Annotated in this window: 51 protein-coding genes, 1 tRNA gene and 2 pseudogenes (1 of these 54 running past the window's edge); 25 read left to right on the top strand and 29 right to left on the bottom strand. The window is 62.6% G+C overall.

Annotation, left to right across the window (positions count from 1 at the left end; translation table 11 throughout):
- Window positions 1-525: the 3' portion of a 1-aminocyclopropane-1-carboxylate deaminase gene (locus IVB48_RS00600; RefSeq protein ID WP_007599136.1), read on the top strand. 489 nt of this gene lie to the left of the window's left edge; the window shows 525 of its 1014 coding nt (coding positions 490-1014); its start codon lies off the left edge, out of view; its stop codon occupies window positions 523-525.
- A gap of 51 nt (window positions 526-576) precedes the next feature.
- Here IVB48_RS00600 and recQ read toward each other — a convergent pair whose 3' ends face one another.
- The 5 genes from recQ to IVB48_RS00575 form a co-directional block, all read right to left on the bottom strand.
- Window positions 577-2442 (bottom strand): DNA helicase RecQ, encoded by a 1866-nt coding sequence (recQ, locus tag IVB48_RS00595; protein WP_247396453.1) that lies wholly within the window; start codon window positions 2440-2442, stop codon window positions 577-579.
- A gap of 124 nt (window positions 2443-2566) precedes the next feature.
- Window positions 2567-3310 carry a polysaccharide deacetylase family protein gene (locus IVB48_RS00590; RefSeq protein WP_346283277.1) on the bottom strand — a complete coding sequence of 248 codons (744 nt, stop codon included), beginning with the start codon at window positions 3308-3310 and terminating at the stop codon, window positions 2567-2569.
- A gap of 103 nt (window positions 3311-3413) precedes the next feature.
- Entirely contained in the window at window positions 3414-4415 is a 1002-nt protein-coding gene (locus tag IVB48_RS00585; RefSeq protein WP_247396447.1) for a homoserine O-succinyltransferase, read from the bottom strand.
- Between the two features lie 12 nt (window positions 4416-4427).
- On the bottom strand, window positions 4428-5729 hold the full coding sequence (locus tag IVB48_RS00580; protein ID WP_027568036.1) for an O-acetylhomoserine aminocarboxypropyltransferase/cysteine synthase family protein: 1302 nt from the start codon (window positions 5727-5729) through the stop codon (window positions 4428-4430).
- A gap of 380 nt (window positions 5730-6109) precedes the next feature.
- A complete protein-coding gene (locus tag IVB48_RS00575; protein ID WP_247396445.1) occupies window positions 6110-7684 on the bottom strand; it encodes an amidase family protein in 1575 nt (524 codons plus the stop codon).
- Between the two features lie 161 nt (window positions 7685-7845).
- On the opposite strand from IVB48_RS00575, the gene IVB48_RS00570 reads away from it, so the two are divergent.
- The 3 genes from IVB48_RS00570 (at window position 7846) to IVB48_RS00560 (ending at window position 11332) form a co-directional block, all read left to right on the top strand.
- Window positions 7846-8646 carry an amidohydrolase family protein gene (locus IVB48_RS00570; protein ID WP_247396443.1) on the top strand — a complete coding sequence of 267 codons (801 nt, stop codon included), beginning with the start codon at window positions 7846-7848 and terminating at the stop codon, window positions 8644-8646.
- Between the two features lie 350 nt (window positions 8647-8996).
- A complete protein-coding gene (locus tag IVB48_RS00565; protein ID WP_247396441.1) occupies window positions 8997-10241 on the top strand; it encodes an acyltransferase in 1245 nt (414 codons plus the stop codon).
- 137 nt (window positions 10242-10378) lie between these two features.
- Window positions 10379-11332: an alpha/beta hydrolase gene (locus tag IVB48_RS00560; protein WP_247396439.1), complete on the top strand. Its 954-nt coding sequence runs from the start codon at window positions 10379-10381 to the stop codon at window positions 11330-11332.
- 156 nt (window positions 11333-11488) lie between these two features.
- Here the strand turns inward: IVB48_RS00560 and IVB48_RS00555 are convergent, their stop codons facing one another.
- The 7 genes and pseudogenes from IVB48_RS00555 to IVB48_RS00525 all read right to left on the bottom strand — a co-directional run bounded on the left by IVB48_RS00555 (window position 11489) and on the right by IVB48_RS00525 (window position 17004).
- Window positions 11489-11761 carry a hypothetical protein gene (locus IVB48_RS00555; protein ID WP_247396438.1) on the bottom strand — a complete coding sequence of 91 codons (273 nt, stop codon included), beginning with the start codon at window positions 11759-11761 and terminating at the stop codon, window positions 11489-11491.
- Between the two features lie 480 nt (window positions 11762-12241).
- A pseudogene (locus tag IVB48_RS00550) lies at window positions 12242-12478 on the bottom strand (hypothetical protein); the annotation flags it as partial.
- A complete protein-coding gene (gene grxB, locus IVB48_RS00545; RefSeq protein ID WP_346658959.1) occupies window positions 12475-13110 on the bottom strand; it encodes a glutaredoxin 2 in 636 nt (211 codons plus the stop codon). The gene grxB and the pseudogene IVB48_RS00550, both read right to left, overlap by 4 nt.
- Before the next feature lie 42 nt (window positions 13111-13152).
- A complete protein-coding gene (locus tag IVB48_RS00540) occupies window positions 13153-14055 on the bottom strand; it encodes an ABC transporter permease (protein WP_247396436.1) in 903 nt (300 codons plus the stop codon).
- Complete coding sequence (locus tag IVB48_RS00535) at window positions 13941-14804, bottom strand: ABC transporter permease (RefSeq protein ID WP_247396435.1); 864 nt, start codon at window positions 14802-14804, stop codon at window positions 13941-13943. Before IVB48_RS00535 ends, IVB48_RS00540 begins: the two co-directional genes overlap by 115 nt.
- Window positions 14801-15898: an ABC transporter ATP-binding protein gene (locus IVB48_RS00530; RefSeq protein WP_247396419.1), complete on the bottom strand. Its 1098-nt coding sequence runs from the start codon at window positions 15896-15898 to the stop codon at window positions 14801-14803. Before IVB48_RS00530 ends, IVB48_RS00535 begins: the two co-directional genes overlap by 4 nt.
- On the bottom strand, window positions 15895-17004 hold the full coding sequence (locus IVB48_RS00525) for an extracellular solute-binding protein (protein ID WP_247396417.1): 1110 nt from the start codon (window positions 17002-17004) through the stop codon (window positions 15895-15897). Before IVB48_RS00525 ends, IVB48_RS00530 begins: the two co-directional genes overlap by 4 nt.
- Window positions 17005-17102: 98 nt before the next feature.
- Between IVB48_RS00525 and IVB48_RS00520 the strand changes: the two genes are divergently transcribed.
- On the top strand, window positions 17103-17735 hold the full coding sequence (locus IVB48_RS00520; protein ID WP_247396398.1) for an FCD domain-containing protein: 633 nt from the start codon (window positions 17103-17105) through the stop codon (window positions 17733-17735).
- A 13-nt stretch (window positions 17736-17748) separates the two neighbouring features.
- Here the strand turns inward: IVB48_RS00520 and IVB48_RS00515 are convergent, their stop codons facing one another.
- Window positions 17749-18807 (bottom strand): PhnD/SsuA/transferrin family substrate-binding protein, encoded by a 1059-nt coding sequence (locus IVB48_RS00515; RefSeq protein WP_249805379.1) that lies wholly within the window; start codon window positions 18805-18807, stop codon window positions 17749-17751.
- A gap of 205 nt (window positions 18808-19012) precedes the next feature.
- Between IVB48_RS00515 and IVB48_RS00510 the strand changes: the two genes are divergently transcribed.
- The 7 genes and pseudogenes from IVB48_RS00510 (at window position 19013) to IVB48_RS00480 (ending at window position 23690) form a co-directional block, all read left to right on the top strand.
- On the top strand, window positions 19013-19429 hold the full coding sequence (locus IVB48_RS00510; RefSeq protein WP_247396395.1) for a hypothetical protein: 417 nt from the start codon (window positions 19013-19015) through the stop codon (window positions 19427-19429).
- A pseudogene (locus IVB48_RS00505) lies at window positions 19426-19686 on the top strand (gamma-glutamyltransferase); the annotation flags it as partial. The gene IVB48_RS00510 and the pseudogene IVB48_RS00505, both read left to right, overlap by 4 nt.
- Before the next feature lie 428 nt (window positions 19687-20114).
- Entirely contained in the window at window positions 20115-21296 is a 1182-nt protein-coding gene (locus IVB48_RS00500) for a site-specific integrase (protein ID WP_247396392.1), read from the top strand.
- A 100-nt stretch (window positions 21297-21396) separates the two neighbouring features.
- Window positions 21397-22071, top strand: a complete 675-nt coding sequence (locus tag IVB48_RS00495; RefSeq protein ID WP_247396389.1) for a hypothetical protein — start codon at window positions 21397-21399, stop codon at window positions 22069-22071.
- Between the two features lie 103 nt (window positions 22072-22174).
- Entirely contained in the window at window positions 22175-22369 is a 195-nt protein-coding gene (locus IVB48_RS00490) for a helix-turn-helix domain-containing protein (RefSeq protein ID WP_247396386.1), read from the top strand.
- A gap of 268 nt (window positions 22370-22637) precedes the next feature.
- Entirely contained in the window at window positions 22638-22997 is a 360-nt protein-coding gene (locus tag IVB48_RS00485; protein ID WP_247396384.1) for a hypothetical protein, read from the top strand.
- 402 nt (window positions 22998-23399) lie between these two features.
- A complete protein-coding gene (locus IVB48_RS00480) occupies window positions 23400-23690 on the top strand; it encodes a hypothetical protein (protein ID WP_247396381.1) in 291 nt (96 codons plus the stop codon).
- Between the two features lie 136 nt (window positions 23691-23826).
- Here IVB48_RS00480 and IVB48_RS00475 read toward each other — a convergent pair whose 3' ends face one another.
- The 3 genes from IVB48_RS00475 to IVB48_RS00465 form a co-directional block, all read right to left on the bottom strand.
- Window positions 23827-24327 (bottom strand): hypothetical protein, encoded by a 501-nt coding sequence (locus tag IVB48_RS00475; protein WP_247396379.1) that lies wholly within the window; start codon window positions 24325-24327, stop codon window positions 23827-23829.
- Window positions 24328-24335: 8 nt separating this feature from the next.
- Window positions 24336-25043 carry a hypothetical protein gene (locus tag IVB48_RS00470; protein WP_247396377.1) on the bottom strand — a complete coding sequence of 236 codons (708 nt, stop codon included), beginning with the start codon at window positions 25041-25043 and terminating at the stop codon, window positions 24336-24338.
- A gap of 210 nt (window positions 25044-25253) precedes the next feature.
- Window positions 25254-25343: transfer RNA gene (locus tag IVB48_RS00465), tRNA-Ser, on the bottom strand.
- A 196-nt stretch (window positions 25344-25539) separates the two neighbouring features.
- On the opposite strand from IVB48_RS00465, the gene IVB48_RS00460 reads away from it, so the two are divergent.
- The gene (locus IVB48_RS00460; protein ID WP_247396374.1) at window positions 25540-25881 is read left to right on the top strand and encodes a hypothetical protein; all 342 of its coding nucleotides are present in this window, start codon (window positions 25540-25542) and stop codon (window positions 25879-25881) included.
- A gap of 46 nt (window positions 25882-25927) precedes the next feature.
- Here IVB48_RS00460 and IVB48_RS00455 read toward each other — a convergent pair whose 3' ends face one another.
- From IVB48_RS00455 to IVB48_RS00445, 3 genes are all read right to left on the bottom strand, one after another.
- Window positions 25928-27391 (bottom strand): trehalose-6-phosphate synthase, encoded by a 1464-nt coding sequence (locus IVB48_RS00455; protein ID WP_247396373.1) that lies wholly within the window; start codon window positions 27389-27391, stop codon window positions 25928-25930.
- Window positions 27392-27630: 239 nt separating this feature from the next.
- Window positions 27631-28452 (bottom strand): trehalose-phosphatase, encoded by an 822-nt coding sequence (otsB, locus tag IVB48_RS00450; RefSeq protein WP_027568040.1) that lies wholly within the window; start codon window positions 28450-28452, stop codon window positions 27631-27633.
- A 3-nt stretch (window positions 28453-28455) separates the two neighbouring features.
- A complete protein-coding gene (locus tag IVB48_RS00445) occupies window positions 28456-29943 on the bottom strand; it encodes an MFS transporter (protein WP_027568041.1) in 1488 nt (495 codons plus the stop codon).
- A 182-nt stretch (window positions 29944-30125) separates the two neighbouring features.
- Between IVB48_RS00445 and IVB48_RS00440 the strand changes: the two genes are divergently transcribed.
- A complete protein-coding gene (locus IVB48_RS00440) occupies window positions 30126-30464 on the top strand; it encodes a DUF3175 domain-containing protein (protein WP_247396371.1) in 339 nt (112 codons plus the stop codon).
- A gap of 155 nt (window positions 30465-30619) precedes the next feature.
- Here IVB48_RS00440 and IVB48_RS00435 read toward each other — a convergent pair whose 3' ends face one another.
- Both IVB48_RS00435 and IVB48_RS00430 read right to left on the bottom strand, forming a co-directional pair.
- Complete coding sequence (locus IVB48_RS00435; RefSeq protein WP_247284785.1) at window positions 30620-32653, bottom strand: HAMP domain-containing methyl-accepting chemotaxis protein; 2034 nt, start codon at window positions 32651-32653, stop codon at window positions 30620-30622.
- Window positions 32654-32837: 184 nt separating this feature from the next.
- Window positions 32838-34877 carry a HAMP domain-containing methyl-accepting chemotaxis protein gene (locus IVB48_RS00430; RefSeq protein WP_247396369.1) on the bottom strand — a complete coding sequence of 680 codons (2040 nt, stop codon included), beginning with the start codon at window positions 34875-34877 and terminating at the stop codon, window positions 32838-32840.
- 352 nt (window positions 34878-35229) lie between these two features.
- Here IVB48_RS00430 and IVB48_RS00425 point away from each other — a divergent pair, with 352 nt between their 5' ends.
- The 4 genes from IVB48_RS00425 to IVB48_RS00410 all read left to right on the top strand — a co-directional run bounded on the left by IVB48_RS00425 (window position 35230) and on the right by IVB48_RS00410 (window position 40276).
- Complete coding sequence (locus IVB48_RS00425; RefSeq protein ID WP_007599059.1) at window positions 35230-35715, top strand: (2Fe-2S)-binding protein; 486 nt, start codon at window positions 35230-35232, stop codon at window positions 35713-35715.
- 84 nt (window positions 35716-35799) lie between these two features.
- The gene (locus IVB48_RS00420; RefSeq protein ID WP_247396368.1) at window positions 35800-38142 is read left to right on the top strand and encodes a xanthine dehydrogenase family protein molybdopterin-binding subunit; all 2343 of its coding nucleotides are present in this window, start codon (window positions 35800-35802) and stop codon (window positions 38140-38142) included.
- A 13-nt stretch (window positions 38143-38155) separates the two neighbouring features.
- Window positions 38156-38956, top strand: coding sequence for a xanthine dehydrogenase family protein subunit M (locus tag IVB48_RS00415; protein WP_247396366.1), 801 nt, complete (start codon window positions 38156-38158; stop codon window positions 38954-38956).
- Between the two features lie 207 nt (window positions 38957-39163).
- Complete coding sequence (locus IVB48_RS00410; RefSeq protein ID WP_027568327.1) at window positions 39164-40276, top strand: CaiB/BaiF CoA-transferase family protein; 1113 nt, start codon at window positions 39164-39166, stop codon at window positions 40274-40276.
- A 193-nt stretch (window positions 40277-40469) separates the two neighbouring features.
- On the opposite strand, the gene hppD is transcribed toward IVB48_RS00410, so the two are convergent.
- The gene (gene hppD / locus IVB48_RS00405) at window positions 40470-41585 is read right to left on the bottom strand and encodes a 4-hydroxyphenylpyruvate dioxygenase (protein ID WP_247396493.1); all 1116 of its coding nucleotides are present in this window, start codon (window positions 41583-41585) and stop codon (window positions 40470-40472) included.
- Between the two features lie 121 nt (window positions 41586-41706).
- Between hppD and IVB48_RS00400 the strand changes: the two genes are divergently transcribed.
- Window positions 41707-42186 carry an Lrp/AsnC family transcriptional regulator gene (locus IVB48_RS00400; RefSeq protein ID WP_247396364.1) on the top strand — a complete coding sequence of 160 codons (480 nt, stop codon included), beginning with the start codon at window positions 41707-41709 and terminating at the stop codon, window positions 42184-42186.
- A gap of 75 nt (window positions 42187-42261) precedes the next feature.
- Complete coding sequence (locus IVB48_RS00395) at window positions 42262-42573, top strand: DUF1272 domain-containing protein (protein ID WP_247396362.1); 312 nt, start codon at window positions 42262-42264, stop codon at window positions 42571-42573.
- Window positions 42574-42693: 120 nt separating this feature from the next.
- Here the strand turns inward: IVB48_RS00395 and fahA are convergent, their stop codons facing one another.
- The 5 genes from fahA to IVB48_RS00370 form a co-directional block, all read right to left on the bottom strand.
- Window positions 42694-43968 (bottom strand): fumarylacetoacetase, encoded by a 1275-nt coding sequence (fahA, locus tag IVB48_RS00390; RefSeq protein ID WP_247396359.1) that lies wholly within the window; start codon window positions 43966-43968, stop codon window positions 42694-42696.
- Window positions 43969-44145: 177 nt separating this feature from the next.
- Window positions 44146-45492 (bottom strand): homogentisate 1,2-dioxygenase, encoded by a 1347-nt coding sequence (gene hmgA / locus IVB48_RS00385; RefSeq protein ID WP_247396357.1) that lies wholly within the window; start codon window positions 45490-45492, stop codon window positions 44146-44148.
- 2 nt (window positions 45493-45494) lie between these two features.
- Window positions 45495-46451 (bottom strand): MBL fold metallo-hydrolase, encoded by a 957-nt coding sequence (locus IVB48_RS00380; protein ID WP_247396354.1) that lies wholly within the window; start codon window positions 46449-46451, stop codon window positions 45495-45497.
- A 19-nt stretch (window positions 46452-46470) separates the two neighbouring features.
- A complete protein-coding gene (locus tag IVB48_RS00375) occupies window positions 46471-46698 on the bottom strand; it encodes a DUF2783 domain-containing protein (RefSeq protein WP_247396352.1) in 228 nt (75 codons plus the stop codon).
- A gap of 13 nt (window positions 46699-46711) precedes the next feature.
- Window positions 46712-48352, bottom strand: a complete 1641-nt coding sequence (locus IVB48_RS00370) for an FAD-dependent oxidoreductase (protein ID WP_247396348.1) — start codon at window positions 48350-48352, stop codon at window positions 46712-46714.
- Window positions 48353-48461: 109 nt separating this feature from the next.
- On the opposite strand from IVB48_RS00370, the gene IVB48_RS00365 reads away from it, so the two are divergent.
- Window positions 48462-49004, top strand: a complete 543-nt coding sequence (locus IVB48_RS00365) for a MarR family transcriptional regulator (RefSeq protein ID WP_247284774.1) — start codon at window positions 48462-48464, stop codon at window positions 49002-49004.
- On the opposite strand, the gene IVB48_RS00360 is transcribed toward IVB48_RS00365, so the two are convergent.
- Entirely contained in the window at window positions 49005-49811 is an 807-nt protein-coding gene (locus IVB48_RS00360) for an N-acyl homoserine lactonase family protein (protein ID WP_247396491.1), read from the bottom strand. It abuts the gene before it with no gap.
- 372 nt (window positions 49812-50183) lie between these two features.
- Here IVB48_RS00360 and IVB48_RS00355 point away from each other — a divergent pair, with 372 nt between their 5' ends.
- The 4 genes from IVB48_RS00355 (at window position 50184) to IVB48_RS00340 (ending at window position 56738) form a co-directional block, all read left to right on the top strand.
- Window positions 50184-51683 carry a caspase family protein gene (locus IVB48_RS00355; RefSeq protein WP_247396346.1) on the top strand — a complete coding sequence of 500 codons (1500 nt, stop codon included), beginning with the start codon at window positions 50184-50186 and terminating at the stop codon, window positions 51681-51683.
- 146 nt (window positions 51684-51829) lie between these two features.
- Window positions 51830-52501, top strand: a complete 672-nt coding sequence (locus IVB48_RS00350) for an OmpA family protein (RefSeq protein ID WP_247396344.1) — start codon at window positions 51830-51832, stop codon at window positions 52499-52501.
- 158 nt (window positions 52502-52659) lie between these two features.
- Window positions 52660-53589 (top strand): efflux RND transporter periplasmic adaptor subunit, encoded by a 930-nt coding sequence (locus IVB48_RS00345; RefSeq protein ID WP_247396341.1) that lies wholly within the window; start codon window positions 52660-52662, stop codon window positions 53587-53589.
- The gene (locus tag IVB48_RS00340) at window positions 53589-56738 is read left to right on the top strand and encodes an efflux RND transporter permease subunit (RefSeq protein ID WP_247396338.1); all 3150 of its coding nucleotides are present in this window, start codon (window positions 53589-53591) and stop codon (window positions 56736-56738) included. Before IVB48_RS00345 ends, IVB48_RS00340 begins: the two co-directional genes overlap by 1 nt.
- Before the next feature lie 93 nt (window positions 56739-56831).
- Here IVB48_RS00340 and IVB48_RS00335 read toward each other — a convergent pair whose 3' ends face one another.
- Window positions 56832-57506 carry a Crp/Fnr family transcriptional regulator gene (locus IVB48_RS00335; protein ID WP_247396335.1) on the bottom strand — a complete coding sequence of 225 codons (675 nt, stop codon included), beginning with the start codon at window positions 57504-57506 and terminating at the stop codon, window positions 56832-56834.
- Window positions 57507-57671: the final 165 nt, after the last annotated feature.

Raw genomic sequence — 57671 nt, 5'->3', positions numbered from 1 at the left:
CATAAATTCGGCGGCCTCGGCTATGTCGGCTTCGCCGAGGAAGTGCGCAAGCAGGAAGCCGAACTTGGCTTCAAGTTCGACTACATCGTGGTCTGCACCGTCACCGGCTCGACCCATGCCGGCATGCTGGTAGGCTTCGCCGCCGATGGCCGCGCGCGAAAGGTGATCGGCATCGACGCCTCCTTCACCCCGGCGCAGACCAAGGCGCAGGTACTCTCGATCGCGCAGAACACGGCCAAGCTCGTCGAGCTCGGCCAGGATCTCGTCGCCGACGACGTCGTGCTGATCGAGGACTACGCTTATCCCGCCTACGGCGTGCCGTCGGAAGAGACCAAGGAGGCGATCCGCCTCACCGCGCGTCTCGAAGCCATGATCACCGACCCCGTCTACGAGGGCAAGTCGATGCAGGGCCTGATCGACCTCACGCAGAAGGGCTATTTCGAGAAGGGCGCGAAGATCCTCTACGCCCATCTCGGCGGCGCGCCGGCGCTGAACGGCTACGGGTATGCGTTCCGGAACGGCTGAGGTCGGTAGCCCGGATGGAGCGCAGCGCAATCCGGGGTACGAACCGAGCCCCTACCGCGTCCTGACAATCTGCAGCAGCTCGTCGCCGTAGTGCTCGAGCTTCTTGTCGCCGATGCCGGGCACATTGCGCAGCTCGTCCATCGTGGTCGGCCATGCGCGGACGATGCCGTCGATGGTGGCGTCGTGCAGCACCACGTAGGCCGGCACGCCACGTTCGCGGGCAATGTCGGAGCGCCAAGCTCTTAGCCGCGTGCGCAATTCAGGATCGACATCGCCCTGCGGCGCACCGGCCGCCGGCGCCAGATCACCGCGGCGGGACTTGGCGCGGCTCGAACGGATCCGGGTGCCGGGCGCTTCCTCGCGCAGCCACACTTCCGTTTCGCCCCGCAGCACGCCGCGCGACGAATCCGTCAGCTTCAGCGCGCCGAACGCTTCGCTGTCACTCAGCAGATGTCCCATCGCCACAAGCTGCCGCAGCACCGTGCGCCACTGCTTCTCGTTGAGCTCGCGTCCGATGCCGAACACCGTCAGCTTGTCGTGGCCGAACTGCGTCACCTTCTCGGTCAGGCGTCCGATCAGCACGTCGATGAGATGCATCGCACCGAAACGCTGCCCGGTGCGATAGACGCAGGACAGAAGCTTTTGCGCCAGCACCTTGCCGTCGTGCATTTTCGGCGGCGTCAGGCAATTGTCGCAATTGCCGCAGCCCTCGCCCATCACGATCTCGCCGAAATAGGCGAGCAGCCGCCGACGCCGGCAGTGCGGCGTTTCGGCAAGGCCAACGAGCGCATCGAGCTTGCCGATCGAGACCCGCTTGAATTCCTCGGAGCCGCTCGACTCGTCGATCATGCGGCGCTGCTGCACGATGTCCGACAGACCGTAAGCCATCCAGGCCGCCGACGGCTTGCCGTCGCGGCCGGCGCGTCCTGTCTCCTGGTAATAGGCCTCGATGCTCTTGGGCAGATCGAGATGCGCGACAAATCGAACGTCCGGCTTGTCGATGCCCATGCCGAAGGCAATGGTCGCGACGATGACGATGCCGTCCTCGTTGAGAAAGCGGTCCTGGTTGCGCGAGCGCACGCTGCTGTCGAGCCCGGCGTGATAGGGCAACGCCGCAATGCCGGCGTCGTCGAGCGCGGCGGAGACCTCCTCGACCCGTTTGCGGGACAGGCAATAGACGACGCCCGCATCGCCTGCGTGACGCTCCCGGATGAAATCCTTAAGCTGCGACACCGCGTTGCGCTTGTCGACGATCTCGTAACGGATGTTGGGACGATCGAAGCTGGAGACGAAGTGCGGACTGTCTGCAAGCTGAAGCCGCTCGACGATTTCCTTGCGGGTCAACTCGTCGGCGGTCGCGGTCAGCGCGATGCGCGGCACGTCGGGAAAACGCTCGGCGATGATGGACAGGCCGACATATTCGGGGCGGAAATCATGGCCCCATTGCGAGACGCAATGCGCCTCGTCGATCGCGAACAGCGCCACCTTCGCCCGCGCCAGCAGCGCCAGGCAGCGCGGCGTCACCAGCCGTTCCGGCGCGACATAGAGCAGGTCGAGATCACCCGCGATCAGGCGCCGCTCGATGTCGGAGGCTTCCTGCGGGGTCAGCGACGAGTTCAGCGCGGCGGCGTTGACGCCTGCTTCGAGCATGGCGGCGACCTGGTCGCGCATCAGCGCAATCAAAGGCGACACCACGACACCGCAGCCTTCGCGCAGCAGCGCCGGCAATTGATAGCACAGCGACTTGCCGCCGCCGGTCGGCATCAACACCAGGCAATTGCCGCCGTCCGTGACGTGCCGGATGATCTCGCCCTGCGCGCCGCGGAACCCGGGCAGGCCGAACACCGAACGCAGCACCGACAGCGCATCGCGGCCCTGGGCCGGCGCAGGCAGCGGAGCGGTGGAAGGAGAGGACATGGGCATGTCGGGGTGAGGCCGTGAGATTCGTCACAAGGCCAGTCGCATGACCGCGCAGGCGTGGCAAGACTGTTTGCGGAGCGAGACGCCGCCTTCCCCCACCCTTTGTGGGAAGAAAACTTTCTTACGCCCCGATCCTTCGCAGCGCTTCCGCGACCGTCACGATCGGCATGTCGCGCTTCCCGGCCGCTTGCAGCGCATGGCGCATCAGGTCCGGCGTGCAACCATATGGGCTCGGCGCGTCGGCGACGTCATGACCGTAGAAGATCAGCCATCCGCCGCTCTCGACCGCCTCGTCGAAATAGCGATCGACGCCCGTCGTATTGATCTCGCGATCGACCAGGGGCGAGGCGCGCAGGAACTGGAGGTCGATGACGTCGCGATTGACGCCGGGAAGGATGCCGCGCGCCGAGCGGAAGGTCTTGGCGAGCTGCGGCTTGCGCCACACCGACGCGATGCCATAGGGGTAAGCGAAATTTTCCAGCGTGATCGAGGAATCGATGCTGCGAAAATGGCTGCGGTTTCGCTCGATCTCGCGGGCCATGGTGGCCTCGTCGAGACCGACCGCACTCAGGTGCGAGAAAGTATGGCAGGCAATCTCGTGTCCGGCCCGGTGAAGCCGCACGATCGCGTCGTTCGACAGACCGTGCCAGTGGTCCGAGGGACGATCGACCAGGCTGCCCGCGAGATAGAAGGTACCGCGGCCGCCATGCTGCTCCAGAAGTCCGGCGCCCTCGCCTGCGGCGCTATCGGGGGCATCGTCGAAGGTGAAGCTCACCATGGGCGCATGCGCGGGCAGCCGGTGCGGCGCGGCGCGGAAATGCCGGGCCAGCCGATTGCTCACGCGTCCCTGGAGTGCCGACCACACGACTCGCATTTCCTGTCTGCCCGCCCCTCACTGAAGCATTCGTGCGCGGCTCGAGGCAAGCTTCACACTTCGTTAGTCCTAACGTCGACCCCGTCGTCCCGACCTAACGTGCAAGCACCGAAGCGTCGGTCCCCGCGCCGAGATATTGCAGCCAGTTCCGGAACAATGCCGCCGCCGCGCTGCCGGCGGCGATATCGGCACGCAAAGTCAGCGGCGGCAGTTCGTTGCTGAGCGCGGGGTGGCGCTGATGCCTTGCCTGTTTCTCGAAGCGGACCAGCTTCTCTTCCGTCGCAGCGTCAAAATAGCTCACCGGCAAATTCGGATAATTGTCGCGCTCACGCGCAAGATAACGACCGATGTCGCGCAGATATTCACGCTGAAGCGACAGCGCGTCGTATTCCGGATGGCCCTGGAGGAAGACGAAGCGGCTGGCATATTGCCGGACGAAAATGTCGACGCCGGCCTTTGCCGAACGCGTCAGCACCTGGTAGCCGGCCTGCGCGAGATCGCTCTCGGCGATTTCGTTGAGGCGCGAATGCGAGACCTTGAGCGGCGCCGGCGCGGCCCGCGTCAGCGGATCGCTGGTCACGGCCTCGCAGTCGAAAATACCATGACATTTGACCGCGAGCGGCCGCCGTTCGATGCGGTCGAGATGCAGCACCGCGGCATGCGCAGCGAGGCACGACCAGATCGTCGAGCGCGTGTTGACCTTGGCCCAATCGATCAACTCGGTGAGATCGCGCCAGTACGGTTCCTGGTCGAGCTCGGGCGCAACCGGTTCGGCGCCGGTCACGATCAAGCCGTCGAACTTGTGGCGCCTGAGCTCGGTGACGTCCGAATATTCGCTCTCGACATGCCATCTCGCTTCAGGCGAGCGATTGACCGAGGGCAGCGAGAAGCAGTGAAAGCGGATGCGGCGCGGACCTGCCGCGGCTTGCAGCAGCTTCATGAACTGCCGCTCGGTCGCTTTCAGCGCCGGATCCGGCATGTTGTTGATCAACCCGATGGTGAGCTCGGTGCCGCCGGGCTCGCGCGCCAGATCGCCCGCTCCCGGCACCAGCGCCGGGCTCGATATGGCTTGATCCCTATCGATCAGGATCGTCATCGGTGCGGTCGCCTACTCCGCGGCCTGGAGGCGCGCGGACGGGCAGGCCTTTTCCAATGCCTGGTCGAGGTCCTCGATGATGTCCTGGCAATGCTCGATACCGATCGACAAGCGGATCGTTTCCGGCAGCACGCCGGCGACCCGCTGCTGCTCCGCCGACATCTGCCGGTGCGTGGTCGAGGCCGGATGGCAGGCCAGCGACTTGGCATCGCCGATATTGACGAGGCGCGTGATCAGCTTCAGCGCATCGTAGAACGACTTGCCGGCTTCCATCCCGCCCTTGATGCCGAAGGTGAACAGCGACGAGGCGTTGCCGTCGAGATATTTCTGCACCAGCGGGTAATAGGGGCTATCCGGGAAACCGGTGTAATTGACCCAGGCCACGCGCGGATCCTTGCGCAGGTATTCGGCGACCTTGCGGGCGTTCTCGCAGTGGCGCTCCATGCGCAGCGCGACGGTTTCGATGCCCTGGAGCAGCAGGAAGGCGTTGAACGGCGACAGCACCGAACCCATGGTGCGCTGATAGATGCTGCGCGCGCGCTCGATATAGGCCGTCTTGCCGAAGCGCTCGGCGTAGACGAGGCCGTGATAGGAGGCATCCGGCTTGTTGTAGCCCGGGAAGCGATCGGCGTGCTTGGCCCAGGGGAAATTTCCGGAGTCGACGATGGCGCCGCCGAGCGTGGTGCCGTGACCGCCCAGAAACTTGGTCAGCGAGTGCACGGCGATGTCGGCGCCGTAATCGAACGGCTTGAGCAGGATTGGGGTTGCAACGGTATTGTCGACGATCAGCGGCACGCCATGCGCGTGGGCGACCTTCGCCAGCGCTTCGATGTCGCAGACATTGCCGGCGGGATTGCCGATGGTTTCGGCGAACACGGCGCGGGTGTTCTCGTCGATCAGCTTTTCGACCGCCTCGGGCTTGTCGCTCTCGGCGAAGCGACCGGTGATGCCCTGCCGCGGCAGGATGTGCGAGAGCAGCGTATGCGTGGTGCCGTAGAGCTGCGGCACGGAAACGATGTTGCCGCCGTGATCGGCGACATTGACGAAGGCGAAATGCAGCGCAGCCTGTCCGGTCGCGACCGCAAGCGCGCCGACGCCGCCCTCGAGCTCGGCGATACGCTTCTCCAGCACCGCGCTGGTCGGATTGGCGATGCGGCTGTAGCGATAGCCTTCGGTCTCGAGATTGAAGAGCGCCGCGCCGTGATCGGCGCTGTCGAAGGCGTAGGCCGCGGTCTGATAGATCGGCACGGCAACCGCGTGCGTGGTGGCTTCGGGCTCGTAGCCGGCGTGAATAGCGATCGTCTCGTTGCGCATCGTGCCACCTCCGCGTGGAGCGGGCCGCACTTATTGGCCTGTATGAGGCATGTGCGTTGTCCGCCGTCCCTCTGTTAGAGGCGGGTGGTAAAGCGGACAATAATTCGTCTAGAGATCGAGGAAGTAACCCTAACGGTTGTTGGGGAATTGGCTAAAATTCGAGTTAAATTGGATTAATGAAGTTTTGCGGTTGGCGGCAGCGACCACGCTGCACTCCCTTCTCCCCTTGTGGGAGAAGGTGGCGCGAAGCGCCGGATGAGGGGTCTCTATCCATACGGCCAAGCTTGCGTTAGCGGAGAGAGACCCCTCACCCGTCTCGCCGCTGCGCGGCGAGCCACCCTCTCCCACAAGGGGAGAGGGAAACACCCTCCGCTGCCCTATCAGTCCATCTGTTCCCAGAGTCGATGGGCGAGCACGCCGGCGCGCTTCTCGATCGCGGCCGCCGCGTCGAGCGCGAGGTCCTCGCGATAGCGCCCGGCAATGAGCTGCACGCCGATCGGCTTGCCATCGTGCAGCGTCACCGGCACCACGGCGCCGGGCAGGCCCAGCACGTTGATCGCGGAGATGAAGCGGATCTCGCCCCAGAAGATCTCGCGCACGCGCTCAGCGCTGACAGTGTCCTCGCGCGGGCCCGGAATCGGCTTCACCGTGGTCGGCGCCAGCACCACCGGATATTCCTCGAAGAACAATTGCCAGGCGCGGATGTGGCCATTGCGCGCGGCGGTCGCCTGCATCCAGGCCTTGAGGTCGAGCAAATTGGCCTTGGCTTTCATGCCGCCCCAAGCCTTGTGGAAGTCTTCGGACGTCACCTTCAGCATGCCGGCCTCCTGCATCACCATCGTCTCGTTGGTGATGATGTCGCACCAGGTCTGCCAGACGCCGTCGATGTCGGGCACATCGACCTCGCTGACCCGATAGCCGGAACGCTCCAGATGATCGGCGGCCTGGCGCAACGCCGCCGCGACGTGCGGATCGACGTCCATGTCTTCAGGAATCCTGGCGAGCGCGACCTTGATCGGCCCCTTCGGCTTCGGCCCGACCAGCGGCGCCGGCACCCACCAGGGATCGCGCGGATCGCGCTGGCTCATCACCTCCAGCGCGAGCCTGACGTCGGCGACGTGGCGGGCGAGCGGCCCCTGCGCCGACATCAGATGCGCCAGCATCGGCCGCTCGGCGGTAGCGCTTGCATTGAACGCCGGAATACGCCCCTGCGTCGGCTTGATGGTCGCAACGCCGTTGCAATGCGCCGGCCAGCGCAGCGAGCCGCCGATGTCATTGCCGTGCGCGATGGCGCCGATGCCGGCGGCGACCGCCGAACCCGCACCGCCCGAGGAGCCACCGCAGGTGATGTCAGGATCCCAGGGATTGAGCGTCAGCCCGTGCAAGGGATTGTCGGTGAAGCCGCGGAAGGAGAATTCCGGCGTGTTGGTGAGGCCGATGACGATCGCGCCAGCTCTCTTCAGGTTGCGCACGACGGGCGAATCCGATGGTGCGATGAGATCCTTGTTGGCGGGAACGCCATTGAAATTCGGACGGCCTTCGTAGTCGACATTCTCCTTGATCGTGATCGGTACGCCGTGCAGGAGGCCGAGGTCGCCGCCTTTGGCGCGCCGCTTGTCGGCCGCATGCGCCGCAGCCAGCGCCTCCTCCGAGAGATCGACGACGACGGCGTTCAGCCTCGGATTGACGGCACGCATCCGCTCCAGATGCGCCTCGACGGTCTCGGCCGCGGAGATGGCGCCGGAGCGGATCGCGGCTGCGGTTTCGACCGCCGACCATTGCCAGGCCGGGCCTTTGGGACGGCGCGGTGCGGACGATTTGCGCGGGGCGGCCCGCTTGACCGGCTTCGTTGCAGCCTTCGCAAGCTTGCCCTTGCGAACGGCGATCGCCTTGCCGGAGGTCTTCGCTGCTTTCTTAGCAGCACTTTTCTTCCTGGTCGCCGTCTTCTTCGCCACGTCGCATCTCCTCAAATTGCGCCGCGGAAGTTATGGAGGTCACGCGACCGTGTACAGGCGCGTTTCTGCATGGCGCGCGGTCGCGGCGCGTTGTCGCGGCCGAGGCGCGCGAGAGACGGTCATGAACCTTTGGGTCCCGCCATGACCCATGTACTGGTTGAGTGACGGAACAGACTGTCGTCTGGTCACCCCTGAGCAATCTGCTGCTCTATGGGAAGACGACCGACGTCGCCGCCGCGCGGACGGCCGGACTGACGATCGCGCTGGGCTCGGGTTGGTCGCCTTCCGGCAGCAAGAACCTGCTGGGCGAACTGAAGGCGGCGAAGGTCGTGTCTGCGCATTTCAGCCTCGGCTTCAGCGACTACGATATCGTCTCGATGGCGACGCGCAATCCGGCGACGATCCTGAAGTGGGATGCGAAGTTGGGGACGATCGCCAAGGGCAAGTTCGCCGATCTGCTGGCGGTGAAGGGCGTCTCCGGCAATCCCTACGGCCATCTGATCAAATCGCGCGAGAAGGATACCGTCCTGGTCACGATCGGTGGACGACCGCGCTATGGGACAAAAAAGGCCATGCAGCAAGCGGGCGGAAGCGGCGAGGCCCTCAAGATCGGCAGCAGCGCGCGGCTGATCGACTTCACCTCGCCCGACCAGGATCCGGGCATCGAGGCGGTCACGCTGGCGGAGGCGACCACCCGGCTCAGCGTTGCGCTCGGTAATCTCGGCACGCTGCAGCCGCATAGCGTCGCCATGAGCGCGGCGATCGCCGATGGAAGGGTGTCGCTGACCGGATGGCGCCTCGCGCTCGACGAGCAGTTCGGCAACAATTTCCAATTGCGTCCGCGGCTCGCATATGACGGCGTCCGGATCTGGCGGCGGTCGCAGCAGCAGCCGAGCCGCTGCATCCGATCAAGCTGGATGGCCTCACGGTATCAGGTGATCCCGCCTTCCTGGACACGCTGAAGAGCGAGCCGAATCTTCCAGCGGGACTCGCAACGACCATCGCGGCTTTTACTAGCCAGGCGACGAGGAGACGTTGCAGCTGGACGCAAATCGATCTCCTGAAGAGCGGCGGCTAGCGCCCATGAGCGGCCAACGAGCAGTTTTCCGATGGCTGAGCCAAATTTGATTCGCCGATTGCGGCTTCGTGAGAAACATCACACAGCGCGGAGGCGCGGCACAACGCACCGCCAATACGGGCACAGAATCTGCGCATTTTGAAGTGGGCGGAGAAAGTGTGACCAACGTCGCAGAGCTTGGTGAAGGGTTCCAATATCTGTAACGGGATCGTTTCATGGAACGGAAGCACTCCCGTGAAAAACCATTTTGCACTGCTGGATCCGCTGCGCTTCGGGACCGCTCTCGGAGTCGCCATTTTTCACCAGATGTTTTGGTCATGGGCCTGGGTTTCGATTGGCGTCCCAGGCTTCGAGCGCTACGTCGCAGCCGACGTCCTCTACCCGTCTGCAGCACCCTTCACATGGTTCGGTTGGGTGGGCGTCGAAATCTTCTTTGTCATTTCCGGCTTCGTTATCGCGAATTCCGCATGCAAGTCTTCGCCGGGCGAATTTTTGCTCGGGCGTGCACTCAGGCTCTATCCGGCGGTCTGGGTCTGTGCCACCGCTTCTCTTCTTGTTCTGCTTGTCTTCGGAAGTGGACCAGCATCCGAATTCATCCTGCCCTACATCCACGCCATGCTGATGGTCCCCAAGGGGGTCACAGGTCAGTGGCTCGATGGCGTCTACTGGACACTGGCTGCCGAGACGGCGTTTTATGGACTCGTGTACTGCGCGATGCTCTCGAAGAAGGTCACGCTGAGGCATCTGGCTTGGGGTCTCACCATCTACAGCGCGATATTCAATGCTGGCGCGTTGCTGGTGCTGTCGTGCACGACGCCGTCCGACTTGATCTATCTCATCGTTCTGATGTTTCGGGTTCCGGCGGCAGCATACTTGTTGAACCATGGCTGCTTCTTCGCGCTGGGCGTCTGGCTGTTCATTTCTTCAAACAGAGAATTGACCAAGCTCGAACGCGTCGCAGTCGCCGTCACCTGCCTTTCGGGGGCTGCAGAGATCTACTATTTTGCATCGTTCTTTTTGACCAGCATACCGGCCATCGCGGACCAGTCAGCCCTCGTGCCGATCATGGTCTGGGCTGCCGCGGTGCTCCTCATCGCCATGGCCGCGAACCGGAACAGGAACAGGCGCGCTGCGGGTATCACTGCTCCTGAGGCGCCGGCCTATTGGAGAACGCTCGGGCTGATTACCTATCCACTCTATCTCAGCCACAACATCGTCGGCAGCGCGATTATTCATGCGCTGGCCGATGCCGGCCTGGATGCCACCACGGCCGTGTGGGTCCAACTGAGCATTCTTGTCCTGATCTGCTGGTTTATTTGCGCAAAGGTCGAGCCAGCCATCAGAGGTGCGATGATTCGAGCGATTAGATATTTCGGACAGCTTCCGGAAAGACTGCCAACATCGAGGCGCCCGAGGTTTTCTCGGGGGCTGGGCCTCTGGCGGCCCGTCCCTGCAAAGATAATCACTGCGCTGCAATAGCCGATAGCCTGCTGGAGCCATCGCGCTTTAGACTAGCTTCCTAAACAAACTTGTTGCATCTGCTTTGGGTCAAAAAACGGCCTAGGGCTGACGCCTTCGGATGGCGCGAGTTCTGGAGCTAAGGCGGGACGTATCGAGTGAAGGTCACCAGAGAGATGGTGGATGAAGGCTTGCGTAGCCGATATGCCTTTGGGCGGATCATCGCAAGCTTTGTTCACACGCGATGGTTCTCTCTGTTCGTGTTTCGTTTCTCTGCGGCCGCCCTGCGCGGAAGCAACATCAGGGGACTTGTCAACCGAGAGCGATACATTCCGAGCACGAATGGCGGGGCGCCTATTCGTGTGCGAATCTATCGGCCCACCGCGACGGTTGGACCGCTGCCGATCATGCTCTACTTGCATGGTGGCGGTTACGTTCACGGGGTGCCCGAGCAATTCGGCTCAATCCTCAAGGACTTCATCGATACGGAGCCGTGCATCATCGTCGCGCCGGACTATCGAAAGGCCATTGAATCGCCGTACCCGGCCGCATTCAATGACTGCTACGACACTCTGCTATGGATAAGGGATAATGCGGCCTCCTTCGGCGGAAGAACTGACAAGTTCATCGTGTCGGGCCATAGTGCGGGAGGAGGGCTTGCGGCCGCCGTCTCGCTCAAGGCGACCGATACGGACGACGCAAAAATAGCGTTTCAAATGCCGCTATATCCAATGATCGATGACCGGCAGAATAGCGCATCAGTCGTTGGAAACGACGCACCCGTTTGGGATGAAAAAGCTAACAGACTGGCATGGTCCCGTTATCTCGACGGCGTGAAGAACGTTACGCCTTATGCGGCTGCGGCACGCTGCACGGACTATACGAAATTGCCGCCGACGATCACATTTGTCGGCAGTCTCGAGCCATTTCGGGATGAAGCGAAAATCTACGTCGAGAACCTTCGTCGGGCCGACATTCCGGTTGAGTTCGAAATGTTCGACGGCGCGTATCATGGTTTTGATATAATGGTGCCAGATGCTCCAATCAGCAGGCGCGCAAATCGGTTCTTGATGGAAAATTTCCAAAAGTTTGCTCAGCGGTATTTCAATTAGGCCTCAAAACGGTCTGGACAGTTACCGGGTCATTGCAGTTCGGATGCGGCGATCTCCTATGATGCGACTCGATTGCCCACCTTCCCCACTCTATCCTTCGAGGACGTAGCGCCCCCCAAACTCGCGTCCGATTTGCTTGACCGACTGTGATTGTGATTATTTCGCCCCGGCCGAGGGCGTCGGCTGGGCGGCACGTTCTTTTTCCACGGCCGTTCTGCAACCCTCGCTGAGACTGGTGCGCTGCTTTTCCATGCATGCCTCAGTCGCCTTGTCATTGCCGATAGACGAACCGCAGAGACGAAACGCGTCGCCGACACATTTGTTCTTGGTTTCGGAGGTCCAAGCAAAGCTCGGCGTCGAGAGAGCGAAGACGGAGACCACGAAAGCCGCAATGAGAAAGACGGCGGCTTTGGTGAAAATCGCAATCATTGTCAGACTCCTTAAGCCGCCTTGGCGGCAAGTTATGGATGTCTCACCATGCCTGAGCTTAACCCGACTGGCTATGATTAACACACGCACCCGCTTCGAAGAGAGTGATGGAGTTCACATTCATTGGTCTGCATCGGGCGTTCACCGAGCTATGCACTCAGCAGTTTCCCCTCTCCGGGTCTATCGATGCGCGGTTGGATCAACAATAGGATTTCTCTGATAGACCAAAACCCGGAAAACAGCTCAATTTCCAATTTGTTTCCAGATCGAAGTGCGAAATGACCCTGGCTGGCGGAGAGAGTGTCAGTCAATCCCCCTTTGAAAGATAAAGCATTTTTGACCTTCCGAGATCAAAACCCATCGTTTGAGCTACCGGCGGAAAATGGGATTCCGCCTTCGACCGTGCGGTCGCGGAATCTGATAGTGCCTCATCCAGGTTTGGCCCAGCCCTTCAATTTCCGTCGGCGGTCGACGTCGTAACCAGCGAACAGGGTATAAAGCTCGGGCGGCCTCGCTCTTCTGCGCGAGATGGCCAAGCTTTGCCTCAACCATTGTTTCAGGGCTGCGGCCACAGGCTGGCCTGGCATGCACCTGACAGCCGGCGCGGCGATCGGCAGCAGATCGGCCGCGTAGTGCTTTCTCGATCGCATAGTGCTGGATGCGTTCTGGGGCCTCGCGGGCAACCGGAGGCGGTGCTGGCGCTGCCTCTCGGATTAAATGGCTCGATCTCTCAACAGTTCGACGGCACTTCCATCGATCATATCTGCTGCAAAAGTTTTCACCTTCGGTCCGAATTTCAGACCCTTCACGATGCTTAGGGCGCGCAGTTGCGAAAAGAGAACGAGGTCCGTCTCCGATCGAGCCGGCCAGTTCTCAATCAGGGGCTCAAGCTGGTGCAGCAGGTCGTGAGCCTGCTCGATCAAGCTCGGGCTGTCCGCGATCAATGCGTCAAGATCGCCAAACGCTTTGGTCTCCCGCTCACGATACGCCTTCTGCGAGACGTCTGTTGAATTCTCCTTGAACGAACTCTTGACCATCCGGGGAATCGACAACCGCGACACGGTCGGGCGAGCCTTCTCGCACCATGCCATGATATCCGTTCGCGGAGGATCTGACAGAACCATCGGCCCGACAAGGCCGTCCACGTAGCGCACGATATCCATGCTTTCGGCCATTGCTGTCCCGTCGTCCTTTACCAGGATCGGTACGACCTTCCTGCCCACAAGCTGCGTCGGCGTCTCGGCATCTCCTTCCATGATTACCTCGAGCTCGACGGGAATTTTCTTCAGCCCGAAGATCATCCGGGCGCGCGTGGAAAAAGGGCAGTGTTCGTAGATATAAAGCTTCACGACAGGCCTACTTCCATGTTGGCGATTGAGGGGAGCGATATCTCAGCGATTCCGCCTGAGAATGACGATCGGCAGCACGAGCACAAGCAGCGCAAGCGACACGGCAAGCATGATGGTTGAAACCGCTGCGATGCTGGGATCCGCATAAAACAGCAATTGCTGCATCAAGCGCAGAGGTAATGTGTCGCCGCGCGTCAGGAACAGCGACAAAGATACATTGTCCAGCGAGATGAGGAATGCGGAAATCGCTCCGGCGACAATGCCGCTCCTGATGAGCGGAAACGTGATCCGGCAGAAGGTCTGGATGGGGCCGACGCCGAGGTTGGCAGATGCCCGCTCCAGCGTCCGGTCGTAGGTCGAGAGCGATGCGGTGACCATCGCCACCACGTAGGGGATGCCGATCGTGGCATGACCTATCGTCGCGGCCAGCAGTCCCGGCCGAAGCCCATAGGACGGCAACACGAACAGGATCCCAAGTCCCAGCACGATCGCGGGCAGCGACACGGGCAACATCACGCCGATCTGGACGAACGAGCGGCCGGGAAATCGGTGATGATTGATTGCGAGCGACACCCCGGTTCCCGCCACGGTTGCCAGCGCGGCGCTACCGGCGGCAACGATCAGGCTGTTCAGCGCACCTTCGAGAAATTGTGGATTGCGCGCGGCTTCGTGAAACCAGCGCAAGCTAAAGCCGGGGACGGGAAATTCGAGTCGATCACCGCTGCTGAAGGCGATCACGACCGCAAGCAGGATAGGCAGAGACAGGAATGCAACCACGAGCCATGTCCAACTCAGGGCCGTGATCCGGGGAAGATCGAGCGTCGCTCGCGTCATTGGTTCACCGACTGCCAGGGCATGAGACGACGAATGACGATGGCGGATACGACCAGCATGGTGCCAACGATTCCTAGAACGATGGTGCCGAGCGCACTCGCAGTCGCCCACGCAGTGTTGGTCGTCGCTTCATAGAAGATCACGGGAGACATCATCGGAAAGCGCGTCGAGCCTGTCAGCGACGGCAGGACATAATCACTGAGTACGCCTGCAAAGACCAACTGGGTGCCTGCGACCATTCCGGGAATCGCCAGCGGCAGGGTGATCCGGCGCCAGCCGTACCACCATGTGCCGCCAAGATTTGCCGAGGCTTTCAGAAGATTCGTATCGAGCTTGACGAGACCGGCGACGATCGGAATCACCATCAGCGGCAGATATCGATGGAGCATGGCCAGCGTCATGCCTTCCGCTTCGTAGAGCAGCTTGATCGGCTCGCTGATGAGCCCCAGTTGGAGCAGCGCGCTGTTTATCATGCCGCGATCGGCGGTGATGACCATCCAGCCGAACGCACGCATGATCACGCTCACATAGAGCGGCAGGTAGGTGATCCAGAGCAGCACTGGCCGGAGCGTGCCGCTGGTCCTCGCGATGTACTGAGCATAAGGCAGTGCGATGGCCAGCGCCGCGACGGAAACCACAGCGGCGATCAGGAGCGTGTTGCCGAACACCGAGAGGTAGTAGTCGTCGGCGAGGACGCGAAGGTAGTTTGCGAAGGTGAAATCGGGCAGAATGAAGCTGATGGGATCGTCCCGATAAAAGCTGTCGCGAAGGACGACGCACAGCGGTATGACGAAGAACGGTACCAGTATCGCGCCGGCGGGGAGCAACCACAGCCAGGCCACCCAGGGCTTTTTCTTCATGGCTCGCCCATGGCCGCAATCCGGCATTGCGAGGGTTGGAAGTCGAGGAACACCTCCTGGTTCGGGCTAAACGTGCCTCCGCCATGCGTGGCCGGTCGCTCGACCAGGAGTTCTTGGCCGTCGATGGCGACGACAACGCGTTCTTGCGCTCCGAGAAACGTCACGAGCACCACGGAAGCCGGCGTCGCCGGATGAACTCGGGTGGGCTGCGTCGACAGGTCTATATCCTCGGTCCGCAGATAAACGATGGCCTCCCGTCCGCCCGGTGGTGGTTGCTCTCCCGGCGGCTTGAACACAATGCCTCCCGCCTGGAGATGCATCTCGCCATCACGCGAAAAGACCTCGGTCTTGATTGCGTTCGTGGTGCCGAGAAAGCGCAGTACGTGATCGGTTGCAGGCTTTTCGTAGAGCTCTCGCGGCGTCCCGATCTGGCCGATCCGCCCGGTCTCCATGACGGCGATCCTGTCCGCGAGAGAGAACGCCTCGCGCTGATCGTGCGTGACGAGGATCGTCGACAAGTGAAGTCGGCGAAGCAGCAGCGACAACTCGAGCTGCATCTCCTCGCGCAAATTGCGATCGAGCGCGCTAAACGCCTCATCGAGCAGGAGCATTTGTGGACGGACCGCCAATGCACGGGCAATGGCTACGCGCTGACGCTGACCCCCACTGAGCTGCGAGGGGTAACGCGCCAGCAACGGATCGAGCTTCAGGAGAGACGCCATTTCGCCGACGCGCGCGCGGATCGACGCACGACCGACCTTCCGGGGATGAAGGCCGTAGGCGATGTTTTCCGCGACTGTCATGTGCGGAAATAGCGCGTAACTCTGGAACACCATCGCTACGTCGCGCCGGTGCGGGGGGATTTCGTTCAAGGTGAGCCCCCGCAGGCGGATCGTACCTTCGTCTATCGGCTCGAAGCCTGCGATCATGTTGAGCAGAGTCGACTTCCCGCAGCCGCTCGGTCCTAATAGCGCAAGAATCTCGCCGCGACGCATCGAGAGGTTCATACGTTCCAGGGCACGAACCTGCCCGTAATTCTTTGAAACGCCGGAGACCTCGAGTTCGATCTCGCCGGCCCGTTCGACCTGACTCAACTTTGCACCTCGCGCGTGTAGCGATCGAGCCACGCCTGCTGCTTCTTCGCCGTCACGGCGTCATCCATGAAGAACATCTGGGAGGGGTCGGTAATAATCAATGGCCGCACGTCCGAGCTGACCTCCACCCCGAGACGAGACGGTGTGACGAGCAGCCGCTCCGCGAGCTTTTTCTGCACGTCGCCTTTGAGCGCATAATTGACATAAGTCCTGGCAAGATCGGTCGATTTGATGCCCGCGGGAATACAGAGATCGTAGGGAACGGCGCAAGCGCCCTCCTTTGGAGTGACGTTGACGATGTGCGGGCTTCGCCGATTGAGGTTGGCGATCCGGATGAGGAACTGCGCCCCGACGGCGATGTCTCCACGCTCGATCACCTCCATTGGCTGATTGCCGTCGGAGTAGAAGCCGCGCACGCTCGACTTGAGCGCCTTGAGACGCGCAAAGGCTTCGTTGACTGCCGCATCGTTGTTCTCATCACCGCCGAGAGCGCGCACGATGCAGCCGATAAAGGGAACGGTGGCTCCCCCGTTAAAGGCCGCGGGGAGCATGATCTTGCCCTTCAGATCCGGCCGCCACAGATCGAGCCACGAGGTGATCGGCTCCTTGACCTGGCGCGTATCGACCATGATTTCCATGGCATCGAACATCAGAGCGACACCGGAGCCGCTCGCGGCAATGCTGCCAGGACGCAATGACGCAGCGTCCTGAATATCGGATGGAGCGAGCTTCTGCAGCAAGCCGGCGTTCAGCGCCCTGAACGCAAACGATCGCGAGATCATCGTCACGTCGAACGGCGGGGTGTCGCGCTGGCTCTGCATCTTTGTCACGGAAGTCGGCCCTGTCTCAACTTCGTAACTGACTTGCCCGAGCCCGTCCTTTGCAAAGGGCTCGGCGATAATCTCGCGCATGACCTGGTATGGTCCGCCAAAGTGTGTGACCCGAAGCGGCGGCAGCGACTGCGCGCTGGCCGGCGCTGCGGAAAGGCTCACGGGCGCGACCGCTGCTCCCGCGAGCAACTCGAGCATGTTCCGACGCGTCACGTTGATGGGCATTCCGGGGTCTCCTTGCTGCAATGAATCCATTCGCCGATTGAGCTTGTTCAACCACGCCGCAAGCTGTCTTGCGGCGTGGAGAATGATATGCGACCTATATCGCTGCCGTGACGACAGGTGCCCCGCGAGAAGTTATCACCGTGGACCAAGTGCTCGCCTACATCGAGGAAAAGGAGCTCAAGGCAGGCGACCGCCTGCCACCCGAGCGAGAGCTCTCGGCGGAGCTTGGCATGAGCCGCAGAGCTCTTCGGCAATCTCTCAGGCGCCTCGAGCTCGAAGGACAGATTTGGCGCGGCCGCCGCAATGGTACCATTCTCGGAAGTCGGCCGCCGACCGCCGCGCTCGGAATCGATCGCCGTCTGGGCCGCGCGAGCCCTGACGATATCCTCAGTGCGCGGATAGTGATCGAACCGTCGATCGCCGCTCTCGCCGCGACCAAGGCCAGCGAGGCCGATCTCGTGAACATTGAAAATTGCGCGCATCGAACTGCGGAAGCCGCGGGAGACGACAGCTGGGTGCAATGGGATGGCGCATTTCATCTCGCAATCGCGGCGGCCACACGCAACGAAGTTTTTGTGGCGCTGATCTCGTCGTTCAACGCATCGCGCGCCGAGGGGCCGTGGCGCCGCATTCGATTGCTGGCGATGACCGCCGAGAAGCGCCGAAACTCCGTGGCTCACCATGCCGCCATCTGCGAAGCAATGCGTCAACGCTCCCCCGAGGATGCCGCTCGCGCAATGCGCCGCCATCTCGCTGCCGTTCAAACGCATATATTCGAATGACATGATCGTGGTCTCATCTAGCGGCTGAATTCGGATCGACGTCGACAAACAGGCTCGACACGTCATGACGTCGCCTGATCAATCGTTGCTCTACCAAATAGTCCTGAAGCTTGTTGATGACGATGCGGTTCGAGGTCTCGAGGCCGTAGGGCAGTGGATCGTGGCCGAACATGTCCATGACCTCCTTCCAGTTGTCCTTGCCCCAGGGCATAAACGTCGTCGCCAGCCGTCGCTGCCGGGCGCGAGCCATGGATTCGGAATAGGCGTCCATCAACACCGACGGCAGCATCGGGTTGGCCGCGATCGCACTTTTAGTGACTACGACCACGTGACTGATCGGGAAGATGCCGGTTCGGTGAAAATAATCAGCTTCCGCGGCTCGCCACTCCCGGAGCAGAGGACGAAAGCGCCTCGCGTCGCGCGGAGCGGCCGCGTCCTGACTGGTCGGAAGCAGCAGCGCGTCGATCCTGCCGTTCGCCAGCGCCTCTTCGAGATCGTCGTGGAGAGGAACGACGTTCGCTTCCTTTGGCGGCGAGATACGAGGGGTGGGACTCGATAGCCACGCGATTTTCGACCAGTGCAAGTCGTAGTATTCGGCCAACAAACCGCGACACCAGACGCCCGCCGTCATCGTGTAGTCGGGAATCCCGACGCGTCGGCCGGAAAGTTCGGAGAAGTTTTCGATCAGATCGTCCCGGCGAACGAGAATGGTGCCGTGACGGAATTCGCGCGCGGGGAAGACCGGTATGGCGGTCAGCCAATCGTCTCCTCGATCCCGCATCATGATGTAGTTCGACAGCGAAAATTCACAGGCGTCAAACTTCTGCCGGCGAAGCACCTTTGCGAACAGCTCAGGCCGTGCGACTGGCCTGTAGTCGAGCTCGACGCCGTTGCGCACCGAGGGAATTTCGAGCGTGTGCTCGTAGTCGCCGCCAAACAGGATCATCGAGAACGTCCGCATTCCCCGTGAGTCGCTGGCGCCATCGACGCCGCATCGTTCTAACGTCCCGATGCCGGGTGGAACTGTCAAGCGAACCAAACCTAATTGGTTCGCGCTTTTCACGGCAGCCAAGTTGGAATAGCAAATAAAACGCTCGCATCATGCAGTCGTAGGTGCGGCATGGTTTGCACAGCGTGAGACTAATTCTTCATTGGTCTCACGTTCCGCTCGTTGGAAGGGCAGGATCGGCGGTCTAGGCCCAATCAATGAGCAGCAATGCTTGCCTTCGGTTCAGAGCAGATATCAACGCTTTCACGACGCATATTGGAGATAAGTAATGACAGACGTGCCCAGCAGTCACGGGACCGACGAGTTGAAGCGCGCTTGCGAGGCCGGCCGATGGAACGGCTGCGTCGGAACGACACTCGTGTCGGAGACGTCAAAGGTCCGAGTCTGGCATCTCCGCCTTCCGGCGTTTCAACGATTCGATTTCCATCGACATGTCCTGAACTATTTTTGGACGTCGCTCTCCGATGGGCGCACGCGCAATTATTTCGAGGACGGCCGGTCGACCGAACGGGAGGTCTACAGGGGATTCACGATGCACAAGGAGTTCGCCCTGGGCGAATACATGCTCCATAGTGTCGAGAATCTGGGCGGCAATGATCTCGAATTCACCACGGTAGAGTTTCTCGATAGCCCCAACGCGCCGCTGCCAATTCCGGATGACAGGCGCCTGAGGGTTCCGGAATGAGGGTCGCTTATCACACCGCGGGACTCTACGAGGGCCGGCGATCTCCCGTATTCGCCCGAAATATCGTCAGCACCTCGCAACCTCTTGCATCCCAGGCGGGGCTAAAGGCACTTGCCGCGGGCGGCAATGCGATCGATGCCGCACTAGCCGCAGCGATCACCTTGACGGTCGTGGAGCCGACTTCGAACGGGATCGGGTCCGACCTGTTCTGCATCGTGTGGGATGGGCAGGCGCTGCACGGGCTGAATGCTTCCGGCCGCATCTCGGACGAAGTCGCGGCAGAGCTGACGGACCGCGGACATGAGATCGTACGCGAAGCCCCGGATACAGCCTTCGGCTTTGGGGGCGCTCAATTGGTACGCCGAATTGAGGGTGGGTACGTAGCGGGATCGGATCCCCGCAAAGATGGCCAATCGGTGGGCTTCTAGCAGAACAGTTGCTTCATTCAGCGATCCAGATGTTCCAAGCGCGCGAAATCGTAGCTTGGCGTCAAAATCGCGGCATGGCGGAGAGAGTGTCCGTCGAACCTCATCCCAAGAGCATCCAGCACCGTTCGCCAACATCCGCTATTGTTCTTCATTTATAGGGTCTTCGGGATATTTAAGTTCGTCATCGTTCTTCCTTGTCTGCCCAGAGCCGTGTTAGATTTGGGGACCCACTTGGGGACTGGAACAGGGCGAAGGCGATGGCGAGCGGGCTGACTGCGCGTAAGGTCGAAACGGCGAAGCCGGGCAAATATGCTGACGGAGGCAACCTCTATTTGGTCGTGGCCTCTAACGGAAACCGCAAATGGGTACTGCGCTTCACTTGGCGCGGACGCGCCAAGGAAATGGGTCTGGGAAGCGCGCTGAGCGTGCCTCTGGCGGACGCGCGGGAGAAGGCCGCCGCCGCTCGCCGGATGATTGCGAACGGCCTTAATCCGATTGAAGAGCGCAAGCGTGATCGGGGCATCCCCACTTTTGGCGAAATGGCTGATCAGGTCCGCGAGAGCCTGTCCGCTGGTTTCCGCAACGAGAAGCACAAGGCGCAGTGGAAATCGACGCTGGCAACTTACGCAGCACCGCTGGCCGCGAAGCCGGTTGACACCATTGCGACTGACGATGTCCTCGCCGTGCTGAGGCCGATCTGGGCGAGCAAGCCGGAAACCGCTTCGCGGTTGCGCGGCAGGATCGAAAAGATTTTGGACGCGGCCAAAGCGAAGGGCTTTCGTACCGGCGAGAACCCCGCACGTTGGCGCGGCCACCTCGCCAACCTATTGCCGAAGCCGCGCAAGCTCGTGCGCGGCCATCATCCAGCAATGCCATATGAAGGCGTCGCGGCCCTCGTCAGCCGTCTCCGCGAGAGCAACTCCGAGGCCGCACAGGCGCTGGAATTGTGCATCCTGACCGCCGCGCGCTCTGGAGAAATTCTGGGCATGCGCTGGTCGGAGATTGATTTTGAGAAGCGGGTCTGGACGCTGCCCGCCAGCCGGATGAAGGCATCGCGCGAACACCGCGTCCCGCTGTCAGCCCGCGCTATGACTATGTTGCGCAAGCTGCGCGAGGCCACGAACGCCGACTACGTCTTTCCCGGAAGCCGCCACAACAAGCCGCTGTCTAACATGGCGATGGAGATGGTGCTGCGCCGGTTGAAGGTCGAGGACGCGACCGTTCACGGGTTTAGGTCGAGTTTTCGGGATTGGGCTGGCAATGAGACAACCTATCCCCGAGACCTGATCGAGACTGCCCTCGCGCACGTGCTCGGTGATAAGGCCGAGCAGGCCTACCGCCGCAGCGATGCGCTGGAGAAGCGCCGGAAGTTGATGGAGGCGTGGGCTGGGTACTGCGAGCCAAAGCGCCTTGCCAACGTGCTCCAGATGCGGCGCTGACCACTTGTAAGCGGCGATCATGTGGATAACCGTCTACGTCCCCATGGACGCGCAGGGATGATTGACCTTCCATACCCGAGGGGGCTGGTGGAGTTCGATTATGCCCCAAGTCGCGCGCCGGTTGCCCCATTTGGCCCTTTCAGAAGAGCCGCCCGCGTTCGAGATTGGCCGCGAGCGCTGGAACGAGATCGAAGCGCTGGTCGGCCCGATCCCTGCGGATGCGCGAGCCGAAATCGTCAACGCAATTCGCGAATATCTCTGGCTCGCCACCGCTACGCTCTCGGCTGGCGATCTGGACGGTGCAACAGGACTGGCGGCGCAGTTTCAGACCGCGTTCGCGCGAGCCCGAGCCACGCTTTCGTCGTCGAGCACATCGGACGCCCACGATCTTGTGCTTGTCATGTTTGGCCGCAATCTTCACCACCCCTTGATCCTCGAGGATCTGAGCCACGAGATCAAAATTGAACTCCTCGCTAGCGTGCTTCGCGCGGGCGAGGCCGCGTGCGCCGAAACGATTGATGAACTGGCGGGCAACGATCACGCCGGACCGCCTGTCAGGCGGCATTGGGCAGCCTTGATGCGAAGACTGACTTTGATTTTTTCCGACGAGGGTTTACCGACCGGCGTGAGCAAGGATGTTGACGCGACGGCACGGCAGTCGCCTTTTGTCTACGTCATTGACCTGATGCAATCGTGTCTTGCACCGCAGTACCGCCACAGCGAGCAATCGTTGTCTGCCCTTGCCGTGGCCATCAGCAAGGCCCGGCGGGTCTGAAAAACGTATCGGTAGGGGCGTTTATCAAACCCGGGTTTGGCGAAACCGTTCGATGTAGACCGTCTCCATTCACCAGTAGCCTTGGTGAGCATGGAGACCGCCAATGGACAAAGTCATCGAACACGTTGCCCTGAATGTCGCGGAAGCCTGCGCAGCGAGCGGGGTCGGACGGACGAAACTGTACGAAGCCATCGCTGCGGGACGGTTGAGGGCGCGCAAGATGGGCCGCCGCACGCTCATCTTGCCGGACGATTTGAAGGCCTTCGTCGCCGCCCTCCCCGCCCACGACAAGAAGTAAAAGTTAGCCCGGCGCGGTCTGACCACCGCTCCGGGCTTTTGCTGTTCCGGCGAAAGAACGGAAGTTGCGCCATGACGGTACGCTCGAACACGACGGTCGGCCACGGTTTTTACAGCCGTCGCCGGACCACCGAACACCATTCCACCATCGCCAAGCGGTCCAGCGCCTTGCAGGCGGCGCTGACGCGCGCGCTTTGCTGTTGGATTAGTTCTGTTCAGAATTTTGCGCGGACGATCACGAACGACCTTCCCCACGGTGGAGGCTGCCGGTGACTACATTCGATCACAACGGCAGCCATTTTCGGCTGTACAAATTCATGGCGGAGTGTCCCGCCTATCGCGCGCTGACGACAGCCGAACGGGTCCTCCTGTCCGAACTCGGATTGGCGTTTAACGGCGTCAACAACGGGGCAATCCCGATGTCAGTGCGCGACGCGGCGCGGCAATGCAACATCGCTCCTGGCACCGCGTCCGCAGCGTTTGACCGGCTGCGACAGACGGGATTTGTTGATTGCATGAACAGGGATAGAGGGTTTCACCTGAAAACCCCGCACACCAGTCTTTGGCGACTGACGTGGTGGAGTTGCAATGTCACCGGCACAGCACCGAGCTACCGCTTCCTGAAATAGTTGCGGGACACATAGGTCGCGGTATCAAAGCGTCTTCGACGCGGTCTCAGTATAGATCACCGTAGGTGCGTTCAGCCCTAGGATAGGTGTTCGCTCCACCCCCGGGGGGAGGGAAAAATCTGGCGAAAAGCATGCTTATTTTCGCAATGCTCGTCGCAAACATCGCGCTACTTTCATTGGCGGTGCTCCCATTTGACACCGCAGCGACTGACGGGAGCCGCACTGTCCGTCCGCGACGCGCACATTATCTATGTCTATTGCACGAGGACTTACTGACAGGGGATAGTGGAAGGCGGCGAGCGAAGCGCGCTACCCAAGAGCGCCGTAGCGAGCGAGCCGCCGTCTTGTATAGTTCCACCCGTGCTTTCTGATAGCCTTCAAGGGTCTAGCCGGAGAAATATTATGGGCAGGCCGATTGGTTCGGTGAACAGACAAAAACCATTTCGCGATGCGCTCAACATCGCATTGCATAGCCGTCCCGGCGCTCTACGCAGGATCGCTGATCAACTCCTCGATCAGGCTGAACGGGGTGAGCTTGCGGCAGCGCGGGAGGTTATCGACCGGACGGACGGACGGGCAGTCCAGAGCGTCGAGTACGGAGACATGCTCATCACGGAATTAAGCGACCGCCAACTTCACGAGATCGCCTCCGGTGCATTGCGGACGGCCCTGCCGCCTCCGACCGCCGAATGACTTTTCGCCCCCGCCACCGTACGCGACAGCCTGCCGCGTGCGCCTCTAACAAGGCGACAAGCCTGATGGCGTCCACCCTGGCGTTCCGGGCTCGCAGGTCCGTTGGCCGAGATCGGCGCGCACCGGCAAGGTTAGGTTAAGCGGGCGGCGTGTCGTCCAAGCGCGGTGGCAGGCTCAGATCGCCTTGCCTCCGCAAGGTCGTGTCCTCGCGGTGGTCCGTTTCTTTTTTGTCATCGACGCGCGGATCCTTGATCGCAAGCATTTTTTGTGGATCTGTACTTTGCCAGATCATCGGCAAACGCCAGCGGTCGCCCGGTTTTGAAATCTTGATCTTCTCGACAATTGCTGGCCACCAGCGAATAAGAAATGCGGCGCGCGCAAAACCCTTGAAGTGCTCATATTCGTTTGGTGGAAAAAACGAGATCAATCCGCTTTCGGTGTACGCGATCAAATTCGGCCAATGCTGGAGGATGTTGTGATCGCCGGATATAATTGCCGTTCCGCCGTCCTCCGAGAATTTCGTCATCCAATCTGGATCAGGACCGCTGAGGGTAACGTGAGAAACTTCATAACCGGCCCGATTGCCCGCGATTGCGACCACGGCGGTGGCCACTCGATTTGAAATGTTCTCATCCAATCTGATTTTCAATTGGGTAAAGCCCTGAGGCTTTCTTCATAGGACACCGCTTCTCGCACCTGATCCGCGCGGATTTCAAAGTCCTCCGCAACAGCGATCTCGTCTCCCTCCGCAGTAAAAGCGAAGTGCAACGTGTCGGTGGGAACCCAAATTCCTTCCAAGACGGGCCGCCCGAATGCGAAATTTGGGTCTAGCACGACGCGAGGATGTGATTTCGGACTGGGGTGCCAACGATATGCGAGATCGTCGGCGTACAAGATGCTGTCGAACAATGATTGCTCAACAATCGGGCCCATTTCAAAATTGTCGTTTAGGAGGTTCAGTATCTTTTTTTCTTCCTCCTCAGCGATCTCCATCAAGATCGTCTTGCCGTCTGTGCGGAACGCTTTGTTTGTTGCAAATGGGTGATCGGTGTGGTGGCGCGCGCGTAAGCGTTCTGCGATCTTGCGGATCGTCTGCGATGAAAGTCTTAGATCTTTAAAATGCTTGATGAACCGGGCCTCGATCAAATCAAGGAAGCCCAACACGGTTCGACCGTTCGCCATCGGCAATTGCCGTTGGATGATCGGCGGGGCTTCGCTGTTGACCGCGCCGTTTATCCACGCGCGTATGCGGCCACCCTCTTCATTCAAAATACGCGCAGCCATCGGCACTGTGTAGAGGCCAACGTCGCCAGCCTTTCTCCAATCAGATGCTGTCTGTTCCTGCGCGTTCATTTCGTTGCTGTGCGGCCTTGAGTTGAGGTCGGAGCACCCGTCCAATTCCCGCCCGACAACTCGTGTCGGCGCGGTAGAGAATTGTAGTGGTGTTCAACCCTGGCGATCAAGGGCAAGCCCATTTTGCTGCGAGATTGGGGGCCAATTTGGGGGCCGGAGCAGGCTGAGTATATAATAATCGTGTAAAATCAGAATCTTAATGAACAGACATGGCGGAGAGAGTGGGATTCGAACCCACGGTACGGTTTCCCGCACACACGCTTTCCAAGCGTGCGCCTTAAGCCACTCGGCCATCTCTCCGGAGCGCACTCTCTTGAAGGGGCGCCGATGATTTTGCAAGGGATGGCGGGGAAATCGGGTGATTTTTCCCTAAGATGTTGTATTTAATGGACAATATCAGGCGCCAGGCCACCGCTCGGAACCGCCCGCGGGCTGAACCGGCGGCGGGTTTGGCGCGACGATTCACTTAAGACCGTCAAACACGTCCGGGGGCACCATGACGATCCGCAACACCATCGCCGCACTGAGCCTGATTTCGGCCCTTGCCGCCGCCTTCGCCGGACCGGCCACCGCACAGGTCTGCACCCGGCAAGATCTCGACGTCAGCTGTGACGACGGACGGCGCGGGATGCTTTCGGGCGATGCCATCCTCTGGCCGGACGGCACGCGCTCGAGCGCGACGCCGCATCAAAGCGTCATCATCGGCAACAAGAGCTCGGTGCATGTCGGGCCCGGCGTGTTCGTCGGCCAGGGCAAGGGCATGGTGCCGCTGGACGATCCGAACGCGCCGAACAAGCGGCAGTGCGCGATTCTGGAAGGCGTGTCGTATTGCTATTGAGGCTCTCGTCTTCGGCCCTGCCCTCCCCGGAACGGGGAGAAGGAGACTAGATCAACCGCACGCCTGATATCGCCGACTTGAGCCAGCGCAGCGCTTGCGGCGGCTGGTTGACGAGCGGCGCGACCGCGGCCTTCTCCGTCCGGCACTTCTCCAGCTCGGCGACAAAATCCGCCGACCATTGCTGGATCGTGTGGCCGCGCAGCTTCTTCATCATCGCATCCCAGCGCATCTTGCGCTCGGTGAGCGGCATCGCGGCCGCGACCGCGATCGCGCGCGCCATCCCGTCGATGTCGTGCGGATTGACCAGCAGCGCGGCGTCGAGTTCGTTGGCCGCGCCGGCGAATTTCGACAGCACCAGCACGCCGGGATCGGCCGGGTTTTGCGCGGCGACGTATTCCTTGGCGACAAGGTTCATGCCGTCGTGTAGCGGCGTCACCACGCCGATCTGCGCGGTGCGATAGAGACCCGCGAGCACGGCCTGGCTAAAGCCCTTGTTGAGATAGCGGATCGGTGTCCAGTCGGCCTCGCCGTGGCGGCCGTTGACGTCGGACACGAGCCGCGCGACCTCGTTCTGCAAATTGCCATAGGCTTCGATGGCACCGCGCGAGGGATTTGCGATCTGCAGCAGCGAGATGCTGCGCGCAAACTGCGGATGTTCGGTCCAGAGCCGATCGAACGCGCTGATGCGGTTGACGAGGCCCTTGGAATAGTCGAGCCGGTCGACGCCGATCGCGAGCCGCTCACCGTTCAGGCTGCGGCGCAGCCGCGACACATCCGGATGCGAAGCCGACTTCGCCGCGTATTGCGCGAACTTCTCGGCATCGATGCCGATCGGGAAGACCTCGCAGCGCGTTCGGCCATGCTGCGAGATCGCAACGCCGTCTTCGACGGCGAGGCCGAGTTCGCCCGCGACATAGCCGAGAAAATTCTGGCAATCGTCATGGGTCTGGAAGCCGATCAGATCGTAGGCCAACATCGCCGTGATCAGCTCGCGATGATTGGGTACGCCTTGCATCACCGCCGCGACCGGCCACGGCGTATGGAGGAAGAAGCCGATCGGGTCGTCGACGCCGAGGTCGCGCAGCTCCGCGCCGAGCGCGAGGAAATGGTAATCCTGCACCCAGAACGCGGTTTGTGCTTTCCGGAAACGCATCAAGGCGCGCGCCATGAAGGCGTTGACCTCGCGATAGCTGACATAGTCGTCACGCGAGACGCGGATCAGATCGCTGCGCGAGTGCAGCGCCGGCCACAGCGCCGAATTGGCAAAGCCTTCGTAATAGCCGCCATAGTGCGCCGCCGGTAGATCCAGCGTCGCGATCGCGCCCGAACCCAGTGCTTCGATCTCGGCGAACGGCTCCTTTTGATGACCGTCACGCACACGGCCCGAGGAACCCACCCAGATCGCACCCGAATGTTCCACGACAGGTAATAACGCCGCCGCGAGACCGCCCGTCATGGGCTCGTTGGGCTTGCCGCGCGCGACGCGATTCGAAACGACGACTAAGTTCACAGGTCGTCCCCTCCTGTTTCATTCCACCCCATTTAACTGCCGTTCATCAATATGGTTCCTGATCATCCTTTGCACCAATTGAAACCAAAATCGGGCGCACGCGTTGGAACCGGTTTACCTCAAGGCAACCCGACGATTTCGCTACACAAAGTCGGCTTTGGAACCGTGGCACGCGCAGCATGAAGCGGGCGCGCTGGAGGAATTACGCGCGCGATATGTGGCTCCGAGATGTCCGTGCCTTATTCCAACCTTGAGTCGTCGAGCAGCCGCGCGAGGAACGCGCGCACGTCGTTCGGCGCGTCGAAGTGCCCGTTGACACCCATGGCGCGGCGGCCGACCGAGAAGGCGAGCCCGTTCATGTCGGGCATGATCGCGAACACGGTCTCGTCGGTGACGTCGTCGCCGATGAAGATCGGACGGCGTCCCTTGAAAGGCTCGTGCTTCATCAACTCGCGCACGCCGGTCGCCTTGGTGAAACCGGAATGCTTGATCTCGCAAACGAACTTGCCGGGCAGCACCTCGATCGGCGCATTGGGCAGGTCGGCGCGGATCAGTGAAACGGATTCATAGATCGCCTTCTCCGCATGCGGCGCAAGGCGGTAATGCAGCGCCAGCGAATAGCCCTTGTCTTCGAGCAGAATGCCGGGACTGAGCTTGGCAACCGCCGCGAGCCGCCGCTTCAACTCCTTGTCCAGCGGCGGCGCGCTGACGGCATCGGCTTCGTTGTCCACCGAAAGCCGCATCTCCGCGCCATGGCCGGCGACGGCGCGAAAGACATCCGGCGCGAAGATCAGGTCGATGTCGTTGAGCGAACGGCCGCTGACCATCGCCAGCGCGCCCGAGGTGCGCTCCGTCAGCCGGTTCAGCGTTTCCGACAGGCCGGGCGGCACCCACACCTCGCGCGGCGTCGGCATCAGGTCGAGCAGCGTCCCGTCGATGTCGAGCAGGATCGCTGTTTCATTGAGATGCGGCACAAGTGCGTGAGGCACCGGCACCGCATCGGGCGCTTCATCGTCGACCATGGTGCGCTTTTGATCCAATTCAGCCAGTTCCGATTTCATAGTCTACTCCATGGACGCAAGCGGCCGCGCGATTTCTTCGAGCGATTTGCGTTCCGCCGAGACGGCGTAGCGCCACGCCACGATCGCGGCCGCGATCATCAGGAATGCCCCCAGTAGATAGCCTGCGAACACGCTGGTGCGTGACCCCGTGTCGATCAGCGCACCGAACAACGCGGGGCCGATCACGCCGCCGATGCCGGTGCCGACCGCATAGAACACGGCGATCGCCAGCGCGCGGACCTCCAAGGGGAAAGTCTCGCTGACGGTGAGGTAGGCGGCGCTCGCGGCCGGCGAGGCAAAGAAGAAGATCACCATCCAGGCGATGGTCTGCCCCTGCGCGCTCAAGGCGCCGATCGAGAACAGATAACCCGACAGCGCCAGCAACAGGCCCGACACCCCATAGGTGAACATGATCATGGTCCGGCGGCCGAGCGTATCGAACAGGCGACCGAGCAGCAGCGGACCGAGGAAATTGCCGGCGGCGAACGGAAGCAGATACCAGCCGACATGATCGGCGCTGATGCCGTAAAAATCGGTCAACACCAGCGCAAAGGTGAAGAAGATGGCGTTGTAGAAGAAGGCCTGCGCGATCATCAGCACGAGGCCGACCATCGCCCGCTGGCGATAGACCGAGAACAGCGTGTGCACGACCTCGCGGATCGGCGTGTGACTCCGCATTTTCAGGCGGATTTTGGCGAAGCGCCCATCGCTCGTATCCTGGTCGTGTCCGAGCACCGAGCGCTCGATCTCGTCGACGATGGCGTGGGCCTGGTCGGGACGGCCGTGGATCATCAGCCAGCGCGGACTCTCCGGAATCCACATCCGCATCAAGAGCACGACGAGGCCGATGGCCGCGCCGATGAGATAAGCGAGACGCCAGCCGAGATCGGGGCCGATCACCGCGGGATCGAGCAGCACGATGGCCGCGACAGCGCCCATGGCCGCACCGATCCAGAAGCTGCCGTTGATGACGAGATCGGTCCAGCCACGATAACGCGCCGGCACCAGTTCCTGGATGGTCGAATTGATCGCGGTATATTCGCCGCCGATGCCGGCGCCGGTGAGGAAGCGAAACAGCGCGTAGCTCGCGACATTCCATGACAGAGCGGTCGCGGCCGTCGCCGAGAGATAGAGCGCGAGCGTGATGAAGAACAGCTTCTTGCGGCCGATGCGGTCGGTCAACCAGCCAAAACCGAGCGCGCCGAGCACCGCGCCCGCGAGATAGGCGGAATTGGCAACGCCGAGATCGAGATTGGAAAAATGCAGGGTGGGACTCTGCTTCAGCGCGCCGGAGAGCGCGCCGGCCAGCGTCACCTCGAGGCCATCCAGAATCCAGGTGATGCCGAGCGCGAGCACGACGCGGGTGTGAAAGCCGCTCCACGGCAGCGCATCAAGTCGCGCGGGAATGCTGGTTTCGATGATGCGATCGGCCGCGGTCGCGGTGGAGACCACAGGTCCATCGTTCGGCGCTGGGCTTCGCTGCAATTCCATCGCGTTGTTGCATCTGACCAATGGACATGGCCCCGGTTCACGTGGCGTGGACGGGGGCGATCCGATCGAGGGGGTGCGGCATTCCGCCTGCCACCCGCGACAACGCCTGCGGCGAGGGCAGGTTCCCGCAGGAACGACCGTTCGCGCCGCTGGTTTTCGCTGGAGCCGCAAGGAGTTGACGCATGGCTCATGTCAGAAAGACGACACATTCTCGCAAAACAGCGGCGCGCAAGAGCACCAAACGCGCCGCACCGAAGCGCTGGTCGCAGCGCGCAACCAAGGAGAGCGACGCGCTCGACCTCAAACAAGGCGTGTTCAAGCTGACCAGCGCGAAGAAGATCGCGACTTCGTTGAAGCGCTCGGCCGAGCACAGCGCGCGCCGCAAGACCGGCGCTTACCGCTCGGCGCTGTCGATGCTGACGTTCTACATCAACCGCGCCGGCAAGACGCTGCCGCAGACGCAGCGCACGCGGCTGGAGCGGGCAAAGGTGGAACTGAAGCGGGCATTCGGGAGGGAGTGAGTGCCAGGTCGTCCTGGACAAGCGCAGTGCCGATCCAGGACCTATTACCCCAGGGAGCAATTTGGCGATGACTCGGAGTTAGCAGTTCGCCCGATAACTGCTGCTTGGGCTAATGGGTCCTGGCTGTCGCCAGGACGACATTGGCGGGAATGCCCCTACGCCGCCCGAATATTGCCCATGAAGCGGTCGAGCTCGGCACGCAGGCGGGTGCTTTCGGACGACAGTGTCTTGGCCGAGTGCAGCACCTCTTCCGAGGCCGAGCCGGTTTCGGCGGCGCCGCGGTTGACCTGGCCGATGTCGGTGGCGGCGGTCTGAGTGCCCTGCGCGACGGTCTGGACGCTGCGCGCGATTTCCTGCGTCGCTGCGCCTTGCTGCTCCACTGCGCTCGCAATCGATGTCGAGATCGACGAGATCTGACCGATGGTCGCACCGATCTCCTTGATCGCCGCAACCGACTCGGCGGTGGCGCCTTGCATGCCCGTGATGTGCGAGGAGATCTCGTCGGTGGCCTTCGCGGTCTGGCTCGCGAGCGACTTCACTTCGCTGGCGACCACTGCAAAGCCGCGGCCGGCTTCACCGGCGCGCGCCGCCTCGATGGTCGCGTTGAGCGCCAGAAGATTGGTCTGCTCGGCGATCGCCGTGATGAGCTTGACGACTTCGCCGATCTGCTGGGCGGCATGCGAGAGCTTGCCGATGCGGTTATCGGTCTCCTTGGCCTGCACCACGGCAGCTTCGGCAATGCGGCTGGAATCGCGGACCTGGCGGCCGATCTCCTCGACCGAAGCCGAGAGCTCTTCCGTCGCGGTCGCGACCGACTGCATGTTGCTGGAGGCCTGCTCGGAGACGTCGGCGACCTGGCTCGACAGGCTCTGCGTGGTCTCGGCGGTGCGGGTCAGCGTCGAGGCCGCCGATTCCAGCTGCACGGCGGAAGCCGAGACGTTGGAGACGATGGCGCCGACCGCGCTCTCGAAATCGTCGGCGAAACGAATCAGCTCGGAACGGCGAGCAGCGCTCGCTTCCTTGTTCTGGGCCTCGTTGGCGGCGGCGTCGCGCTCGGCCTTGGCCACGGCCTGCACCTTGAATTCTTCGACCGCGCCGGCCATCTCGCCGATCTCGTCCTTGCGCCCCAGGCCCGGCAGCACGACGTCGAAATTGCCCGCGGCAAGCTCGCGCATCGCCTTGCACATCGCGATCATCGGACGCGAAATGCCATTGCCCAGCATCCAGGCCAACGCGGCGCCAATGGCGAGGCCGCCCAGCGCCATCATCAGCATCGTCCGCTCGGTCTCGCTGATGGTGGCATTGGCGCTCACCTCGATGCGCTGCTGATCCGCCGTCAGCTCCGACCGCAGCTCACCCGAGAGCTTGAGAATGGACGCGGCCGTCTTGGTCATGTCGCCGTTCAGCTTGACGATGACCTTCACGTTCTCGGTCAGCTTCGAAAAGGAGGCGCGGTACTGCTTGAGGAGATTGCTGATCTCGGTGACGCGGTCGGTGATCTTCTGGTCGTTGGCATAGATCGAGACCAGCAAGGTCTCCAGGAATTTGATGCGGGCGGTCACGCCGTCGGCGGTCTTCGGCTCCGGCTTGGCGACGAAGGCGCTGACCGAGGTGGAAACCGCAAGGTATTGCGATGTGATGTCCTTGGCCGTGCCCTGAACCGAGTTCAGGCCCGCCAATGCCGCGGTATCGGCAAGATCGTCGAACTTGAAGCGGATCTTGTTGCCGACGCTGTTGAGCTCATCCGTCGCGATCTTGCCGTTCTCGCGCGTCAACGTGATGATCTCGCCGAACACCTTGGTAAAGCTCTTGAAGTCGGCCTCGAGCCTGCCGACCTGCTCGCGGCGCGCCGCGCCCGTGGTGGCCGCCGCAGACCTGGCGATCGCGGCCCTCAAATTCTCTTCGGCCGCTTTGGCGGCGGTCTCATCATCCGCCGCGCCGGTCAGCGTGTAGGCCCGCGCCAGCCCCTGGTAAGCGATCAGCTCGCGATCGACCGTCCGCGCAAGGTCCGCTTCGGCGACGCTGGAGCGGTAGGAGGCAACGGCGGCCTGAATCCGCTCGAAGCCGAAATACGCGAAAGCCATGCTGACGGCGAGGATGGCGAGCACCGCCACGAAGCCGAGGATGATTTTTGCGCGAAAACGCAAGGTGAGCAGCTTCGATGTGGTCGGCTTCGACTTGACGGGCATTCCCCACCCCATTCCATTCGCGGAAAACCAGGCGCAGCCCGGAAGCAGCCCGCTTCCTGACGCGTGAGCACGGTAAATGGCAAAGGATAAGCGGCGGTAAATTTGTGGCGCCGCAACCGGCGGTTAGGTGACGCAGGGTCTCGTCGTCCTGGCTTTCGCCAGGACGACATTGGCGCGGATGCCCCTACGCCGCCCGGATATTGCCCATGAAGCGGTCGAGCTCGGCGCGCAGGCGGGTGCTTTCGGATGACAGCGTCTTGGCCGAGTGCAGCACCTCTTCCGAGGCCGAGCCGGTTTCGGCGGCGCCGCGGTTGACTTGGCCGATGTCGGTGGCTGCGGTCTGAGTACCCTGTGCGACGGTCTGGACGCTGCGCGCGATTTCCTGCGTCGCTGCGCCTTGCTGCTCCACTGCGCTCGCAATCGACGTCGAGATCGACGAGATCTGGCCGATGGTCGCGCCGATCTCCTTGATCGCCGCAACCGACTCGGCGGTGGCGCCTTGCATGCCCGTGATGTGCGAGGAGATCTCGTCGGTGGCCTTCGCGGTCTGGCTCGCGAGCGACTTCACTTCGCTGGCGACAACTGCAAAGCCGCGGCCGGCTTCGCCGGCGCGCGCCGCCTCGATGGTCGCGTTGAGCGCCAGAAGATTGGTCTGCTCGGCGATCGCCGTGATGAGCTTGACGACTTCGCCGATCTGCTGGGCGGCATGCGAGAGCTTGCCGATGCGGTTATCGGTCTCCTTGGCCTGCACCACGGCAGCTTCGGCAATGCGGCTGGAATCGCGGACCTGGCGGCCGATCTCCTCGACCGAAGCCGAGAGCTCTTCCGTCGCGGTCGCGACCGACTGCATGTTGCTGGAGGCCTGCTCGGAGACGTCGGCGACCTGGCTCGACAGGCTCTGCGTGGTCTCGGCGGTGCGGGTCAGCGTCGAGGCCGCCGATTCCAGCTGCACGGCGGAAGCCGAAACGTTGGAGACGATGGCGCCGACCGCGCTCTCGAAATCGTCGGCGAAACGAATCAGCTCGGAACGGCGAGCAGCGCTCGCTTCCTTGTTCTGGGCCTCGTTGGCGGCGGCGTCGCGCTCGGCCTTGGCCACGGCCTGCACCTTGAATTCTTCGACCGCGCCGGCCATCTCGCCGATCTCGTCCTTGCGCCCCAGGCCCGGCAGCACGACGTCGAAATTGCCCGCGGCAAGCTCGCGCATCGCCTTGCACATCGCGATCATCGGACGCGAAATGCCGGTGCCGAGCAGGAAAGCGAGGATCGCGCCGAGCAGCGTGCCGCCGACGGCCAGCATCAGCACCAGTTGCTCGGTCTTCCCGATGGTCGCTTCCGATTCGGACTCCAGCCGCTGCTGTTCGGCAACGAGGTCCGCCTTCATGGCGGTAGCACCCTGAAGGATCGCGCCGGCCGAACCGCTCATCTCGGTGACGAGATCGTCGATCATCTTGGCGTTGGCGATCAGTTTTTCCAGCGATTCCCGATAGGCGCCGAGCAATCCCCTGGCATCCTTCAGGCCGGCGACGATCTTGTCGTCCATCGAATAGACTGCGTTGAGCGAGTTCTCGACGAATTTCAGCCGCGCCAGCGCGCTGGTAGCAATCGTCTGGTCGGACGTCAGCACGAAATTGGTCGCCGCCGCATTCGCGGTCTGGAATTGGGCGTTGACCTGCTTGGTTCCGAACTCGATCGCCTGCGCCTCGGAATCGGAGGCATTGTTGCCGATGTCGTCGAGCTTGTATTTCAGGAGGTTGGCGTTGCGCGTGAGCTGGTTCTGCACCAGCAGCGTGCTGTCACGCTTGGCCTGGAGGACTTTTGCGAAGGTCGCGGAGAAGTTGGAAAACTCCTTGGAGAGCTTGCCCAGACTTTCCTGCCGCGCCGGCTTCTTGGCGCTCTTGACCGCCTGGTCGATGGCGCCCTTCAGGCCGGTCTCCGCGTCCAGCGCCGTCTTGGCGTCGTCCTCCTTGCCGGTGACGACGAAATATTTGACGGCCGAGCGATAGGCGAGCAGCTCCCGGTCGATATTACGGGCGAGATCGGCCTCGGTGACGCTGCTGCGGTAGGACCCGACCCCGGACGAGACCCGCTCGAAGCCAAAATAGGAGAAAGCCATGCTGCCGGCGGAGATCACCAGCACCGCGGCAAAGCCCAGAATGATCTTGGCGCGGAACCTGAGGGTCGGCATTATTGTGCGCTTCGACGACGACGCGATACGCCCGGACATTCCCACCCCCATTTTCATTCAGCCGAGATCCGGTGGCGCCCCGCCCCCTGACCTGGCTGCGCAAAACTAAGGCAGAATCGATAAGGGGCGGTAAATTCGGTGGGCCCGCAGAGTTCAGGCTCTATCAGCCCAGCGAACTGAAAAGGCGAACCGCGCAAGGATATAGAGGCTGGCATCCCAGCTGCGCCCCGGCGCCGCACCCGATCTGGCCGACTCGCCCCCCCAACCAATGTTGGGCATTCTGGATCAATGACTTTTCCATGACGCGGGCGACCAAAATCGTAGTTGCAAAGTTCCGGGTCGCTGTCTCTAATTAGAAACAATCAAAATCGACCCCGGGAGGACTTCAACCGTGTCTACAGTCAAACTGACGGTGAACGGCAAGGCTGTTGCCGTTGACGTCGAGGACCGCACGCTGCTGGTTCAGCTGCTGCGCGACCACCTCAACCTCACCGGAACCCATGTCGGCTGCGACACCAGCCAGTGCGGCGCCTGCGTCGTCCATATGGACGGCAAGGCGGTCAAATCCTGCACCATGCTGGCGGGACAGGCCGACGGCGCCAGCATCACCACGATCGAAGGCATCGCCAAGGGCGACGAGCTGCACCCCATGCAGGCGGCCTTCCGCGACAATCACGGCCTGCAGTGCGGCTATTGCACGCCGGGCATGATCATGTCGGCGATCGATATCGTGCACCGCTATGGCGGCCAGCTCGACGAGGCCACCGTCCGCCACGAGCTCGAAGGCAATATCTGCCGCTGCACCGGCTACCACAACATCGTCAAAGCCGTGCTGGACGCGGCAGGCCGCATGAAGGTCTCGCAGGCGGCCGAGTAAGCGGCCCGCCTCGAAATAAGAACGATCGCCGCCGCTTTCGAGGGAAAGCGCGGTCAAGACAAATTCCGGTCGGGAGGACCAGACATGGGTGTTGAAGGCATTGGCGCGAGCGTCGTGCGCAAGGAAGACAAGCGTTTTATTACCGGCAAAGGCCGCTACGTCGACGACATCAAATTGCAGGGCATGACCCATGCCCATTTCATCCGCAGCCCGCACGCGCATGCCAAGGTGAAGGGAATCGATTCCTCCGCCGCGCTGAAGATGCCGGGCGTGGTCGCGGTGCTGACTGGACAGGAGATCGTCGACGACAAGGTCGGCAACCTCATCTGTGGCTGGGCCATCACCTCCAAGGACGGCAGCCCGATGAAGATGGGCGCATGGCCGGCGATGGCGCCGGAGACGGTGCGCTTCGTCGGTCAGGCCGTCGCGGTCGTGATCGCCGAGACCAAAAATCTCGCACGCGACGCGGCCGAAGCCGTGGTCGTGAACTACGAAGAGCTGCCCGCGGTCGCCGACGTCCACGCCGCGATCAAGTCCGGCGCGCCGCAGCTGCATCCCGAAGCTCCCGGCAACCAGGTCTATGACTGGGTGATCGGCGACGAGGGCGCCACCGATGCTGCCTTCGCCAAGGCCGCCAACGTGGTGAAGCTCGACGTCACCAACAACCGCCTCGCGCCGAACGCGATGGAGCCGCGCGCCGCGATCGCCGACTACGATTCGGCGGAAGAGCACTTCACGCTCTACACGACGTCGCAGAATCCGCACGTCGCCCGCCTCGTGCTGTCGGCGTTCTACAACATCGCACCCGAGCATAAGCTGCGGGTGATCGCACCCGACGTCGGCGGCGGCTTCGGCTCGAAAATCTTCATCTACCCCGAAGAGATGGTGGCGCTGTGGGCCTCGAAGAAAGTCGGCCGTCCCGTGAAATGGACCGGCGACCGCACCGAAGCCTTCCTCACCGATGCGCATGGCCGCGACCACGTCACCCATGCCGAGATGGCGTTCGACGCCAACAACAAGATCACCGGATTGAAGGTGAAGACCTACGCCAATTTCGGCGCTTACATGTCGCTGTTCTCGTCGTCGGTGCCGACCTATCTCTACGCGACGCTGCTGTCGGGCCAGTACAACATCCCGGCGATTCATGCCGAGGTGGTCGGGGTCTACACCAACACGACGCCAGTCGACGCCTACCGCGGCGCCGGCCGCCCCGAGGCGAGCTATCTGATCGAACGTCTGATGGAGACGGCGGCGCGGCAGTTGAAGGTCGATCCGGCCGCGCTGCGCCGGACCAATTTCATCACCCAGTTCCCGCACCAGACGCCGGTGATCATGGCTTATGATACCGGCGACTTTAACGCCTCGCTCGACGCCGCGATGAAGGCGATCGACTATGCCGGGTTTGCCGGGCGCAAAGCCAAGGCGAAGGCCGACGGCAAGCTGCGCGGCATTGGCGTGTCCTGCTACATCGAGGCCTGCGGTATCGCGCCGTCGAAGGCCGTCGGCAGCCTGGGCGCCGGCGTCGGTCTTTGGGAATCCGCCGAAGTCCGCGTCAACCCGGTCGGCACCATCGAGGTCCTGACGGGATCACACAGCCACGGCCAGGGTCACGAGACCACGTTCTGCCAGCTCGTTGCGGAGCGCCTCGGCGTTCCCATCAGCCAGGTCTCGATCGTCCATGGCGACACCGACAAGGTGCAGTTCGGCATGGGCACCTACGGCTCGCGCTCCGCGGCCGTCGGCCTCACCGCGATCCTGAAGGCGATGGAGAAGATGGAATCCAAAGCCAAGAAAATCGCCGCGCATGCGCTGGAAGCCTCGGAAGGCGACATCGTCATCGAGAACGGCGAGTTCAAGGTGGCCGGCACCGACAAGGCGATCGCCTTCCCGATGGTCGCGCTCGCAGCCTACACCGCGCACAATCTGCCTGACGGGATGGAGCCGGGCCTGAAGGAGAGCGCCTTCTACGACCCGACCAACTTCACCTTCCCGGCCGGCACATACATCTGTGAGCTCGAGGTCGATCCCGGTACGGGCAAGACCTCCTTCGTCAACTTCGTCGCGGCCGACGATTTCGGCCGGCTGATCAACCCGATGATCGTCGAAGGCCAGGTCCATGGCGGTCTTGTGCAAGGCATCGGACAAGCGTTGCTCGAGCACGCGATCTACGACGCCAACGGGCAGCCGGTCACGGCCTCGTTCATGGACTACGCCATGCCACGTGCCGACGACGTTCCCTCGTTCAACCTCTCCCACACCACGACGCTGTGCCCCGGCAATCCGCTCGGCATCAAGGGTTGCGGTGAGGCCGGCGCGATCGGCGCCTCTGCGGCCGTGATCAATGCGATCACGGATGCGATCGGCAAGAACAATCTGGAAATGCCCGCAACCCCTGACAGGGTGTGGCGCACGATCCACGCGGCTTAAGGGAGGAACGAAGATGTACCAGACCGTTTATCATCGCGCGTCCTCGGTTGACGAAGCCGTCGCCCTGTTTTCCAAGAGCAGCGAAGCAAAGTTCCTCGCCGGCGGCCAGACGCTGCTGCCGGTGATGAAGCAACGCCTCGCCAGCCCGACCGACGTCATCGACCTCGGCAAGATCAAGGAGCTGCAGGGCGTCGAGCTCTCGGGCGACGTGCTGACCATCAAGGCCGGCACGACCTATTTCGACATCATGCAGAATGCCGATGTGAAGAAGGCGATTCCTGCAATCGCCTATCTCACCTCGGTGCTCGGCGACCCCGCCGTGCGCTATCGCGGCACGATCGGCGGCTCGATCGCCAACAACGATCCCGCCGCGGATTTTCCCGCCGCGCTGCTCGCGCTCGGCGCCACCGTGAAGACCAACAAGCGGTCGATCACGGCGGATGACTTCTTCCAGGGCATGTTCACGACGGCGCTGGAGGACGGCGAGCTTATCACCGCCGTGTCGTTCCCGGTTCCGGCGAAGGCAGGCTACGAAAAGATGCGCCACCCTGCGTCTCGCTTCGCGCTGACCGGCGTGTTCGTCGCGCAGGCGAAGTCGGGCGAGATTCGGGTAGCCGCCACCGGCGCCTCGCAAAGCGGCGTGATGCGGGTCGCGGCCATCGAAACGGCGCTGAAGGCGAATTGGTCACCGTCGGCGATCGACGGCGTGAGCATCTCGGCGAGCAATCTGCTGGCCGACATCCACGGCACGGCGGAGTACCGCGCCAACCTCATCAAGGTGATGGCGCAGCGCGCGGTGGCTGCCGCACGCTGATGATCGCGCTTTAGCGCCTCAACACAAATCTTCCGCGGCGCGCACTTCGGTGCGCGCCGTTTTTATTTGGCCGTGCGGATGAAAAGCGCTTGCCTCGCTGGCGTGAAGGCGAGAAAAGTTAATCAGCCAATTAACTCGCCCGCAGAGGAATGTCCGAGGCGATTGCCGAACAATCGGCATCCGCCCGCGACCCGAGGAAACAACGACGTGCTCGACAAATCAGCCCCCACCTCCTCCGTTCGCACCTCCGGTCCGCTCGCAGGTTTCCGCATCGTCGAATTCGCCGGCATTGGACCCGGCCCGTTCGCCTGCATGTTGCTGGCCGACATGGGCGCCGAAGTCGTCACGCTCGATCGTGTCGGCGCCAGGAAGAGCATGAAGTCGGTCGCAGGCCGCGGCCGCAAGGTGGTCGAGCTCGACCTCAAGGACAAGACGGCGATCGCGGAGGTGCTGGATCTGCTTGCGAATGCCGACGCGCTGGTCGAGGGTTTCCGTCCCGGCGTCATGGAGCGGCTCGGCCTCGGGCCTGACGTCGTGCTCGCGCGCAATCCAAAGCTGGTTTACGGCCGCATGACTGGCTGGGGCCAGCAAGGCCCGCTCGCCAATGCCGCCGGCCACGACATCAACTACATCTCCATCACCGGCGCGCTCGCCGCGATCGGCACGAAGGAGGCGCCGGTGCCGCCGCTCAATTTGGTCGGCGATTTCGGCGGCGGCGCGCTCTACCTCGTCGTCGGCGTGCTTGCGGCGCTGCTGGAGGCCTCGCGGTCAGGCAAGGGTCAGGTCGTCGATGCCGCGATGTGCGACGGCGCGGCATCGCTGATGTCGTTCTTCTTCGACATGACCACGCTCGGCCGCTGGACCGAAGGCCGCAACGAGAACTTCCTCGACGGCGGCGCACATTTCTACGGCGTCTATGAATGCGCCTGCGGCCATTTCGTCTCGATCGGCTCGATCGAGCCGCAATTCTACGCGCTGCTGCGCGAGCACGCCGGCCTGACCGACGCCGATTTCGACGCGCAGATGGACCGCAAGGCCTGGCCCGCGCTGAAGGAAAAACTGAAGACGGTGTTCAAGAGCAAGACGCGCGAGGACTGGTGCAAGATCATGGAAGGCACCGACATCTGCTTTGCGCCGGTGCTGACCATGTCGGAAGCAACCGAGCATCCGCATATGGTCGCCCGACAGGTGTTCGTCGAGCGCCACGGCGTCAAGCAGCCGGCGCCGGCGCCGCGCTTTTCACGGACGCCATCGGCGGTGCGCGAGCCGGAAGGGGCGGAGATCGGCGCAGTGACGAAGGCGTGGAAGGCGGGGCGTTAGACCCCCGCCGTTACAACAACCTCCGATGTCGTCCCGGCGAAGGCCGGGACCCATAACCACAGGGAGTGGTTTGGCGAAGACTCGGAGTTCGGTACCCTCACCGATCAGATCGATAAATCACGCGGTATATGGGTCACGGCCTTCGCCGGGACGACACCTGTTTTGATATGGCAGTGTACGTAAAGTGCGCGACTTACGCCGCATCCACCTTCAGCACCCCACGCCGGATCTGGTCCTCCTCGATCGATTCGAACAGCGCCTTGAAATTGCCCTCGCCAAAACCGTCGTCGCCCTTGCGCTGGATGAACTCGAAGAAGATGGGGCCGATCGCGTTGGCCGAGAAGATCTGCAGCAGCACCTTGGTCTGACCGCCGTCGACGACGCCTTCGCCGTCGATCAGGATGCCGTTCTTCTGCAGGCGCGCGACGTCCTCGCCATGCTTCGGCAACCTCGCGTCGATCCGCTCGAAATAGGTCTCGGGCGGCGCTGGCATGAAGGGCAGGCCCGCTTCGCGCAAGTCCTCGATAGTGCGGTGGATGTCACGGCAGCCGCAGGCGATGTGCTGGATGCCTTCGCCGCGATAGATATTGAGATATTCCTCGATCTGGCCGGAATCGCCGGCGTCCTCGTTGATCGGAATCCGGATCTTGCCGTCGGGGCTCGTCAGCGCGCGCGAGAACAGGCCTGAGGCGCGGCCCTCGATATCGAAGAAGCGGATCTGGCGGAAGTTGAAGAGTTTTTCGTAGAAGCCGGTCCACACGTCCATGCGGCCGCGATGGACGTTGTGGGTGAGGTGATCGAGATAGAACAGGCCGGCGCCGGCGGGACGTGGATCGCGCGCGCTGAGCCATTCGAACTCGTTGTCATAGGCCGAACCCTTGACGCCATAGCAATCGACGAAATAGAGCAGGCTGCCGCCGATGCCCCTGATCGCGGGGACGTCGAGCGTCTTCTGCGCGGAGGACACATCCGCAGGCTCGGCACCGAGCGATAACGCACGGTCATATGTCTTCTTGGCATCGACGACGCGAAACGCCATTGACGGCGCACAGGGGCCGTGCGCGGCGACGAAATCGTGACCGTGGGTGCCGGGCTCCTCGTTGACGAGATAATTGATGTCGCCCTGGCGATAGACCGTGATCTTCTTCGTTCTGTGGCGCGCGACGGGCGCATAGCCCATCAGCTTGAACAGGGCGTGCAGCTGTTCCGGATCGGGATGGGCATATTCGACGAACTCGAAGCCGTCGGTGCCCATCGGATTGTTGGCGCTGATCGTGGCCGGCGGTGCATCGTGCGGAAACGGACCCATGGTGCTCTCCCAAATTGCTGCTGCCATGAACTATCCTTCATGGCGCCTGCAATGAGCGTGCAAATGGGACGTCATTTGATTATCCTGCGCACGATCTGTGCATAGAACGGGACAATTGCGCATGACTTTGGTGGATGCCTTCGACCTCAAGATCCTGAGTGCGCTCCAGGACGACGGCCGCCTCACCAACCAGGAACTGGCCGACCTCGCGGGACTCTCGGCCTCGCAATGCTCGCGGCGACGGATGCGGCTGGAGGAGGAGAAGGTGATCGCGGGCTATCACGCCGATCTCTCCAGCGAGGCGCTGGGCTTCGGCGTGGTCGCCTTCATCCAGGTGACGCTGGCGACGCACTCGCCGGACAATTCGAAACGGTTCCGAGCGCTGGTCAATCGAATCGACGAGATTCAGGAGGCCTATTCGCTCACGGGCGACGCCGACTATGTGCTGAAAGCCGTGTTGCGCGACCTGAAGGGTCTCTCCAATCTCGTCAACGACGTGCTGATGCCGCACCAGAGCGTGGCGCATGTGCGCTCATCGATCGTGCTCGACAGGCTGAAGGAAAGCACGCGTCTGCCGCTGAAAGAAATCAAACCCGGCTGAAATCGAGGGAAATCCGGCATTCGCGCTGCGCGTGCGATCTGCGATGATCCCCGCCAAATCTGCGGAGACTGAGCCATGGCCCTCCAGCTTCGACCGAACTGCGAATATTGCAACCGAGACCTGCCGCCGAACGCAACCGATGCGCGGATCTGCTCCTATGAATGCACCTTCTGTGCGGACTGCGTGGAGACGAAACTCTGCAACGTCTGCCCGAACTGCGGCGGCGGCTTTGCGCCGCGCCCGATCAGGCCAACGCAGCAATGGCGACCGGGCGTGTGCACGACCAAGCAGGCGCCGTCGGACAAGCGGGTGCATCTGAAGTACAGCCTGGAGGACGTCGCGGCGCATTGCGCGCGGGTCAAGGATGTACCGCCGGAGAAGCGGTGAACTCTCTCCACGTCATTGCGAGGAGCCCTTGCGACGAAGCAATCCAGACTGCCTCCGCGGAAAGATTCTGGATTGCTTCGCTGCGCTCGCAATGACGGAGTTTGTGGAAGCGGCGGCGCCCTACTCCGCCGCCAGAATCGTCCCCTCGACCTCACCAAAACCGACGCGATAGCCTTCGCCCTGACACCAGCCGCGCATGACGAGGCTGTCGCCGTCTTCCAGGAATGACCGCTTGATGCCGCCGGGCAATTCGACCGGCTCGGTGCCGTTCCAGCTGATCTCCAGCAGGCTGCCGCGCTGGTTCTTCTCCGGGCCGGAAATGGTGCCGCTGCCCAGGAGATCTCCGACATTCATCGCGCAGCCGGAGGAGGCGTGGTGCATCAGCTGCTGCACCGAGGACCAGTACATGTACTTGAAATTGGTACGGCTGATACCGGCCGGCGCGTTGGCTCCGGCGACACGCAAGGAGACGTCGAGCTCGAGCTCGTAGTTCTGCGGCTTGCCCTGCTTGAGGTAGTCGAGCGGCACCGGCTCCTGCTCCGGCCCGCTCAGGCGAAACGGCTCCAGCGCCTCGCGCGTCACCACCCACGGGCTGATCGAGGTCGCGAACGCCTTGGCGAGGAACGGCCCGAGCGGCACATATTCCCATTGCTGGATATCGCGCGCGCTCCAATCGTTGAGCAGCACGAAGCCGAAGATCATCTCCTCGGCCTGCTGCTCCCCAAGCATGCCGCCCATGGCTGAGGGCTGGCCGACCACGACACCCATCTCCAGCTCGAAATCGAGCCGCTTGCACGGTCCGAAGCTCGGCGCCTCCACATTCGGCGGCTTGAGCTGCCCGCGCGGGCGCTTCACCTTAGTGCCGGAGACCACGACGGTCGAGGCACGGCCGTTGTAGGCGATCGGCATATGGAGCCAGTTCGGCTGCAGCGCGTTGTCCTTGCCACGGAACATCACGCCGACATTGGTGGCGTGTTCTTTCGACGAATAGAAATCGGTGTAGCCGGAGACTGCGAATGGCAGATGCAGTTTCGCATCGCGCATCGGCACCAGAGCCTGCTTGCGCAGCTCCTCGTTGTCGCGCAGTTCTGGATGATCGGCGCGCAGCAGCTCGCTGATCCGCGCCCGCGTCTTCGTCCAGACCTTTGGCCCCAACGCCATGAAAGCATTGAGCGACGGCGTCGAGAACACGCCGAGCGGGCCGACGTCGAGCCGCGAATCCTGCTTGAGCTCCCAGAGATCGAGCACATAATTGCCGATCGCCACGCCGACCCGCGGAGTCGGGTTGGCCGCGGTCGAGAACACGCCGTAAGGCAGGTTCTGGATCGGGAAATCGGAGGCGGGATCGACGTCGATGAAGGAGCGGAGGCTGGGGTCGTTGGGGTGCGTTGTCACTTTCGGCTCGATTCTTTCTTCCTTCTCCCCTTGTGGGAGAAGGTGACGCGAAGCGCCGGATGAGGGGTTCTATTTGCGCACTCAGTCGTAAGAGGGATGCTCGCGGAGAGAACCCCTCACCCGTCTCGCCGCTACGCGGCGAGCCACCCTCTCCCACAAGGGGACAGGGTAAGAAGGCTACGGCTTGCTCGGATCGAACCGCTTTTCCAGACCCTTCCAGCAATCCGCGTAGTCGTCCTGCAACGTCGCGGAATTCGCGGCGTGCGCGGTGACGCGCTGCGCGTAGCGGGTCTCGAACATGAAAGCCATGGTGCCGGTCAGCTTCACCGGCTTCAGCTCGCCATTACTGGCGTGCTCGAAGGCATCGCGATCGGGGCCGTGCGGCAGCATGCAATTGTGCAGGCTCATGCCGCCCGGCACGAATCCTTGCGGCTTGGCGTCGTAGACGCCGTAGATCAGGCCCATGAACTCGCTCATGATGTTCATGTGATACCACGGCGGGCGGAAGGTGTTGTCGGCTACCATCCAGCGCTCGGGGAAGATCACGAAGTCGATGTTCGCCGTGCCTGCGGTCTCCGACGGCGAGGTCAGCACGGTGAAGATCGAGGGATCAGGATGATCGAAGCCGATCGCGCCGACCGGCGAGAAGCTACGCAGATCATATTTGTACGGCGCATAATTGCCGTGCCAGGCGACGACGTCGATCGGCGAATGCCGCAAGGTAGTCTTGAACAGCGCACCGCCCCACTTCACGAACAGCTCAGTCGGCGTGTCCTTGTCCTCGTAGTGCGCTACCGGTGTCAGGAAGTCGCGGGCATTGGCGAGACAGTTGGCGCCGATCGGCCCGCGCTCTGGCAGCGTGAAGGCGCCGCCGTAGTTTTCACAGAGATAGCCGCGCGCCGGCCCGTTCGGAATCTCCACCCGGAACTTGACGCCACGCGGGATCACCGCGATCTCACCGGGCTCGGCATCGATGCGACCGAACTCGGTGACGATGCGAAGATTGCCCTGCTGCAGCACGAACATCAGCTCGCCGTCGGCATTGTAGAAGTGCTGGTCCACCATCGACTTGGTGATGAGATAAACATGCGCGGCCATGCCAGCCTGGGTGTTGACGTCACCGGCCGTCGTCATGGTCTGCACGCCCTGGAGGAATGTCATGTCCTCCTTCGGGATCGGCGCCGGATCCCAGCGCAATTGCGCGATCGGCAGATCGTTTTCATGGCACGGTGCCGAGCGCCACAGACCGCCGTCGGCCTTCTCGAAGCGACCCGAATGTTTCACCGACGGGCGAATACGATAGAGCCAGGAGCGCTCGTTGCTGCCGCGCGGCGCGGTGAAGGGAGAGCCGGAAAGCTGCTCGGCATAGAGGCCGTAGGCACAGCGCTGCGGCGAGTTGCGCCCGATCGGCAGCGCGCCCGGCAACGCCTCGGTCTCAAAGCTGTTGCCGAAGCCGGACATGTAGCCCGGCGTGACCTGGGCCGTGCTGCGAATGATCTGATCGGGCGAGGTATTGATGTTCATTTCTATCCTCCTCCTTGCAGGGCGGCCCACATCTCCTGGTCGCGCTTGTCGGTCCAGATCACGGGGTCGTCGATTCCCGACGCCTCGTCATAGGCACGCGACACGTTGAACGGCAGACAGTGCTCGTAGATGGCGAAGCTCGAAAATTTCGGATCCATGACCTCGCGCGTAGCGGCCATCGATTCCTTCAGCGTGCGGCCCCTGGCGACCGAGATTTCGGCGGCGCCGTAGAGCGAGGTGACGAAGTCACGCGTCATCGCGATGGCTTCTCGCACCGTCGCGACACCCTTGAGCGCATCGCCGCGGCCCGGCGCGATCGCCTTGGGATTGAAGTTGCGGATCTCGTTCAGCGTCAGCGGCCATTCGCGCAAATGCGCGTCGCCGCAATAGCAGGCCGAGTGGTATTCGATCAGGTCACCGGAGAACATTACCTCGGCATCGGGCACCCAGGCGACGATGTCGCCCGAGGTGTGGCCGGCGCCAAGCTGCATCAGGCGCACCTCGCGCCTGCCGAGATAGATCGACATCTCGCCTTCGAAGGTCAGCGTCGGCCAGGTTAGGCCGGGAATGCTTTGGGCGTCCTGAAACAGGCGCGGAAAGCGGCCATACTCGGAATCCCAATCCTGCTGGCCACGCTCCTCGATCAAGCGATAGGTCTCCTGCGAGGCGACGATGCCCTGCGCCTTGTAGGCGGAGGCACCGAGCACGCGCACGGCGTGATAATGCGACAGCACGACATATTTGATCGGCTTGTCGGTGACGGTACGGACGCGCTCGATCACCTTGTTGGCCATCGCCGGCGTCGACTGGGCGTCGAACACCAGGCAGCCGTCGTCGCCGACGATGATCGCGGTGTTCGGATCGCCCTCCGCGGTGAAGGCGTAGAGATCGGTGCCAATCTCGGAGAAGGTGATCTTCTTCTCGGAGAGGTCGCCGGTGGATGCGAAGTTCTTCGCCATCAATTCGTTCCTTTGGACATTATTGCTGTTGTTGCTGTTGCTGCTGCTGGCCGTCGATCATGCGCCGCTTGGCGAGCAGGATCGCCTCTCGCAGCACGTCGATATCGCCGATATGGTTGGCAAGGATCAGCACCAGCGCCGCGTCGAAATCGGCGCTTTGCTCGTCGGTGAAGCCACGATGCGCCTCCACGATGGCGCGAAAGGCGTCGTCGGGTCGCGCGAAGTTGGAGCTGGTGGAGAGCGGCATGCGAATCCTCAATTCAAGCCAATCCTGAATTCACGCCTTGGGCCCGCGACAGCGCCGCCGTGACGCCAGCGCGCGTGGGGTGGCGGAAGCGCGCTGCAACGTAGCCGTCCGGCCTGAGTAAGTAGGCTGAGCCTGGTTCCGCATCATAGCGCTTTGCGGTGAGCCCCGACGGATCTGCGAGCCCGTCCTCACCGCCGATGCAGATGTCCTTCACACCAACAGGCGCCTCAATCGCCGCGCCATTGCTGAACGACAGCAAAGTGAAATCCGTCCCACCCTTGCGGAACGCATCCGTCAAATAGCCTTGCTCGCCCGCGCGCGTCGTAACGGGAGCATCGAGCATCGAGCAACCCGGGAGCGGGCCACCGCGCCACGCATCCGCATCGGGCGATGACAGCGGCGAGTCATAGCTGCACGGCACCGAGAGCCGCCCGCCATTGACCATGCGCTTGCCGAACTCCGTTTCCTTGGCCAACGACAGCACCGCCTTGCGCAGCCGCGCTTCCTGATGCGAGTTCGGCGCCATGAAGTCGGTCGAGCGGGTGGATTCACGGATGTTCTCGTCGGCCGCCAGGCTGCGCTCAACATGATAACTCTCGAGCAGGCTCGCGGGTGAGGCGCCGCGCAGCACGCGGTCGAGTTTCCAGGAGAGGTTTTCGGCGTCCTCGAGTCCCGAATTGGCGCCGCGCGCGCCGAACGGCGAGACCTGGTGCGCGGAATCGCCTGCAAAGATCACGCGGCCATGGACGAAGCGGTCCATCCGCCGGCACTGGAATTTGTAGAGCGAGATCCACTCGAACTCGAACTTGTCGTGGCCGAGCATGCGCGCAATCCGCGGCCGCACGTTCTTGGGCTTCTTCTCGACGATGGGGTCGGCATAGCGATTGAGCTGAAGGTCGATGCGCCAGACATCGTCAGGCTGCCTGTGCAGCAACGCCGACCGCCCGGCATGAAACGGCGGATCGAACCAGAACCAGCGCTCGGTCGGGAATTCCGCGGTCATCTTGACGTCGGCGATCAGGAACTGGTCCTCGAACACCTGTCCCGCGAAGTCGGCGCCCACCATCTGCCGCAGCGAAGAGCGCGCGCCGTCGCAGGCGACGACATATTGCGCGTGCAGGCGATAGGCGCCCTCCGGCGTCTCGATCGTCAGCGCGACGGAATCGTTGCGGCGCTCCAGCGCCGTCACCTTGTTGCGCCAGCGCAGGTTGATCTCGGGCAGATCGCTGATGCGGTCGACCAGATAGGCCTCGGCGTAATATTGCTGGAGATTGATGAAGGCCGGCCGCTTGTGGCCGTCGTCCGGCAGCAGATTGAACTGGTAGAGCTGCTGCTCGCCGTGGAAGATCCGGCCGACGCTCCAGACCACGCCCTTGTCGACCATGCGGTCGCCGACGCCGAGCCGGTCCCAATATTCCAGCGACCGTTTCGAGAAGCAGATTGCGCGGGAGCCCTCTCCGATGCGATCAGCATCATCCAGAAGGACGACGTGCTGGCCGCGCTGGGCAAGGTCGATCGCCAGCGACAGCCCGACCGGGCCCGCGCCGACGATCACCACGGGATGCTCGGCCGCGCCCTGCCCGGGACGATCCTGATCGGGGTGGCGGCGATAGCCGAACTGGGTTTTGGCCTGATGCGTATTGGCCTGCGCCATGCGCTCACCTCGGCTCTGGTCAGGAGAGACCTGATCTGCTAATAGTCTCACGTGCAACTATTTTGGACCGGAGCCGGCCGGCCGTCAACTGGAATTCGGAGCGCTCTCCTTGGCGAGGACATCCAGCGACATCGCGCTGAAGACACGTGAGGCCGATGCGGCCTCAGCGCGGCCGCAAACACGGCTCGACCTGTTCAGGTTCGTGCCGTTCCGCCTCAACCGGCTCGCGGCGGAGGTCAGCGCCGCTCTTTCGGTCGAATATCAGGAACGTCACGGCCTCGACATCCCGGCCTGGCGCGTGATCGCGACGCTCGGCTTCCGCAACGATGCCTGCAGCGCGCAGTACGTCGCGCAATGCACCCGCACGCACAAATCCACCATCAGCCGCGCGGTGACCATGCTGCTGCAGCAGGGTTTGATTGAGCGCGTCGAGAACGAAGCCGATCGCCGCGAATTCCGCCTGCGACTGACGAGGAAAGGCCGCACGCTCTACGAGGAGCTGTTTCCGCAATTGCTGCGGCGGGAAGACGAGATCCTCGCCTGCCTCTCCGCGCAGGAGCGCAAACAGCTATCGACGCTGCTCGGCAAGATCGAACAGAGCCTCGATTTGATCCAGACCAGCGAAGAGGCCGACGCCAAGCAGGCGTATTGATCACTTTGCGAACGATCGCGACGGCGGCAAATGCAGGGCCCACACATCGCCCTGGTCGCTGGCGCGCGGATAGATCTCGGTCACGATCGGGTCGTGGCCGGGAATGAACCGGTCGGGATGGCCCGCGAGACGCTCGATCGTCTCCCATCCAGCCGCCATGTCGCCGACATTGTAGACGATCGGGAATGGGCTCCTGCGCTGGAGATTGGCGAAATAATGCGCGGCATCGGACGCCAGCACCACCGGTCCGCGGGCGGTCTCGACCCTCACCACCTGCAGGCCGTCGGAATGGCCGCCGACGCGGTGCACGGTGACGCCGGGCGCGACCTCGCCGTCGCCGGAATAGAAATTGACGCGCTCGCCATAGACATGGCGGACCATCTGCGTGACGTGCTCGACCGAGAACGGATGTCGCAGCAGTCCGTTGCACATGCAACGCCCCGTCGCGTAGGCCATCTCGCGCTCCTGGATATGGAAGCGCGCGTTCGGGAAGCGGTCCAGATTGCCGGCGTGGTCGTAATGCAGATGCGTCACGATGACATCGCGAATGCTCGACGCCGCGACACCAAAGCGCTCCAGCGCGTCGACCGGATTGAGCGTCAGCTTGCGGGCCCGCGCGGACGCTTCCTCGGCATTGAAGCCGGTATCGACCAGGATGTCGCGGCCGTTGCCGCGAATCAGCCAGACGAAATAGTCGAGGTCCTGCGCCGCGCTGTCATGCGGGTCGGGCGCGAGGAAGTTCATGTTGGGCGTGCGCGGCGACATCGTCGCGTAGCGCAGGGCGTAGATTTCGTAGGCGTTTCCCATGGTTTTGATCTTGCTCTTTTGTGGATGCACCTTCAGGGCGATCGACCGCACCAAGCCATCGTCCACCGCAAAGGTCAAACACCGCAGGTTGCGAAGGAGGCCCGTCCGCAATGTGAGACCAATCACATTGTTGTCGCCATGGCTGCCCTAACGTGCAGCCGCAATGACAACCAGAATGCATCGCGTGCAATCGTGACCGCCCGTTTATTCCCCCCGCAACATGCCCATGCGTCGCGGTCAATTGTCGCGATAGCGCCGAATCCGCAAGCGGTTGACGCCCCCCTTCCCCGGTTTGATAATGCACATTGCGTAAGTTAAGGTCGCCGCGGCGCAAGCTGGAAACGGCGCCTTTTTGGCTGGATCGCGCTAATTATGAAAATTCGCCTGCTTTTCGTTCTGTCCTTGCTCGTGTCGCTCATCCCGACCGCTCCGTCACTTGCGGCCGGCGATCGCTTTGCGCTGGTCATCGGCAACGCCAAATACCCAGACGCCGACGCTCCCCTGAAGGAACCGCTCAACGACGCGCGCGACGTCGCCGACGAGCTCAAGCGCGACGGCTTTTCCGTCGAGACCGGTGAGAACCTGACCGGTGACGGCATGCGCCGTGCTTTCGACAAGCTCTACGGCAAGATCAAGCCGGGGTCGGTGGCACTGGTGTTCTTCAGCGGCTTCGGCATCCAGTCCGCGCGGCAGAGCTATTTGCTGCCGATCGATGCGCAGATCTGGACCGAATCCGACGTGCGGCGCGACGGCATCAGCCTCGAAACCGTGCTCGGCGAGCTCAATACCCGCGGCGCCGGCGTCAAGATCGCGCTGGTCGACGCCTCCAGGCGCAACCCGTTCGAGCGCCGGTTCCGCAGCTTCTCGGCCGGCCTGACCCCCGTCATCGCGCCGAACGGCACGTTGGTGATGTATTCGGCGGCGCTGGCCTCGGTGGTCTCGGACGCCGGCGGCGAGCACAGCCTGTTCGTCCAGGAACTCCTCAAGGAAATCCGCGTCCCCGACCTGATGGCCGAGGAGACGCTGAACCGCACCAAGATGGGCGTCACCCGTGCCTCCAGGGGCGAGCAGGTACCGTGGATATCCTCGTCGCTTGCGGAAGACTTTTCGTTCATTCCGGGAGCAGCCGGGTCGCGTCCCCCGGCGGCGACGCAGCCGCCGCCTCCCCCGCCACCGGTCGTCGCCAACAACCCGCCACCGGCACCTCCCGCGCCACCGCCACCGCCACCGCCTCCGAAGTCGGCCGACACGGCAGTCGCACCAGCCCCAAAGCCGCAGGTCGAGGCCGCCCTGCCCCCGGCGCCACCGCCGGTGAGACCGGCCGAGACCATCACCGCCCCAAGCATGGATAGCGGGCCGAGCGCCGCTGTGCTCGCGGAGGACCCCACCATCAAGGGCCTGACGGCCAAGATCGCGGCCAATCCGGACGACGTGAACGCGCTTTACCGGCGCGGCCAGGTCTATGCCAGCAAGGGCGCCTACAGCCTGGCCATCAAGGATTTTGACGAGACGCTCCGGATCAACCCGAAGGATGTTGAGGCTCTGAACAACCGCTGCTGGACCCGCACCGTGGTCAGCGACCTCCAGGGCGCGCTCAAAGATTGTAACGAGGCGCTGCGACTGCGCCCGAATTTCGTCGATGCGCTGGATAGCCGGGGGCTCGTCAATTTGAAATCGAACGCGGTCAAGAACGCCATCGCCGATTTCGACGCGGCCCTGAAGATCAACCCCCGCCTGACCTCCTCCCTGTTTGGGCGAGGAATCGCCAAGCAACGCAACGGCTCGATCCAGGAAGGCGCGCTCGATATCGCCAATGCCAAGGCGATGGACCCGAACATCGTTCAGGAATTCGCAAGTTACGGAGTACGTTGATATTTTTTTGAGTTGAGGCGCGATATGCCTCGAACCCGGGGTGGCCTGACGAAGACTAATAGGCGGATGCCGCAAGCGGCCTTTCCCGGGGGGCCATTGCAGGAATTTTGAAACCACGCAGGTTTGCTGCGCAGGAGGGACTGGCAATGAGATTGGCTGCAAAAGGACTTACCGCAATCCTGTCGATCATGGCCATCGGTGCCGCACTGTCGCTACCGGCCTCGCCCGCGTTCGCCGGCGATGACGGCAACAGCAAGAACGTCACCGAGGACGAGATCGTCCGCGCACTGGCACCGACAAACAAAAAGCTATTGACCCGCGGCCTCTCGATCGCCCCTCAGGCCGCCTCAGCGTCGAGCGCGGTTGAGACCAAGCTGATCCAGTCGGTGCGCGGCCGCTCGACCCGTTCGCTCTCCTCGACCGAGCGTGAGGAGATCGCGTCGGCAGCCATGGACAAGCCGAATATCGATCTCGAGATCACCTTCGACTACAACTCCGCCAATATCAGCACCAAGTCGCTTACTTCCGTGCAGGCGCTCGGCCGCGCGCTGACGAGCCCCGACCTGAAGGGCTCGACCTTTGTGTTGGCTGGCCACACCGACGCCGCCGGCGGCGAAAGCTACAATCAGGAGCTGTCGGAACGCCGCGCGGATTCGATTAAGCGCTACCTCGTCGACAAGTACAGCATTTCCGCGACCGACCTCGTCACCGTCGGCTATGGCAAGAGCAAGCTGAAGGATCCGGCCCAGCCGCTGTCGGAGGTCAATCGCCGCGTGCAGGTCGTCAACATGGAAAACAAGACCACCGCATCGAAGTAAGCACGACGCAATCATTTGAAATGACCAGTCGTGATACGGTGTAAAGTCTTGCCACCAAAGCGCGTCCCGCAGCCGTGCGGGACGCCGCTTCATTTCAGGGCAACACTCTCAGCGGGCCTCGTGCGGATGGCCGTGAGCCAGGCCAGGACAATCCGGCGATGAACTTCTCCGAATATCTCAAGCCTGCCATAACCGTGGTGTTCGTCGTCGCGATCGGCGTCGGCTACTATCTGTTCGAGCATCGGCGCCGCCCCGAGGTGAAGGAAACGCCGGGCGAGGCGCTCGTCATCGTGACGAAGTCGACCAATGCCTGCTTCTCCGACCTGGTGCGGGTGACCGGCTTTTTCGTGCCGCGCCGTGAGGCCGTGGTCGTCGCCGACCAGGAAGGCTCCAAGGTCACCGACCTCTTCGTCACCGAGGGCGCCATGGTCACCGACAATCAGGAACTGGCGCGCCTGACCGCGCCGCCCCAGATTCCGGGTCAGCCGCAGCGGCCCGGCCCGCAAGGCCCTGTCTCGCTGAAGGCGCCTGCGCCGGGCCTCGTCACCGAGGTCCGCACCATCGTCGGCGCGCCCGCCTCGCCGCAGGCCGGCCCGATGTTCCGCATCGCCGTCAACAACGAGATCGAGCTCGACGCTCAGGTCCCGGCGGTGCACATGCCGAAGCTGAGCGCCGGCGCGACAGTGCGCATCAGCCGCGACGACGCGCCCGATTTGGTCGGCCGGGTCCGGCTGGTTGCGCCGGAAATCGACCGCGCGACGCAGCTCGGCCGCGTCCGCATCAGCGTCACCAACAATCCGTCGCTGAAGGTCGGCGTGTTCGCTCGCGCCTCGATCGACGCCAAGCGAAGCTGCGGCGTCGCGGTCCCCAAGACCGCGATCGACCATCTCACGGTGCAGGTCGTCAAAGGCAACTCGGTCGAAACGCGCAAGGTACGGATTGGGCTGTCGTCCGACAGCCAAACGGAAATCCTGGAAGGCATCAACGTCGGCGAAATCGTTGTGGCCGACGCCGGCTCTTCACTGCATGACGGCGACCAGATCAAAACCATGTTCGCCGATGAACTCGATCGCACGCGGGTACGCTGATGGCTCTCAATATCTCGGCATGGTCGATTCGCAATCCGCTGCCGTCGGTCGTCTTTTCGATCATCCTCCTGATCCTGGGCTGGGTGTCCTTCACCAAGCTCGCGGTGACGCGACTGCCCTCGGCCGACATTCCGGTGATCTCGGTCGCGGTGTCGCAATTTGGCGCCGCGCCCGCAGAGCTTGAATCCCAGGTCACCAAGACCATCGAAGACGCGGTCTCCGGTGTCGAAGGCGTGCGGCACATCGGGTCGCAGATCACCGACGGCCTGTCCCTGACCACGATCCAGTTCGCGCTCGAAACCAACACCGATCGTGCGCTCAACGACGTCAAGGACGCCGTGACGCGGGTTCGCTCGAATCTGCCGCAGAATGTGAACGAGCCGCTGATCCAGCGCGTCGACGTCATCGGCCTCCCGATCGTCACTTACGCCGCGATCTCGCCCGGAAAGACGCCGGAGCAGCTCTCCTATTTCGTCGACGACGTGGTCAAGCGCGCACTTCAGGGCGTCCGCGGCGTCGCCCAGGTCGAGCGCATCGGCGGTGTCGAACGCGAGATCCTGGTTTCACTCGATCCCGACCGCCTGCAGGCGATGGGGCTGACTGCTGTCAACGTCAGCCAGAGCCTGCGGGGCACCAATATCGACGTCGCCGGCGGCCGCGCAGAGATCGGCAAGAATGACCAGGCGATCCGCACGCTGGCCGGCGCCAAAACGCTGAGTGACCTCGCCGGCACCATGATTCCGCTGTTCGCCGGCGGCGAGGTACGGCTCGACGATCTCGGCACCGTCACCGACACCATCGCTGATCGCCGCACTTTCGCACGATTCAACGGCGAGCCGGTGGTCGCGCTCGGCATCAAACGCTCCAAGGGCGCCAGCGACGTGGTGATCGCGGCCGCCGTGGCGAAGCGCATCGACGCACTCAAGGCCGCCTATCCCGACGTCGACCTGAAACTGATCGACACATCCGTCGAATATACCAAGGGCAATTACGAAGCCGCGATCTCGACCCTGTTCGAAGGAGCGATCCTCGCCGTCGTGATCGTGCTGTTGTTCCTGCGCGACCTGCGCGCCACCATCATCGCTGCGATCTCGCTGCCGCTATCGATCTTCCCGGCGTTCTGGGCGATGGACCTGCTCGGCTTCTCGCTCAACCTCGTCAGTTTCCTCGCCATCACGCTGTCAACAGGTATCTTGGTCGACGACGCCATCGTCGAGATCGAGAACATCGTCAGGCACATGAACATGGGCAAGTCGCCCTATCGCGCCGCACTCGAGGCCGCCGACGAGATCGGCCTCGCGGTGATCGCGATCTCGCTGACCATCATCGCGATCTTCGCGCCGGCAAGCTTCATGTCGGGTATCGCCGGGCAGTTTTTCAAGCAGTTCGGCATCACCGTCTCGGTGCAGGTATTCTTCTCGCTGCTCGCGGCGCGTTTCGTCACGCCGGTGCTGGCCGCCTACTTCCTCAAACATGGCAATCACGAGGAGCCCCCGCCCGGCCGCGCACTGCGATCCTATCATCGGATCGTGGCCTGGTCCGTGAAGCACTATTTCATCACGGTATTGGTCGGCTTCGGCGTCTTCGCCGCCTCGATCTGGAGCATCACACTGCTGCCGCAGGGCTTCTTGCCCGCGCAGGACAGCGCGCGCTCGCTGCTTGCGCTCGAGCTGCCGCCGGGCACCCAGCTTGCCTACACCGAGAAGGTCACCGAAGACATCGTCGCGCGGCTGCGCAAGCGGTCGGAGGTGAAAAGCATCTTCGTCGACGGCGGCCGCGTTCCGCCGGGCACTCAGGAAGTCCGGCGCGCGGCTTTGATCATCAATTACGTACCCAAGGCCGACCGCGACATCACCCAGCGCGAGCTCGAATTCTCGATTAGCCAGGAGCTGGAGAACATTCCCGACATCCGCTTCTGGTTCCTCGACGATAACGGCCTGCGCGCAATTGCGTTGGTCGTCACCGGCGCCGACGCCAATATCGTCAACAATGTCGCAAGCGAACTCGCGACCCAGATGAAGCGGATTCCGACCATTTCCAACGTGATCTCGGAAACAACTCTGGAGCGGCCCGAGTTGCGCATCGAACCGCGCGCCGATCTCGCTGCACGGCTCGGCGTTTCGACCGAAAGCCTGTCGCAGACCATCCGCGTCGCCACCATCGGCGACGTCGGGCCTGCACTCGCCAAGTTCGACGTCGGCGACCGGCTGGTGCCGATCCGAGTGCAGCTCGAGGATGCCGCGCGCGGCAATCTGAAGACACTCGAACAGTTGCGCGTGCCGCTCGGCGGGCACGGCGAGAAGGGTGGCGTACCGCTCTCGGTCATTGCCGACGTCAAGCTCGACCAGGGTCCCACCAGCATCAACCGCTACGACCGCGAACGCCAGGCCACCGTCGCAGCCGACCTCGTTGGATCCGCCGCGCTCGGCAACGCTACCAAGACGATCTACGACCTGCCGGTGATGAAGACGTTGCCGAAGGGCGTGAAGGTCAGCCCCTCCGGCGACGCCGAGAGCCTGAACGAGCTGTCCGACGGCTTCGCCGCCGCCATCACGGCGGGCCTGATGATGGTCTATGCGGTGCTGGTGCTGCTGTTCGGCACCTTCCTGCAGCCGATCACCATCCTGTTCTCGCTGCCGCTATCGATCGGCGGCGCAATCGCCGCCCTGCTTATCACCGGCAAGCAGCTCACCACACCAGTGTGGATCGGCATCCTGATGCTCATGGGGATCGTCACCAAGAACGCGATCATGCTGGTGGAATTCGCCATCGAATCCATCCATGCCGGCAAGCCGCGCGACGAGGCGATGATCGACGCCGGCATGAAGCGCGCGCGCCCGATCGTGATGACCACAATCGCGATGGCCGCCGGCATGATTCCGAGCGCCCTCGCGGTCGGCGCCGGCGGCGAGTTCCGCTCGCCGATGGCGCTCGCAGTCATCGGCGGCCTGATCTTCTCGACCATCCTGTCCCTGGTGTTCGTGCCCGCGATGTTCATGGTGATGGACGATCTCGGCGCCCTGATCTGGCGCTTCGGCAAGCGGCTGATCGCGAACAGCGAGGATGCCGAGACGACCGACCATCACGGCGCTGCGCCCGTGGAGGCGGCGCCGGTGCCGAAAGGCATCGTACATCCCGCGGCGGAGTAATCGTGGCACCGATGTCACATGCGCGAGACGGTTCGACGGACGGCGGTCCGCGAACCGGGCATTGGTGGTGAAGGAGCCTCGTTCAGTCGATCCTTACTCGTTCCGCGCGATCGCGGTCAGCTTGGTCATGTTCCTCAGCAGGATGCGGCCGCGCTGGAGGTCCAAGATCGCCTCTTTTCGCCAAGTCTGAAGCTGGCGATTGACGCTCTCGCGGGCGGCGCCGACGAAGACGCCGAGCTGCTCCTGCGAGATGTGTACCTCGGAGCCGAAATCGGCAGCGAGCGCGCAGAGCCGCCGCGCCAGCCGCACCGGCAGTGGTTGCAGCATGGATTCTTCCATGCGCTCGCTTTGCCAGCGGATGCGTTGGCAGAGCAGTGCGATGATCTTGATCGCGACCTTCGGCTCGCGTTCAAGAAAGGCAAGAAAATCTTCGCGCCGCAGCACGAACAGTTCGCTGGCTTCGCCCGCGGTCGCGTCCGCGGTGCGGCTCTGGCCGTCCAGCACCGCGACCTCGCCGAACAGATCGCCCGGGCCCATGAAATTCAGCGTCAGCCTGGAGCCGTCGGAGGAGCCGGTCTCGATCCGGACCTGACCGCGGCGCATGCCGAATAGCGCGTCGCCCGCATCGCCCTTCTGGAACAGCACCTCACCATTGCCCAGATGCTGGGTGTGGCAGAGATTGGACAGTCTTTGGAGCTCATCCTCACCGAGATCGGCGAACATGGCATTCATCTTCAGGATGACCGCAAATTCGGCCTGCTTGCTCATTTCAACTTCCTTGTGAATTCTCTTAGCCAGCTTCGCTGGCAAATCGCTTGGAACCATCAACATCAGGATCGCGTAAAACCGCGCCCGGGAAGTGTGTCACAAGTCACATAACTTTGCAGCACCCCCAGACTATTTTTACGCACTTGGAGCCGCTTCCCGTCCGGG

It is taken from the genome of Bradyrhizobium sp. 76, from assembly GCF_023073025.1.
In the GTDB taxonomy this organism is placed as follows: Bacteria; Pseudomonadota; Alphaproteobacteria; order Rhizobiales; family Xanthobacteraceae; genus Bradyrhizobium.
Note: the sequence above shows the minus strand (reverse complement) of the source record. Positions and strands in the feature narration are given on the sequence as shown.

Excerpts from the sequence above, each read along its gene's own strand:
- IVB48_RS00355 (WP_247396346.1), top strand. The coding sequence starts at position 50,184 with ATGAAAATTCGCCTGCTTTTCGTTCTGTCCTTGCTCGTGTCGCTCATC.
- IVB48_RS00430 (WP_247396369.1), bottom strand. The coding sequence starts at position 34,877 with ATGTCCGGGCGTATCGCGTCGTCGTCGAAGCGCACAATAATGCCGACC.
- IVB48_RS00420 (WP_247396368.1), top strand. The coding sequence starts at position 35,800 with ATGGGTGTTGAAGGCATTGGCGCGAGCGTCGTGCGCAAGGAAGACAAG.
- IVB48_RS00360 (WP_247396491.1), bottom strand. The coding sequence starts at position 49,811 with ATGGGAAACGCCTACGAAATCTACGCCCTGCGCTACGCGACGATGTCG.
- IVB48_RS00375 (WP_247396352.1), bottom strand. The coding sequence starts at position 46,698 with ATGCCGCTCTCCACCAGCTCCAACTTCGCGCGACCCGACGACGCCTTT.
- IVB48_RS00445 (WP_027568041.1), bottom strand. The coding sequence starts at position 29,943 with ATGGAATTGCAGCGAAGCCCAGCGCCGAACGATGGACCTGTGGTCTCC.
- IVB48_RS00340 (WP_247396338.1), top strand. The coding sequence starts at position 53,589 with ATGGCTCTCAATATCTCGGCATGGTCGATTCGCAATCCGCTGCCGTCG.
- IVB48_RS00480 (WP_247396381.1), top strand. The coding sequence starts at position 23,400 with ATGGGCAGGCCGATTGGTTCGGTGAACAGACAAAAACCATTTCGCGAT.
- hmgA (WP_247396357.1), bottom strand. The coding sequence starts at position 45,492 with ATGAACATCAATACCTCGCCCGATCAGATCATTCGCAGCACGGCCCAG.
- IVB48_RS00350 (WP_247396344.1), top strand. The coding sequence starts at position 51,830 with ATGAGATTGGCTGCAAAAGGACTTACCGCAATCCTGTCGATCATGGCC.
- IVB48_RS00380 (WP_247396354.1), bottom strand. The coding sequence starts at position 46,451 with ATGGCGAAGAACTTCGCATCCACCGGCGACCTCTCCGAGAAGAAGATC.
- IVB48_RS00395 (WP_247396362.1), top strand. The coding sequence starts at position 42,262 with ATGGCCCTCCAGCTTCGACCGAACTGCGAATATTGCAACCGAGACCTG.
- IVB48_RS00345 (WP_247396341.1), top strand. The coding sequence starts at position 52,660 with ATGAACTTCTCCGAATATCTCAAGCCTGCCATAACCGTGGTGTTCGTC.
- IVB48_RS00490 (WP_247396386.1), top strand. The coding sequence starts at position 22,175 with ATGGACAAAGTCATCGAACACGTTGCCCTGAATGTCGCGGAAGCCTGC.
- IVB48_RS00555 (WP_247396438.1), bottom strand. The coding sequence starts at position 11,761 with ATGATTGCGATTTTCACCAAAGCCGCCGTCTTTCTCATTGCGGCTTTC.
- IVB48_RS00495 (WP_247396389.1), top strand. The coding sequence starts at position 21,397 with ATGCCCCAAGTCGCGCGCCGGTTGCCCCATTTGGCCCTTTCAGAAGAG.
- IVB48_RS00400 (WP_247396364.1), top strand. The coding sequence starts at position 41,707 with ATGACTTTGGTGGATGCCTTCGACCTCAAGATCCTGAGTGCGCTCCAG.
- IVB48_RS00535 (WP_247396435.1), bottom strand. The coding sequence starts at position 14,804 with ATGAAGAAAAAGCCCTGGGTGGCCTGGCTGTGGTTGCTCCCCGCCGGC.
- IVB48_RS00335 (WP_247396335.1), bottom strand. The coding sequence starts at position 57,506 with ATGAGCAAGCAGGCCGAATTTGCGGTCATCCTGAAGATGAATGCCATG.
- IVB48_RS00460 (WP_247396374.1), top strand. The coding sequence starts at position 25,540 with ATGACGATCCGCAACACCATCGCCGCACTGAGCCTGATTTCGGCCCTT.
- IVB48_RS00435 (WP_247284785.1), bottom strand. The coding sequence starts at position 32,653 with ATGCCCGTCAAGTCGAAGCCGACCACATCGAAGCTGCTCACCTTGCGT.
- otsB (WP_027568040.1), bottom strand. The coding sequence starts at position 28,452 with ATGAAATCGGAACTGGCTGAATTGGATCAAAAGCGCACCATGGTCGAC.
- hppD (WP_247396493.1), bottom strand. The coding sequence starts at position 41,585 with ATGGGTCCGTTTCCGCACGATGCACCGCCGGCCACGATCAGCGCCAAC.
- recQ (WP_247396453.1), bottom strand. The coding sequence starts at position 2,442 with ATGTCCTCTCCTTCCACCGCTCCGCTGCCTGCGCCGGCCCAGGGCCGC.
- IVB48_RS00370 (WP_247396348.1), bottom strand. The coding sequence starts at position 48,352 with ATGGCGCAGGCCAATACGCATCAGGCCAAAACCCAGTTCGGCTATCGC.
- IVB48_RS00500 (WP_247396392.1), top strand. The coding sequence starts at position 20,115 with ATGGCGAGCGGGCTGACTGCGCGTAAGGTCGAAACGGCGAAGCCGGGC.
- IVB48_RS00510 (WP_247396395.1), top strand. The coding sequence starts at position 19,013 with ATGACAGACGTGCCCAGCAGTCACGGGACCGACGAGTTGAAGCGCGCT.
- IVB48_RS00580 (WP_027568036.1), bottom strand. The coding sequence starts at position 5,729 with ATGCGCAACGAGACGATCGCTATTCACGCCGGCTACGAGCCCGAAGCC.
- IVB48_RS00440 (WP_247396371.1), top strand. The coding sequence starts at position 30,126 with ATGGCTCATGTCAGAAAGACGACACATTCTCGCAAAACAGCGGCGCGC.
- IVB48_RS00415 (WP_247396366.1), top strand. The coding sequence starts at position 38,156 with ATGTACCAGACCGTTTATCATCGCGCGTCCTCGGTTGACGAAGCCGTC.
- IVB48_RS00470 (WP_247396377.1), bottom strand. The coding sequence starts at position 25,043 with ATGAACGCGCAGGAACAGACAGCATCTGATTGGAGAAAGGCTGGCGAC.
- IVB48_RS00585 (WP_247396447.1), bottom strand. The coding sequence starts at position 4,415 with ATGACGATCCTGATCGATAGGGATCAAGCCATATCGAGCCCGGCGCTG.